The 56,513-nt window shown below is 68.8% G+C and carries 54 protein-coding genes (1 of these 54 only partly in view); 28 read left to right on the plus strand and 26 right to left on the minus strand.

What is annotated here, in order from left to right:
• Positions 1-220 precede the first annotated feature (220 nt).
• The 3 genes from EDF27_RS06930 to EDF27_RS06940 are packed head-to-tail and all read left to right on the plus strand — an operon-like array spanning position 221 to position 2,900.
• Positions 221-1,171, plus strand: a complete 951-nt coding sequence (locus tag EDF27_RS06930) for a MetQ/NlpA family ABC transporter substrate-binding protein (RefSeq protein ID WP_123702226.1) — start codon at positions 221-223, stop codon at positions 1,169-1,171.
• Positions 1,171-2,232 (plus strand): methionine ABC transporter ATP-binding protein, encoded by a 1,062-nt coding sequence (locus tag EDF27_RS06935; protein ID WP_123702224.1) that lies wholly within the window; start codon positions 1,171-1,173, stop codon positions 2,230-2,232. The genes EDF27_RS06930 and EDF27_RS06935 overlap by 1 nt, the downstream gene beginning before the upstream one ends.
• A complete protein-coding gene (locus EDF27_RS06940; protein WP_243698244.1) occupies positions 2,229-2,900 on the plus strand; it encodes an ABC transporter permease subunit in 672 nt (223 codons plus the stop codon). The genes EDF27_RS06935 and EDF27_RS06940 overlap by 4 nt, the downstream gene beginning before the upstream one ends.
• A 144-nt stretch (positions 2,901-3,044) precedes the next feature.
• On the opposite strand, the gene EDF27_RS06945 is transcribed toward EDF27_RS06940, so the two are convergent.
• Positions 3,045-3,821: an endonuclease/exonuclease/phosphatase family protein gene (locus EDF27_RS06945; protein WP_123655566.1), complete on the minus strand. Its 777-nt coding sequence runs from the start codon at positions 3,819-3,821 to the stop codon at positions 3,045-3,047.
• A gap of 132 nt (positions 3,822-3,953) precedes the next feature.
• Positions 3,954-5,360, minus strand: coding sequence for an MFS transporter (locus EDF27_RS06950; RefSeq protein ID WP_132047907.1), 1,407 nt, complete (start codon positions 5,358-5,360; stop codon positions 3,954-3,956).
• A 121-nt stretch (positions 5,361-5,481) separates the two neighbouring features.
• Here EDF27_RS06950 and EDF27_RS06955 point away from each other — a divergent pair, with 121 nt between their 5' ends.
• The 5 genes from EDF27_RS06955 to EDF27_RS06975 are packed head-to-tail and all read left to right on the plus strand — an operon-like array spanning position 5,482 to position 10,751.
• Positions 5,482-6,684 (plus strand): alanine racemase, encoded by a 1,203-nt coding sequence (locus EDF27_RS06955; RefSeq protein ID WP_165931385.1) that lies wholly within the window; start codon positions 5,482-5,484, stop codon positions 6,682-6,684.
• Positions 6,684-7,511, plus strand: coding sequence for an IclR family transcriptional regulator (locus EDF27_RS06960; RefSeq protein WP_123655569.1), 828 nt, complete (start codon positions 6,684-6,686; stop codon positions 7,509-7,511). Before EDF27_RS06955 ends, EDF27_RS06960 begins: the two co-directional genes overlap by 1 nt.
• Positions 7,508-8,473 (plus strand): sugar kinase, encoded by a 966-nt coding sequence (locus EDF27_RS06965; protein WP_123655570.1) that lies wholly within the window; start codon positions 7,508-7,510, stop codon positions 8,471-8,473. The genes EDF27_RS06960 and EDF27_RS06965 overlap by 4 nt, the downstream gene beginning before the upstream one ends.
• Positions 8,470-9,156 carry a bifunctional 4-hydroxy-2-oxoglutarate aldolase/2-dehydro-3-deoxy-phosphogluconate aldolase gene (locus EDF27_RS06970; protein WP_132047912.1) on the plus strand — a complete coding sequence of 229 codons (687 nt, stop codon included), beginning with the start codon at positions 8,470-8,472 and terminating at the stop codon, positions 9,154-9,156. Before EDF27_RS06965 ends, EDF27_RS06970 begins: the two co-directional genes overlap by 4 nt.
• On the plus strand, positions 9,153-10,751 hold the full coding sequence (locus tag EDF27_RS06975) for an amidohydrolase family protein (protein WP_132047914.1): 1,599 nt from the start codon (positions 9,153-9,155) through the stop codon (positions 10,749-10,751). Before EDF27_RS06970 ends, EDF27_RS06975 begins: the two co-directional genes overlap by 4 nt.
• A 61-nt stretch (positions 10,752-10,812) precedes the next feature.
• Here EDF27_RS06975 and EDF27_RS06980 read toward each other — a convergent pair whose 3' ends face one another.
• Positions 10,813-11,196: a Rid family hydrolase gene (locus EDF27_RS06980; RefSeq protein WP_123655573.1), complete on the minus strand. Its 384-nt coding sequence runs from the start codon at positions 11,194-11,196 to the stop codon at positions 10,813-10,815.
• A gap of 166 nt (positions 11,197-11,362) precedes the next feature.
• Between EDF27_RS06980 and EDF27_RS06985 the strand changes: the two genes are divergently transcribed.
• Positions 11,363-12,601 carry a hypothetical protein gene (locus EDF27_RS06985; protein WP_123655574.1) on the plus strand — a complete coding sequence of 413 codons (1,239 nt, stop codon included), beginning with the start codon at positions 11,363-11,365 and terminating at the stop codon, positions 12,599-12,601.
• A 198-nt stretch (positions 12,602-12,799) separates the two neighbouring features.
• Here the strand turns inward: EDF27_RS06985 and EDF27_RS06990 are convergent, their stop codons facing one another.
• The 3 genes from EDF27_RS06990 to EDF27_RS07000 form a co-directional block, all read right to left on the minus strand.
• Complete coding sequence (locus EDF27_RS06990) at positions 12,800-13,291, minus strand: pyridoxamine 5'-phosphate oxidase family protein (protein WP_165931386.1); 492 nt, start codon at positions 13,289-13,291, stop codon at positions 12,800-12,802.
• Positions 13,292-13,606: 315 nt separating this feature from the next.
• On the minus strand, positions 13,607-14,230 hold the full coding sequence (locus EDF27_RS06995) for a hypothetical protein (RefSeq protein WP_132047918.1): 624 nt from the start codon (positions 14,228-14,230) through the stop codon (positions 13,607-13,609).
• A gap of 259 nt (positions 14,231-14,489) precedes the next feature.
• Positions 14,490-15,599: an LLM class flavin-dependent oxidoreductase gene (locus tag EDF27_RS07000; protein WP_132047920.1), complete on the minus strand. Its 1,110-nt coding sequence runs from the start codon at positions 15,597-15,599 to the stop codon at positions 14,490-14,492.
• Positions 15,600-15,667: 68 nt separating this feature from the next.
• On the opposite strand from EDF27_RS07000, the gene EDF27_RS07005 reads away from it, so the two are divergent.
• Positions 15,668-16,576 (plus strand): SDR family oxidoreductase, encoded by a 909-nt coding sequence (locus tag EDF27_RS07005; RefSeq protein ID WP_132047922.1) that lies wholly within the window; start codon positions 15,668-15,670, stop codon positions 16,574-16,576.
• Positions 16,577-16,779: 203 nt separating this feature from the next.
• On the opposite strand, the gene EDF27_RS07010 is transcribed toward EDF27_RS07005, so the two are convergent.
• Entirely contained in the window at positions 16,780-17,571 is a 792-nt protein-coding gene (locus tag EDF27_RS07010; protein ID WP_132047924.1) for an NRDE family protein, read from the minus strand.
• 90 nt (positions 17,572-17,661) lie between these two features.
• Here EDF27_RS07010 and EDF27_RS07015 point away from each other — a divergent pair, with 90 nt between their 5' ends.
• From EDF27_RS07015 to EDF27_RS07050, 8 genes are all read left to right on the plus strand, one after another.
• A complete protein-coding gene (locus EDF27_RS07015) occupies positions 17,662-19,008 on the plus strand; it encodes a bifunctional phosphopantothenoylcysteine decarboxylase/phosphopantothenate synthase (RefSeq protein ID WP_123655580.1) in 1,347 nt (448 codons plus the stop codon).
• A gap of 102 nt (positions 19,009-19,110) precedes the next feature.
• Complete coding sequence (locus tag EDF27_RS07020) at positions 19,111-19,512, plus strand: hypothetical protein (protein WP_123655581.1); 402 nt, start codon at positions 19,111-19,113, stop codon at positions 19,510-19,512.
• Positions 19,509-20,306 carry a DUF2071 domain-containing protein gene (locus EDF27_RS07025; protein ID WP_132047926.1) on the plus strand — a complete coding sequence of 266 codons (798 nt, stop codon included), beginning with the start codon at positions 19,509-19,511 and terminating at the stop codon, positions 20,304-20,306. Before EDF27_RS07020 ends, EDF27_RS07025 begins: the two co-directional genes overlap by 4 nt.
• On the plus strand, positions 20,303-20,728 hold the full coding sequence (locus EDF27_RS07030; protein ID WP_132047928.1) for a DUF1810 domain-containing protein: 426 nt from the start codon (positions 20,303-20,305) through the stop codon (positions 20,726-20,728). The genes EDF27_RS07025 and EDF27_RS07030 overlap by 4 nt, the downstream gene beginning before the upstream one ends.
• Before the next feature lie 100 nt (positions 20,729-20,828).
• On the plus strand, positions 20,829-21,479 hold the full coding sequence (locus tag EDF27_RS07035; protein WP_123655584.1) for a GntR family transcriptional regulator: 651 nt from the start codon (positions 20,829-20,831) through the stop codon (positions 21,477-21,479).
• 98 nt (positions 21,480-21,577) lie between these two features.
• Positions 21,578-22,033 (plus strand): MarR family transcriptional regulator, encoded by a 456-nt coding sequence (locus EDF27_RS07040; RefSeq protein WP_123655585.1) that lies wholly within the window; start codon positions 21,578-21,580, stop codon positions 22,031-22,033.
• A 253-nt stretch (positions 22,034-22,286) separates the two neighbouring features.
• On the plus strand, positions 22,287-23,174 hold the full coding sequence (locus EDF27_RS19915) for a phospholipase (RefSeq protein WP_185017410.1): 888 nt from the start codon (positions 22,287-22,289) through the stop codon (positions 23,172-23,174).
• A gap of 63 nt (positions 23,175-23,237) precedes the next feature.
• A complete protein-coding gene (locus tag EDF27_RS07050) occupies positions 23,238-24,392 on the plus strand; it encodes a low temperature requirement protein A (protein WP_243698245.1) in 1,155 nt (384 codons plus the stop codon).
• Between the two features lie 110 nt (positions 24,393-24,502).
• On the opposite strand, the gene EDF27_RS19620 is transcribed toward EDF27_RS07050, so the two are convergent.
• Positions 24,503-24,808: a hypothetical protein gene (locus tag EDF27_RS19620; RefSeq protein WP_165931387.1), complete on the minus strand. Its 306-nt coding sequence runs from the start codon at positions 24,806-24,808 to the stop codon at positions 24,503-24,505.
• 18 nt (positions 24,809-24,826) lie between these two features.
• On the opposite strand from EDF27_RS19620, the gene EDF27_RS19625 reads away from it, so the two are divergent.
• Complete coding sequence (locus EDF27_RS19625) at positions 24,827-25,840, plus strand: amidase (RefSeq protein WP_165931388.1); 1,014 nt, start codon at positions 24,827-24,829, stop codon at positions 25,838-25,840.
• A 173-nt stretch (positions 25,841-26,013) separates the two neighbouring features.
• On the opposite strand, the gene EDF27_RS07060 is transcribed toward EDF27_RS19625, so the two are convergent.
• Positions 26,014-26,625, minus strand: coding sequence for a TetR family transcriptional regulator (locus EDF27_RS07060; RefSeq protein WP_123702201.1), 612 nt, complete (start codon positions 26,623-26,625; stop codon positions 26,014-26,016).
• 111 nt (positions 26,626-26,736) lie between these two features.
• Here EDF27_RS07060 and EDF27_RS07065 point away from each other — a divergent pair, with 111 nt between their 5' ends.
• Positions 26,737-27,594: an enoyl-CoA hydratase/isomerase family protein gene (locus EDF27_RS07065; RefSeq protein ID WP_123293791.1), complete on the plus strand. Its 858-nt coding sequence runs from the start codon at positions 26,737-26,739 to the stop codon at positions 27,592-27,594.
• Between the two features lie 58 nt (positions 27,595-27,652).
• On the opposite strand, the gene EDF27_RS07070 is transcribed toward EDF27_RS07065, so the two are convergent.
• From EDF27_RS07070 to EDF27_RS20060, 5 genes are all read right to left on the minus strand, one after another.
• Positions 27,653-28,426 (minus strand): GntR family transcriptional regulator, encoded by a 774-nt coding sequence (locus EDF27_RS07070; protein ID WP_123702197.1) that lies wholly within the window; start codon positions 28,424-28,426, stop codon positions 27,653-27,655.
• 119 nt (positions 28,427-28,545) lie between these two features.
• Complete coding sequence (locus EDF27_RS07075) at positions 28,546-30,000, minus strand: FGGY family carbohydrate kinase (protein ID WP_123293789.1); 1,455 nt, start codon at positions 29,998-30,000, stop codon at positions 28,546-28,548.
• A 50-nt stretch (positions 30,001-30,050) separates the two neighbouring features.
• Positions 30,051-31,496 (minus strand): FGGY family carbohydrate kinase, encoded by a 1,446-nt coding sequence (locus tag EDF27_RS07080; RefSeq protein ID WP_123702195.1) that lies wholly within the window; start codon positions 31,494-31,496, stop codon positions 30,051-30,053.
• 41 nt (positions 31,497-31,537) lie between these two features.
• Positions 31,538-32,377: a class II fructose-bisphosphate aldolase gene (locus EDF27_RS07085; RefSeq protein WP_123293787.1), complete on the minus strand. Its 840-nt coding sequence runs from the start codon at positions 32,375-32,377 to the stop codon at positions 31,538-31,540.
• Between the two features lie 255 nt (positions 32,378-32,632).
• Positions 32,633-33,073 carry a hypothetical protein gene (locus EDF27_RS20060; RefSeq protein WP_243648832.1) on the minus strand — a complete coding sequence of 147 codons (441 nt, stop codon included), beginning with the start codon at positions 33,071-33,073 and terminating at the stop codon, positions 32,633-32,635.
• Positions 33,074-33,415: 342 nt separating this feature from the next.
• On the opposite strand from EDF27_RS20060, the gene EDF27_RS20065 reads away from it, so the two are divergent.
• On the plus strand, positions 33,416-33,997 hold the full coding sequence (locus EDF27_RS20065; RefSeq protein WP_243648833.1) for a hypothetical protein: 582 nt from the start codon (positions 33,416-33,418) through the stop codon (positions 33,995-33,997).
• A 10-nt stretch (positions 33,998-34,007) separates the two neighbouring features.
• Here EDF27_RS20065 and EDF27_RS07095 read toward each other — a convergent pair whose 3' ends face one another.
• Complete coding sequence (locus EDF27_RS07095; RefSeq protein ID WP_123702193.1) at positions 34,008-35,324, minus strand: MFS transporter; 1,317 nt, start codon at positions 35,322-35,324, stop codon at positions 34,008-34,010.
• A gap of 104 nt (positions 35,325-35,428) precedes the next feature.
• A complete protein-coding gene (gene glpX / locus EDF27_RS07100; RefSeq protein WP_132047932.1) occupies positions 35,429-36,433 on the minus strand; it encodes a class II fructose-bisphosphatase in 1,005 nt (334 codons plus the stop codon).
• Positions 36,434-36,616: 183 nt separating this feature from the next.
• On the opposite strand from glpX, the gene EDF27_RS07105 reads away from it, so the two are divergent.
• Positions 36,617-37,612, plus strand: coding sequence for an alcohol dehydrogenase catalytic domain-containing protein (locus EDF27_RS07105; RefSeq protein ID WP_123702189.1), 996 nt, complete (start codon positions 36,617-36,619; stop codon positions 37,610-37,612).
• A gap of 26 nt (positions 37,613-37,638) precedes the next feature.
• A complete protein-coding gene (locus EDF27_RS07110; RefSeq protein ID WP_123293783.1) occupies positions 37,639-39,000 on the plus strand; it encodes an MFS transporter in 1,362 nt (453 codons plus the stop codon).
• Positions 39,001-39,111: 111 nt separating this feature from the next.
• Here EDF27_RS07110 and lpdA read toward each other — a convergent pair whose 3' ends face one another.
• Together lpdA and EDF27_RS07120 are read right to left on the minus strand one after the other, a co-directional pair.
• On the minus strand, positions 39,112-40,512 hold the full coding sequence (gene lpdA, locus EDF27_RS07115) for a dihydrolipoyl dehydrogenase (RefSeq protein WP_132048439.1): 1,401 nt from the start codon (positions 40,510-40,512) through the stop codon (positions 39,112-39,114).
• Positions 40,513-40,535: 23 nt separating this feature from the next.
• The gene (locus tag EDF27_RS07120) at positions 40,536-41,156 is read right to left on the minus strand and encodes a TetR/AcrR family transcriptional regulator (protein ID WP_165931389.1); all 621 of its coding nucleotides are present in this window, start codon (positions 41,154-41,156) and stop codon (positions 40,536-40,538) included.
• Positions 41,157-41,289: 133 nt separating this feature from the next.
• On the opposite strand from EDF27_RS07120, the gene EDF27_RS07125 reads away from it, so the two are divergent.
• From EDF27_RS07125 to EDF27_RS07135, 3 genes are read left to right on the plus strand one after another with little or no spacing between them, the layout of a single operon-like run.
• Positions 41,290-42,090: an alpha/beta hydrolase gene (locus EDF27_RS07125; protein WP_165931390.1), complete on the plus strand. Its 801-nt coding sequence runs from the start codon at positions 41,290-41,292 to the stop codon at positions 42,088-42,090.
• A gap of 47 nt (positions 42,091-42,137) precedes the next feature.
• The gene (locus tag EDF27_RS07130; protein WP_123293858.1) at positions 42,138-43,133 is read left to right on the plus strand and encodes an NADP-dependent oxidoreductase; all 996 of its coding nucleotides are present in this window, start codon (positions 42,138-42,140) and stop codon (positions 43,131-43,133) included.
• A gap of 60 nt (positions 43,134-43,193) precedes the next feature.
• Positions 43,194-44,051 (plus strand): alpha/beta hydrolase, encoded by an 858-nt coding sequence (locus EDF27_RS07135; RefSeq protein ID WP_123293779.1) that lies wholly within the window; start codon positions 43,194-43,196, stop codon positions 44,049-44,051.
• Positions 44,052-44,088: 37 nt separating this feature from the next.
• On the opposite strand, the gene EDF27_RS07140 is transcribed toward EDF27_RS07135, so the two are convergent.
• Together EDF27_RS07140 and EDF27_RS07145 are read right to left on the minus strand one after the other, a co-directional pair.
• Entirely contained in the window at positions 44,089-44,799 is a 711-nt protein-coding gene (locus EDF27_RS07140) for an SDR family oxidoreductase (protein WP_123340205.1), read from the minus strand.
• A gap of 27 nt (positions 44,800-44,826) precedes the next feature.
• On the minus strand, positions 44,827-45,228 hold the full coding sequence (locus EDF27_RS07145; protein WP_243698246.1) for a hypothetical protein: 402 nt from the start codon (positions 45,226-45,228) through the stop codon (positions 44,827-44,829).
• 202 nt (positions 45,229-45,430) lie between these two features.
• Between EDF27_RS07145 and EDF27_RS07150 the strand changes: the two genes are divergently transcribed.
• Entirely contained in the window at positions 45,431-46,036 is a 606-nt protein-coding gene (locus EDF27_RS07150; protein ID WP_123702181.1) for a TetR/AcrR family transcriptional regulator, read from the plus strand.
• A gap of 73 nt (positions 46,037-46,109) precedes the next feature.
• On the opposite strand, the gene EDF27_RS07155 is transcribed toward EDF27_RS07150, so the two are convergent.
• The 4 genes from EDF27_RS07155 to EDF27_RS07170 form a co-directional block, all read right to left on the minus strand.
• Entirely contained in the window at positions 46,110-46,406 is a 297-nt protein-coding gene (locus tag EDF27_RS07155; protein WP_311316779.1) for a LacI family DNA-binding transcriptional regulator, read from the minus strand.
• Positions 46,407-46,548: 142 nt separating this feature from the next.
• On the minus strand, positions 46,549-47,934 hold the full coding sequence (locus tag EDF27_RS07160) for an MFS transporter (protein ID WP_123702179.1): 1,386 nt from the start codon (positions 47,932-47,934) through the stop codon (positions 46,549-46,551).
• A gap of 226 nt (positions 47,935-48,160) precedes the next feature.
• A complete protein-coding gene (locus tag EDF27_RS07165) occupies positions 48,161-50,644 on the minus strand; it encodes an alpha-L-rhamnosidase (protein ID WP_132047936.1) in 2,484 nt (827 codons plus the stop codon).
• A gap of 48 nt (positions 50,645-50,692) precedes the next feature.
• Positions 50,693-53,152, minus strand: coding sequence for a glycoside hydrolase family 2 TIM barrel-domain containing protein (locus EDF27_RS07170; protein ID WP_123702175.1), 2,460 nt, complete (start codon positions 53,150-53,152; stop codon positions 50,693-50,695).
• 502 nt (positions 53,153-53,654) lie between these two features.
• On the opposite strand from EDF27_RS07170, the gene EDF27_RS07175 reads away from it, so the two are divergent.
• Positions 53,655-54,662: an SDR family oxidoreductase gene (locus EDF27_RS07175; protein ID WP_243698247.1), complete on the plus strand. Its 1,008-nt coding sequence runs from the start codon at positions 53,655-53,657 to the stop codon at positions 54,660-54,662.
• Positions 54,663-54,696: 34 nt separating this feature from the next.
• Here EDF27_RS07175 and EDF27_RS07180 read toward each other — a convergent pair whose 3' ends face one another.
• Complete coding sequence (locus tag EDF27_RS07180; protein ID WP_132047938.1) at positions 54,697-55,656, minus strand: LacI family DNA-binding transcriptional regulator; 960 nt, start codon at positions 55,654-55,656, stop codon at positions 54,697-54,699.
• 69 nt (positions 55,657-55,725) lie between these two features.
• On the minus strand, positions 55,726-56,513 hold the final stretch of the coding sequence (locus tag EDF27_RS07185) for an NAD(P)/FAD-dependent oxidoreductase (protein WP_123702169.1). Its footprint extends 1,015 nt past the window's final position; the window shows 788 of its 1,803 coding nt (coding positions 1,016-1,803); its start codon lies beyond the right edge, outside the window; it ends in the stop codon at positions 55,726-55,728.

Below are 56,513 nucleotides of genomic sequence, written 5' to 3' on the forward strand. Positions count from 1 at the left end.
GCCAGAGCGTCCGGACCGCAGCGTCCGAGGGGTCGTCGAGGACGAGTTCGATGCTGCGCACCCGTCCGAGTCTGCCCGGCGGCAGCTGCGCGCGTCCCGGTGTGTAACACGGCGGAACGCAAGTCGACCGTGCCCCCGCTGGCCGTCACACTCGTGTCAGTCCACGAGCGTGTGACCCCCACTGCACGGCCCGCGAGGCCCGCCCCACGAGGAGCACCCCATGACCGCACCCGCACTGCCCGACAAGCCGAAGCGCAAGCGCCCGATCGGCTGGATCGTCGCCGCGGCGATCGTCGTCGTCGCCATCATCATCGCCGTCGTCGCGGTCGCCGTCCGCTCCGGGGGCGACGACTCGAGCGCCGCGTCCTCGGGCAACGCGCCGAAGACGGTCACCATCGGTGTCTCGGACAAGTCGCTGCCGTACTGGGACACGTACGTGAAGCTCGCGAAGTCGCAGCTCAACGTCACGGTGAAGCTGCAGAACTTCTCGGACTACTCGCTGCCGAACCCTGCGCTCAAGGACAAGCAGATCGACATCAACCAGTTCCAGCACATCCAGTACCTGGCGAACTACAACGTCACCTCGGACGACGACCTGCAGCCGATCGGTGCGACGGCCGTCTACCCGCTGCCGCTGTACTCCACCAAGGTCTCGGACGTCGCGGACTTCAGCAACGGCGCCAAGGTCGCGATCCCGAACGACGCCATCAACGAGGCGCGGGCGCTCCTGGTCCTGCAGGCCGCTGACCTGGTGACGCTCAAGGACGGCGGCAACGCGTTCTCCACCGTCGCCGACATCACCTCGCACAAGGTCGACGTGCAGACGCTCGACGCCTCGCAGACCGCGAACGCGCTGCAGCAGGGTTCCGTCGAGGGCGCGATCGTCAACGTGAACTACGCCACCTCGGCCGGGCTCGACACCAAGGACGCGATCTTCCAGGACGACCCGAAGAGCGCATCGGCCGCCCCGTACGTGAACGTGTTCGCGGTGCGTGACGCCGACAAGACGAACAAGACCTACCTCGAACTGGCGAAGCTGTTCCAGGACGACGCCGTGCAGAAGGTCTTCGCGAAGGACTACCCGGACGCCGTGCCGAGCGACGAGAGCGCTGCGACCCTGCAGAAGGAACTCGCGGCGGTCGAGAAGGACGCGAAGGCGGCAACGGAGTAGTGGCTGCCCTCGTCGAACTCCGCGGCGTCTCCAAGAGCTACCGCCGCGCCGACACCGGCGAGACCGTGGTCGCCGTCGAGGACGTGTCCCTCGACGTCGAGCAGGGTGAGGTCCTCGGCGTCATCGGCTACTCCGGTGCCGGCAAGTCCACCCTGGTCCGCCTGGTCAACGCCCTCGAACTGCCCACCTCGGGCACCGTCACGGTCGCGGGCCAGGAGCTGACGGCGATCCCCGAGCGGGATCGCCGTCTGGCGCGTCGCCGCATCGGGATGATCTTCCAGCAGTTCAACCTGTTCCGCTCCCGCACCATCGCCGGCAACGTGGCGTACCCGCTCAAGGTCGCCGGTGTCGGGAAGGAAGAACGGGACCGCCGTGTCGCCGAGCTGCTCGACTTCGTCGGACTGCTCGACCGGGCGTACGCGTACCCGGAGCAGCTCTCCGGCGGCCAGAAGCAGCGCGTCGGCATCGCCCGGGCGCTCGCCTCGAACCCCGAACTGCTGCTCGCCGACGAGGCCACGAGCGCCCTCGACCCGGAGACCACGTCCGAGGTGCTCGCGCTCCTCCGCCGCGTGAACCGGGAGCTCGGTGTGACGATCATCGTCATCACGCACGAGATGGACGCCGTCCGGCAGATCGCGGACCGCGTCGCCGTCATGGAGCAGGGCCGCGTGGTCGAGGTCGGGGACGTCTACGACGTGTTCTCCACGCCGGCCAACGCCGCGACGAAGCGCTTCGTCCGCACCGCGCTGCACGACCGGCCCTCCCCCGAGACGCTCGCGCGGCTGCGGGAGCGGCACCCGGGGCGGCTCGTCACCGTGCAGATCACCGACGAGGCCCGGTTGCAGAACCGCATCGACGCGGTGTTCCGGTCCGCCGGGGTCACCGCCGAGCTCGTGTACGGCGGGGTGGGCGAGATCCGGGAGCGCCGGATCGGGTCGCTGACGTACGAGTTGACCGGGCCCGGTGCTGGTGCTGGTTCTGGTTCTGGTTCCGCCATCGACGACGCCGTGGCGGCGCTCCGCTCCGGCGGCGTCACGACCGACGAGGAGGCAGGCGCGTGAACAACTCCTTCCAGAGCGTGATCGACACGTTCGACGTCTTCCTGTCCTCGGTGCGCGACACGATCGTGATGTCGCTGGTGTCCCTGGTCATCGCCGGGCTCATCGGTCTGGCGCTCGGCCTGGCGCTGTACGCGACGCGTCCGGGCAACCTGCTCGGCAGCCGCACCGCGTACACGGTCATCAACCTGCTCGTGAACATCGTCCGCCCGATCCCGTTCGTGATCTTCCTCGCCGCGATCGCCCCGCTCTCGCGCGTGGTGGTGCAGACGACGATCGGCGTCCCCGCGGTGACGTTCGCGATCTCGCTGGCGGCGGCGTTCGCGGTCGCCCGCATCGTGGAGCAGAACCTGCTGGCGGTGGACCCCGGCGTGGTCGAGGCCGCGCGGGCATCGGGAGCGCACCCGGTCTCGATCCTGCTGACGGTGCTCATCCCGGAGGGGCTCGGGCCGCTCATCCTCGGGTACACGTTCATCTTCATCGGCATCGTGGACATGACCGCGCAGGGTGCACTCGTCGGTGGCGGTGGCCTCGGCGAGTACGCCATCACCTACGGGTCGCAGCGCTACGACTGGTGGATCGTGTACGTCTCGGTGGCGGCGATCGTCGTCATCGTGCAGCTCGGGCAGTTCATCGGCAACCGCTTGGCGCGCGCGACGCTCCGCCGCTGACCCCTGCCGAGATCGCACTTCGTGTCGCCCGCCCTCGAGCGAGGCGACACGAAGTGCGATCTCGCGCGTCGGGCGCGGGGCGCGGGCGCGCCCGCGCGGCGCGCGCGGCGCGCGGCGCGGGCGGACGCGCGGCGCGCGGACGCGTCAGGCCGCGCTGTCGGCGGCGACGCTGTCGGCGGCCGCGGCGCCCGGCGCCTCGTAGTGCGCCCGCACCAGGATCGGACGGTGGTCCGAGATGCCCGCCGGCAGGGTCTCCACGCCGGCGATGTGCAGCCCGACGCTCGTCGCGAAGTCGAAGTGCCCGGTGAACTTGCGGTAGCGCAGGTACGTCGGCTGGTCGGAGAGCGAGAGCGCGAAGCCGTGCGACTCGATCTTCCGGCGCAGGTTCGTCTGGAACCACGGGTAGTTGAAGTCGCCGACCATGATCGCCGGAGCCTCGCTCGACAGGTCCCGCACGAACTGGTGCGCCGCCTCGATCTGCTTGCGCCGCAGTGAGTTCGTCGCCGTCAGCGGTGAGGCGTGGAACGACGCCACGATCACGTCGGTCGCGGCCTGCTTGTCGTGCAGGTGCATCGCGATGAGGCGTTCGTGCGCGGGCGCGAGCACACGGTCGTGCAGGGACTTCTGCAGCGAGTGGATGCTGAAGTCCTGCACCTCGAAGCGGTCGTCGCGCTTGTAGATCGCGAGGCCGAGACGGTTCGCCTTGGTCGACGCGGCGAGGGTCAGGCCCCCGACGGCGGGCGCGAGGTCGTTGCTGTCGCACTCCTGGACGCACAGGACGTCGGCGTCCGATGCCTCGGCGAGGGCGGCGAGCTCACCGTTCGCGGCGTGTTCCCGCAGGTTGTAGCTGACGACGCGGATGGTGGTGGGTTGGACGTCGGTGTCCATCGGGATGGTCCCCTGTTGGTCTGGCACGGGCATGCTGCCTTCCTTCCGGAGCCGGGTCCCTGCGTCCCGCTCAGTCTGCCGCGGCAACGGTACTCGGCGTCCGCAAGCAGTTGCTGAGACTGTAGCGCCTGCCGGATTTCCGGCGCGTGACAGGGACACGAACGTTCACGCTCGCACCCGCCGGACCGGGCGGATGGTGTCCCCGGCGGTCCGGCTCATGACGATCCCCTCGACACAGGCGACGACGAGCAGCACCGCGATCACCCAGAACGCGACCGCGTACGGCCCCGAACCTCCGAGCCCAGCGGCTGCGCGGATGACGACCGCGGCGACGGCGACCCCGAACCCGGCGGCGGTCTGCTGCAGCGTCGAGGAAAGGGTGTTCGCCGGGGTCATGTCGGCCTGTTCGACGTCCGCGAACGCGATGGTGTTGTACGCCGTGAAGCCGACCGAGCGCGCGGCACCGCTGACGACGAGCAGCACGGCGAGGACCCAGAACGGCGTCGCCGGGGTGAGGAACGCCATCGCGACGACCGTGGCCGCGGCGACGGCGGACGACACGATGATGACGGGGCGGTACCCGAACCAGCGGAGGAACGGCGTCGTCGCGGGCTTGATGCCGAGGTTGCCGACGAAGACCCAGAGCACGGCGGACCCGGCTTCGAGCGCGGTCCACCCCCAGGCGTCCTGGAAGAGCAGCGGCAGCACGAACGGCACGGCGGAGACGGCGAGCCGGAACAGGCTCCCGCCGGCGTGCGACACCCGGAAGGTCTCGAGGCGGAACGCGTCGAGTCCCATGATCGGGTGCGGCGCCCGCCGGAAGTGCCGGATCGCGAGCCAGGTGCAGACCGCCCCGACGACGCCCGCGACGACCGCGGCGACGACGGGCACGGTGTCGAGTGCGAGGAGCGACGCCATCACCACGAGCGCGCCGAGCCCGAAGCAGGCGAGCAGTGAACCTCGCCAGTCGAACGGCACGCGCTGCGGTGCCCGCTCCTGGGGGACGAGCACGAGCGCCGCGACCAGGGCGATCACGCCGAGCGGGATGTTCACCAGGAAGATCCAGTGCCAGGTCAGCGTGTCGACGAGGACGCCGCCGATGAACGGCGCGATGATCGGCGCGGCGAGTGCCGGCCAGGTCAGGATCGCGATCGCGGTGACGAGCTGGTCCTTCCCGGCGCTCCGGAGCACGACGAGCCGCCCGACGGGGACCATCAGCGCGCCGCCGATGCCCTGCACGATGCGCCAGATCGTCAGGTCCACCAGCCCGTTCGACGCGGCGCAGAGCCCGGACGCGATGGTGAAGACCGCGATCGCGCCGACGAACACCGTCCGCGACCCGATGCGGTCGGTCAGCCACCCGCTCACCGGGATGCACACCGCCAGCGTCACGAGGTACGCGGTGATCGCGATGCCGATCGCCGCGGAGTCGACGCCGAGGTCGCGTCCCATCGCCGGGGCCGCGGTGGCGAGGATGGTGCCGTCGAGCAGCTCCATGAAGAAGGTGCCCGCCACGAGCACGGCCACCGCCGTGCTGCCCGTCCGTCGTCTGGCCGATGTCGTCGTCGTCATGTCACCACAAATGCTATGCCCAGCGGCGCGCGGCCTGTTCTGCAATGTGGAACGGTGGGACGGACAGCGTTGTCCGGACGATCGTCCGTGCAGCAGCGTGGACCCCGTCGAAGGAGGATCGATGCCGACCATCCCCGCCACCGTCAGCACCAAGGGCGCATGGGACCCGGGTGCCAGCACCCCGCACCACGTGCTCGACGCCGCGCACCTGCCCGTGATGACGCTCCGCGACTCCGCGCTCGTCAACAACACCGCGGTGATGCAGGCGTACGTCGAGCGGCACGGGCTCCTGTTCGCCCCGCACATGAAGACGCACATGTCGCCGGACCTCGCCGTGCGGCAGATCGACGCCGGCGCGTGGGGCGTCACGGTCGCGTCGGTCCAGCAGGCGATGGTCGCGTGGGAGCACGGCATCCACCACGTCCTCGTCGCGAACGAGGTCCTCGACCCCGCAGGGCTCGCCTGGCTCGCGTCCCGCCGCTCCGCCGACCCCGCGTCGGACGTGCTCTGCTACGTCGACTCTGCGGCGGGGGTGGCGGCAGCGGCAGCGGCGACCGCGGCGGTCGACGGGCAGCTCCACGTACTCGTCGAGGTCGGGTTCCCCGGCGGGCGCACCGGTGTCCGTGACGCGGCGAACGCTTCGGACATCGCGCAGCGGGCCGTCGACGCGGGCCTGACCCTCCGCGGTGTCTCCGGCTACGAGGGCGGCCTGCCCGGCGTGGACGAGGCCCGTGCGTACGTCGACGGCGTCCTCGCGATCGCCGCGAGCGTCCGACCGCTCGTCACCGGCGACCGGGCACTCCTCAGCATGGGCGGCAGCGCCTGGTTCGACGCCGTCACCGATGCCGTCGCGGCCCGCCCGGACGACCTCGACGTGCTGCTCCGGTCCGGCGCGTACCTCACCCACGACGACGGCTTCTACGAGGCACGTACGCCGTTCCACCGGCACCCGGCAGAGGGCTCGCTCCGCGCGGCGATCGAGGTGTGGGGGCGGGTCACGTCGTGCCCGGAACCCGGCCTGGCACTCGTCGCGGTCGGCAAGCGCGACATCTCCTTCGACGAGGGTCTCCCGGTGGTGCGGCAGATCCGGATCGGAGGCTCGGCTCGCGACGCGCAGCGCGTCCCGGCACCCGGGGCGGTCACCGTGACCCGCCTCGACGACCAGCACTGCTACCTCGCGCTGGCGACGGGGGTCGCGCTGACGCCGGGCGACGTCGTCGTGTTCGGCATCTCGCACCCGTGCACGGTCTTCGACAAGTGGCGCCAGGTGCACGTCGTCGACGACGACGACACCGTGCTCGAGACGATCGCGACGTGGTTCTGATGCAGACAGCCGAAGCACCCGAGCTGCCCGCACGGAACGCCGCGCTCTCCCTCCGGCGTGGCCTCCGGATCCTCGACCTCGTCGCGGACCGGACCCGGAACGGTGACCCGTCGGTGAGCCTGACGACGCTGAGCACCGCGCTCGGCACCTCGAAGTCGACGGTGCTGCGGCTGACGGCCCCGATGCTCGAGAACGACCTGCTCCGCCGCACCGCGGACGCCGGCTTCACGCTCGGCCTCGGGTCGCTGCTGCTCGGGCAGAGCTACCTCGAGGGGATCGACCTCCGCGCCGCCGCCGCGCCCTTCCTCCGCCGCACGGCCGAACAGACCGGGCTGACGTGCCACCTCGTCGTCCCGGACGGCACCGACATCGTCTACGTCGACAAGGTCGAGACCCGGGGCACCGTCCGGATGGGTTCCCGGATCGGGAACCGCCTGCCGATGCGCAACACCGCGTCCGGCAAGGCGATGGTGGCGTTCGGCGAGCCGGACCTGCTCGACCGGGTGCTCGCCCACCCCGCCGCCGCGATGACCGAGCACTCGATCACGGACGACGACCGCTGGCGCCAGGAGATCGGCCGGACGCGGGAACGCGGGTACGGCATCGACGACCGCGAGAACGAGCCGGACATCCGCTGCGTCGCGGCCCCCGTGCTCGACCACGCGAACCAGGTCGTCGGCGCGATGAGCATCTCCGGGCTCGCGTCCCGGTTCAAGGCCTCGGCCGTGCGCGACCTCGGGGGCGGCGTCGTCCGGACCGCGCTCGAGATCTCGGTCGCGCTCGGGTCGTCCTCGGCGCAGCTCGCCCTCGCCCGGGGTGCCCGGTGACCGGCGTCCTGACCTTCGGCGAGACGATGCTCCTGCTCGCCGGGCGCGGCGCCGTCACCGACCTCGACGCGATGGGCGTGGACACCGGCGGCGCGGAGAGCAACGTCGCGATCGGCCTCGCCCGCGCCGGTGTCGACGCGACCTGGATCGGCCGGGTCGGCGCCGACCCCGCCGGGGACCGCGTCCTCGCCGACGTCGCGGCCGAGGGGGTCGAGGTCGTCCCCGTGCGCGACCCGGAGCGCCCGACCGGGATCATGATGAAGGAACGGCTCGACGGGGGCCGCACGCGGGTCACGTACCACCGCCGGGGTTCCGCGGGCGCTGCCCTGACGCCGGCGGACGTGCCCTCCGGCCTCGTCGAACGCGCTGCGCTCCTGCACCTCTCCGGCATCACGCTCGCGCTCTCGGACACCGCGCGGGAGACCGTGCACGCCGCGATCGTCCGCGCCGCCGACGCCGGCGTCCCGGTGTCGTTCGACGTCAACCACCGCCCGAAGCTCGTCGACGACGACACCGGCCGGTCGTACTACCGCGCCGTCGCCGCCCACGCCGCAGTCGTCTTCGCCGGCGACGACGAGGCACGGCTGGTCCTCGGGCGTCCGGAGCGCGACGACGACGAGGAAGCCCTGGCGCACGAGCTCGCCGCGCTGGCGAACGGCCGCGCGGTCGTGAAGCTCGGGTCCCGCGGGGCCGTCGCGTCGATCGACGGGGTGCTGTACCGACGGCACGCCAGCCCGGTCGCGGTGATCGACCCGGTCGGCGCCGGGGACGCGTTCGTCGCCGCCTGGCTCGCCGCGGACCTCGCCGGGGCCTCCCCCACCGCCACGCTCGACCGCGCCGCAGACGCCGGCGCGCTCGCCTGCACGGTCGACGGCGACTGGCGCCGGCCGGACCCCGCCGCGCTCGGTCTGGTCGACGTGACCGGGATCGACCACGCCGTCCACGACCGCGTCGACCGATGAGCACGATGGAGAACGACACGATGACCGACACCACGACCACCACCACCACCACCTCCGGGACCGCGCGGCACCGCCACGAGGCCGGACCGGCCATCGCGATCCTCCGCGGCGGGACGGGCGAGCACGTCGAGGACGTCATCCGCACCCTCGTCGACGCCGGCGTCCGGGCGATCGAGATCACCACGAACACCCCGCGCTGGCGTGAGGGCATCGCGTGGGGCGCGGCGGAGTACGGCACGGCGGCGGCGATCGGCGTCGGCACCGTGCTCGACACGCGGCAGCTCGACGAGGCCGCCGCCGCCGGAGCCACCTTCGCCGTGAGTCCGCACACCGACGCGGCCATCGGGGAACGCGCGCACGAGCGTGGCCTCGGCTGGTACCCGGGCGCGGCGACGCCGACCGAGATCGTCCGCGCCTGGCAGCTCGGCGCCCGCGCCGTGAAGGTCTTCCCGGCAGCCCAGCTCGGCGGCCCCGCATTCCTCAAGCAGGTGCTCGCACCGCTGGACTTCGTCGACGTCATCCCGACCGGCGGCATCGGGGTGGACGACGCCTGCGACTACCTCGACGCCGGTGCCGTCGCCGTGGGGCTCGGGTCGCCGCTGGTCGGGGACGCGCTGACCTCCGGCGACCTCGACGCGCTCCGGGCCCGCGCCGAGCGACTCGTCGCCGCGGTGCACCGATGACCGTGCTGCTCCGCGGCGGTTCCGTCGTCGGCATCGTCGGCACGGCCGCAGACTCGGGCGCCGCGCCCGGCGTCGACGACGTCGAGCGGGCCGATGTCCTCGTCGAGGGCGACCGCATCGTCCGGGTCGCGCCGGACATCACCGCACCGCCGGGCGCCACCGTCGTCGACTGCGGCGAGCGCCTCGTGCTCCCCGGCTTCGTGGACGCGCACTCGCACGCCGGCTCGCTCGTGTTCGAGCCCGAGGTGCAGCTCGCGCTCCTGCGGCAGGGCGTCACCACGATCGTCACCGGGCAGGACGGCGTCGGACCGGCCCCGGGTGGCGGTGCGTTCGCCGACACGTACTTCGCCGCGATCGACGGCCCCCACCCCCACTACGACGGCAGCGGCATCGCCGGACTCCTCGCCACGTACGACGGCACCACGCCGTTGAACGTGGCGACGCTCGTCCCCGCCGGGACCGTCCGGCACGAGGTGCACGGGGACGACCCCGGTCCGGTGACGCCGCAGGAGCGCCGTGCGATGCGGACGATGGTGCGCGACGGTCTCCACGCGGGTGCCGTCGGGCTCGCGACCGGGCTCGACTACGTCCCCGGGCTGTACGCCGACACGGCGGAGCTCACGGCGCTCTGCATCGAGGTCGCCGATGCGGACGCGCTGTACGTCTCGCACATGCGCGGCGGCTACGAGACGAACGCCCGGGCTGGCCTCGACGAGATCGCGGAGATCGTCCGCGCGACGGGGGTCCGCGCGCACGTGTCGCACCTGCACGCGCCCGTCGAGCTCGCGGTCGAGGCCCTCGCCGACCTCGAGCGTTCCGGAGCGCCGATGTCGTTCGACGCGTACCCGTACTCCCGCGGCTGCACGATCCTGTCGATGCTGCTGCTGCCCGCCGACCTCGCCCGTCCGGGCACCACCGACCTCGCGGCGGCCATCGCCGACGAGGACGGCCGTGCCCGGGTCCGCGGCGCCGTGCTCGACCGGGTGCTCGGACGCGCGGACCTCGGCACGGGGTGGGCGGAGCAGATCACGCTCTCGCACGTGCCGGCGCCGGAGTTCCACGCGCTGCAGGGCCGCACCCTCGCCGAAGCGGCCGAGCTGACCGGTACGGACCCGGTCGACCTCGCGCTCGACGTCCTCGTCGACTCGGCGCTCCAGGTCACCGTCGTGATGCGGGTGCCACACCCGCGGACCGCCGACGAGCTCACCCCGCTCTTCCGGCTGCCCGGGCACACGGCGGGCTCGGACGGGATCTTCGTCGGCACGCACCCGCACCCCCGGGCGTACGGCACGTTCGCGCGGTACCTCGAGGAGTACGCGGTCCCGGGCCGCCTGGGCTGGGCCGAGGTGGCCCGGCACCTCGCCACGACGGCGGTCGAGCGCCACCGACTCGGCGCGCGGGGGACGGTGACGGCCGGGGCGGTCGCGGACCTCGTCGTGGTCGATCCGGAGCGCGTGGCCGCACGGTCGACGTACGCCCACCCGATGCAGCTCGCGGAGGGGATCGACGACGTCCTCGTCGCGGGTGTCCCCGTGCTGCGGGACGGCGCCCTGACGCACGAGACCCCCGGCCAGGGGCTCCGCAGAGTGTCCTGACCGGGGGCGCTGAGCCTTCACTCAGCCCAGCGAGTGCGCCGAGGGCAGCTCGGATGGCCGCTCAGGCGGTCGGGAGCACCGCGACGACGTCGATCTCGACGAGGATGTTCGCCAGGTGCGACTGCACGGTGGTGCGCACCGGGTACGGCGCGGTGAAGTGCTTCGCGTACTCCTCGTTGAAGGCCGCGAAGTCACGGTCCGAGTGCTCGAGGTGCACGGTCGACTTCACGACGTCGTCGAGCGTCGCACCGTGTTCGGCGAGGACCGCGGCGACGTTGGCCAGCACCTGGGCCGTCTGCCCGGCGACGTCGTCGGCGATCGCACCGGTGGCCGGGTCCTGCGGGCCGAAGCCGGCGGTGTAGAGGAAGCCGTTCGCGACGATCCCCTGGCTGTAGGGGCCGGCGGGCTTCGGGGCGTTCTCGGTCACGATGGCGGTCTTCGGCACGGTGGCTCCTCACGATGGGGTTGCGGGCGGGTCGTCCCAGGCTAGGGCGAGCGGGGCATTGCGGGCCGACCACGGGACGGCCGTTTTCCGCACTGCACAACGCGTGTCGTGCCTCCCGACCGGCGCGCTGTGTGCGTCACCCAGCCACCGTGACTATCGTCGTGGCGTGCCGCCCGACGGAACCCTCACGCAGTCGATCGCGTCCGGCCGTCGCCGGGCGATCGACTCGGTCACGAGCCTGCCCGCGTGGGCCGCCGTCGTGCTCGTCTGGTTCGGCGGCCGCATGGTCTCCACGCTCTGGCTCGCACTCGTGTACCCGCTGACCGGGCGGGCGCTGCCGGAAAACGCGATCTGGACCAACGACCACGGGTTCCTCCGGTTCCTGACCGCGTGGGACGGCCAGTACTACGAGCAGATCTCCCTGCACGGGTACCCGACGACGCTGCCCCTCGACACAGCGGGACACGTGGCGCAGAACGCGTGGGCGTTCCTGCCGGCCTTCCCGTTCACGATCCGGTTCGTCACCGTGTGGACCGGCATGACGTTCGAGGTCGCCGCACCCGCGATCGCGCTCGTCGCCGGCCTCGTCGCCGCGTTCCTGCTGCACCGGCTGGTCCGCGAACGCGCCGGCAACACCGCGGCGATGTGGGCCGTCTTCTTCTTCACGTGCGGGCCGCTGTCGTTCCTGCTGCAGGTCGGGTACGCGGAGAGCATGTTCCTGGCGCTCGTGTTCGGGGCGCTCCTGGCGCTCGAGCACCGGCGGTACGGGCTGCTCACCGCGCTCGGGGTCGCCGCGGCGTTCACCCGGCCGGGCGCGCTCGCGCTGCCGCTGACGCTCGGGGTCGTCGCCCTGGTGCGCTGGGTCCAGTTGCGCCGCGGCAACTCGCGGGTGCTCGACGGGTTCCCGCTCCGCGAGCAGGCCCGCGTCGTGGCGTCCGGCGTCGTGATGGTCGTCGCGGGACTCGCGTGGCCCGTGATCGCGTCGCACGTCACCGGGCGCTCCGACGCGTACCTGGCGACGGAGATGTCCTGGTGGGTGAACTTCATCGGCCGCGTGGACTTCGTGCCGCTGACGCCGTGGTTCCTGACCACCGCGAAGTGGCTCGGCGTCGGCGGCGTGCTCATCGTCGTCGGGCTGCTGATCGGGTACCCGATCTGGTTGCTGCGCCGGTCGACCCGGAAGCTCGGGTCCACGACGCTCGTCTTCTCCGGGGCGTACGCGCTCTACGTCTTCGCGGTGTCGCTGCCGATGGCGTCCACCCCGCGGCTGCTGATGCCGCTCGCGCCGCTGTTCGGGTCACCCGAGCTCGTCGCGAAGCCCTGGATGCGCTGGACGCTCGTCACGTGCGCGCTCGCCGGACAGCCGGTGCTCGTCGCCGTGCTCTGGCTGCTCGGCCCGCCCTGACCCGGGCGCCCCGCGCACTCGGGCGCCCCGCGCACTCGGGCGCCCCGCGCACTCGGGCGCCCCGCGCACTCGGGCGCTCCGCGCACTCGGCGAGACGCCGCTCACCGGGCGAGACGCCGCCGCAGACGGCGGCGTCTCGCGGCGCCGGCGGCGTCTCGCGACGCGGGCGGCGACCCGCAACTCGCGACGCGCGTCTCGCTAGAGCTCGACGGTGCCGTGGGAGCCGAGGTCCGGCTGGGACTCCTTGCCGAGCGCGGCCTTCATCGTCTGCACCAGGCTCCCCACGGGGCCGGTGTCCTGGGTCCAGTACTCGACCGACTCCCCCTCGACCGTGAGGAGCCGGATCGACGGGTCGTCGCGGCCGTCCGGGAACCATGCCTCCGCGAACGGCGACCACAGCTCGTCGATCACGGAGTCGTCCTTCGTCACGGTCGCGGTGCCGGCGATGGACAGGTACCCGCCCTGCGACTCGATCGCGACGTTGACGTGCGGGTTCCTGGCGATGTCGTCGACCTTCTCGCTGCCGTCCTGCACGAGGAACCGCAGGGTGCCGTGGAAGGTCTTGTCCTGCACAGCGAGGGGACGTGCGTGCAGGGAGCCGTCCTCGCTGACCGTGGTCAGGAGGGCCGTGTGGGCCCCGTGGACGATGTCGGAGATGGCGGCGCGCTGGTCCGCCTGCGTGTCGGTCATGGTGCTCCTTCGCATCGTGCGCCCCGACCCACCGCGACGTTGCCGGGCGGACCCGGGGCCGTACCGTTCCGGCCAGTCTGCCCCTCGGACCTGGGCGCGTCCGGCGCAGCACGTCTCGTCCGGCGTCCGGTCCTGCGGCCGGCTCGCCGTCTCGTCCCGGAAAGCGACAGTGGTCGGGTGTGCGGACCACGAGGAGTGTCGCTTCGGCGGAGTGGTCCCGCTGCGCGGCGACCGGGAGGCCCGGTGCCGGTCGGGCGCGCGCGCTCGGCACGGCAGGCGCGCGCGTCAAGGGCGGCCGCGCGGGATCCGCGCGGGTCAGGCGGGCTCGTGGATGGTCGTCTCGACGTCGACGACCTGCGGGATGCGCGGCATCGACGCGAAGCCGAACCGCACGGGCGGGTCGAGCGGCGCCAGGGACCCGAGGGACTCCCCCGCCCAGGTGCCCCGCACGCCGGTCACGTCGTGCGCCCCGGTCACGCCGTAGTACTCGCGACGCCCGCCGCCCGCCGAGCCCGCGGTGCCGGCACCGGGCGCGACGAGCCGGGCGATCGGGTCGATCGCGCTGAGCCACCTCGGGTCACGGGCGACGCGCTTCGGGACGATGCGGAGCACCCGGCCGAGCGGCGAGATCGCGCCGACGTCGATCGTCGCGCGGAGCTGGCCGGCGTCGAGCTCGAGCCCGGCCGCGGTGCGGCGGGCGGTGACCGGGACGACGTCGACCGCGTCGAAGCGGTAGGTGCCGGAGACGTAGGCGGCGACGATCTCGTCCGGGGCGAGCAGCACGCTCGAGCCATCGGGCAGCTCCACGAAGACGTCCGTGAACGCGCCGAACGGGGAGCGTTCCCACATCCCGATGACGAGTCGCACACCCGAGGTCGTGCCGACGCCCATGATCCGACCACGGAAACGACGTTCGACGGTGCTGGGGCGCGACGGCATGCGGGAGACGGTACGCGGCGCTCCCGTGAGGCCGCGTGGCGGGCGCGACCCGAGCCTCCCGGCCGCGCGCGACCCGAACCGTGTCGGACCGCCGCCGCGCCGCCCGCCACCGGATTGCCACCTCACCGGACCACCGCACAACGAAAAGCAGTTCGCACCACGGAATCCCGTGGTGCGAACTGCTTTTGGTTGTGCCGCGCCGAACGGCACCAGCCATGCGGCGCCAGCCGAACGGCACCAGCCATGCGGCGCCAGCCGTCTACGGGACGGGGACCGGCTCGGCCAGGAGCTCGCGGACCCGCGGCGCGACCGCGGTACCGTAGAGCTCGATCGAGCGCATCATGTCCTCGTGCGGCAGCCGTCCGGTGGCGTACCGCATGTCGAACCGGGTGACCCCGAGGATCCGCATGTTGCGCGCGATCTTCCGCGCGACGGTCTCGGGCGAGCCGACGTACAGCGACCCGCCGGCGGAGAGCCCGGCCTGGTACTGGGCGAGGTCGAGGGGCGGCCAGCCGCGCTCCCGGCCGAGCCGGTCGGTGACGTCCTTGTGGAACGGCCAGTAGCGCTCCGCCGCTTCCTCGTCGGTGGCGGCGACGAACCCGGGCGAGTGCATCGCGATCGGCTGCTGCGGCAGGTCGAGCTGCGTCAGCGCCTGGCGGTAGAGCCGGGAGAACGGCGCGAACTGGGCGGGCTGCCCGCCGATGATCGCGAGGAACAGCGGCATGCCGTAGGACGCCGCACGGATCACGGACTGGGGCGAGCCGCCGACGCCGATCCACGTCGGGATGGGGCCGTGCTCGAGCTTGGGGAAGACGTCCTGGTCGATCAGCGACGCGCGCTTCGTGCCGCTCCAGGTGACGGGGTCGCCGCCGCGGAGGGCAGCCCAGAGCTGCAGCTTCTCCTCGAACAGGACCTCGTAGTCGGACAGGTCGTAGCCGAACAGCGGGAAGGACTCGGTGAAGGAGCCGCGGCCGAGGATGACCTCCGCGCGGCCGTTCGAGATCGCGTCGACCGTGGCGAAGCGCTCGTAGACGCGGACCGGGTCGTCCGAGGAGAGCACCGTGACGGCGGAGCCCATCCGGATGCGCTCGGTGCGTGCGGCGATCGCGGCGAGGACGACCTCGGGCGCGCTGACGGCGTAGTCGACGCGGTGGTGCTCGCCGATGCCGATGAAGTCGATGCCGACCTGGTCGGCGAGGACGGCTTCGTCGATGACGTTCCGGATGCTCTCCGCGTGGGTGTGTGTCGAGCCGTCGAGCCGGTCGGTGACGTCACCGAAGGTGTCGAGGCCGAGCTGGACCGGCCCGACGCGGTCGGGAGCGGGCGGCGGGACGTCCGACGGACGACCGGTGCCGAATGCGTTGCTCATGGCGACCTCCAAGTGAATGCGTTTGCATGAATCTAGCACAGTCAGGGCCCGCGTGTACGGTCTCGCGCATGCCGAAGATCCCCGACCAGACCGGACGCCGCATCGTCGTCACCGGAGCGAACAGCGGCACCGGCAAGGAGACCGCGACCCGACTCGCCGAAGCCGGAGCATCCGTCGTCATCGCGGTGCGCACGCCGTCGAAGGGCGAGGACGCCGCAGCCGCGATCCGCCAGGCGCACCCGCACGCCGACGTCGAGGTCCGCGAGCTCGACCTCGCCGACCTGTCGAGTGTCCGGCGGTTCGCCGCGGGCATCCTGGCCGACGACCGGCCCCTCGACGTGCTCGTCAACAACGCCGGCGTGATGGCGCCGCCCGAGCGCTTCGAGACCGTCGACGGGTTCGAGCTGCAGTTCGGCACGAACTACCTCGGCCCGTTCGCCCTGACGAACCTGCTGATGCCCGCACTGCTCAAGGCCTCGGCACCGCGGGTGGCGACGATGTCGAGCATCGCGGCCGTCCCCGGACGGATCCGGTTCGACGACCTCCAGTGGACGCGCGGGTACTCCCCGTGGCGGGCGTACGCGCAGTCGAAGCTCGCGGACCTGCTCCTCGCGCTGCACCTGCACACGCTCTCCGTCGAGGTCGACTGGCCGCTCGTCTCCACCGCGGCGCACCCCGGCTACACGCGCACGAACCTGCAGTCGGCGGGGCGCTCGCTCGGCCGGTCGAAGCCCGTCGCGTCGCGCCAGCGGGCGTGGCCCGTCACGCAGGACGTCGCGCAGGGCAGCGAGCCGATCCTGTACGCGGCGGTCGGGCCGAACGCCACCGGCGGCGCCTACTACGGGCCGTCGGGTCCGTTCGGCATCGTCGGGCCGGCGACCACGGCCTCGATCCCGCGGTCGGCACGGAGTGCGGACCTGGCGCGGAGCCTGTGGGCGGTCGCGGAGGACCTCACGGGGACGCACCTGCCCGCCTGACGTGGGCGCGGGGCACGGCGCGGCGCGGGGCACGTGCGGCGGCCGGGCGGCGCGCTGCGGCGTGACTCGGATTGACAACCTCGCTGTCGTACGACATCAGCGGTGTCGTTCGTTCGCGTTGGTGACGGTTGCGCCCGCACGCGACGACACCCTCGCTGTCGTACGACAGCGAGGGTGTCGTACGGGGACCCGCGCGGCGCGCGTCAGGCGCGGTGGAGCTCGACGCTGCCGTCGATGTCGCCCGGGTCCGCGAGCCGCGCGTGCTGCAGGACCGTGCGGCCCGGCCCGACCGCGGCGGCCACGATCGAGAGCGTCGCGAAGTGCCCCTCGGGCTCGACGGCGTCGCGGAGGATCGCGTCCAAGTCGTCCGAGGGCAGCGCCGCGGACTCGGCGAGCAGCCCGAACCAGGGGCTCCAGCCGTCGCCCGGGTCCGTCCCGGCGTCGGCGGCACGGAGTTCGTCGAAGGGGGCGAGCTCCGGCGGGCCGCTCGGCGCCGCCACGGCACGGAAGGGCTCGAGCCAGCGACCGATGCGCGGCGCCGCGGGGTCGTCCGGCTCGCCGTGGGTGATCATGTGCACGCCGGGGCCGAGCTCGACGGTCCGGACCTCGGCGCCGTCCCACGTCACGACCGAGGCGCCGGACGCCGTCGCGCGGACGAGGTTGAACGCACGCGTCGTCGGCAGGGTGCCGTCGTGGCCGGGCAAGCGCTCGTCCGCGACGGCGTCGAGGGGCAGCACGCCCCTGGTGGTCCAGCTGCCGTCGGCGGAGGGGACGTCCTCCCAGCGGTTCAGCACCACGGCGAGCCCGCCCTCGTCGGAGGCGGCGAGCCAGGCGCCGCCGGCCTCGCGGTCGCGGACGCCCCGGAGTGCCGGGTCACGGTCGGGCCACCAGGCGGCGGGCGGGTCCCAGGGGCGGGTCGGTGACTCGTCCCGCATCGCGAGCATGGTGACGGGCCACGCCGAACCGGGTTCGACGCGGACGACGACGGTGCACATGGCGTCGATCCTCGCACGGTGCGCTGACCGCGCGACGAGCGGGTGCGCTGACCGCGCGACCCGAGCCCCCGCCCGGGTAGCGTGGCGGGCGTGAACGGAGCACCCGCAGCGCGCAGGACCATCGTCGTCGGCATCACCGGAGGCATCGCGGCCTACAAGGCCGTGCAGGTCGTCCGCGAGTTCGTGAAGGCCGGCCACGACGTGCACGTCGTCCCGACCGAGGGTGCGTTGCAGTTCGTCGGGCTGCCGACGCTCGAGGCGCTCAGCCGGAACCCCGTCACCACCAGCGTCTTCGAGGAGGTCGCCGAGGTCCGGCACGTGTCACTCGGCCGCCGGGCGGACCTCGTCGTCGTCGCCCCCGCCACCGCCGACTCGCTCGCCCGGATGGCCGCCGGTCTCGCCGGAGACCTGCTCGGCACGACGCTCCTGGCGACCGAGGCCCCGGTCCTCGTCGCGCCGGCCATGCACCCGCAGATGTGGGAGCACCCCGCGACCCGGGCGAACGTCGCGACGCTGCGGTCCCGCGGCGTGGCGTTCGTCGGACCCGAGGTCGGCGCGCTCACCGGCGACGACGCCGGGATCGGGCGGATGTCGGAACCCGACGCGATCGTGGCTGCCGCCCTGTCGGTGCTGGACCGCACGACGGGCGCGGGCCGATCCGCCGGGGTCGAGCCGAGCCTCCAGGCCGGAGCAGCCGGAACCACACGAGAAGCCGGAGCAGCCGGAACCGGCAGCCCTGCCGGCACCGGCGCCCGCGGGGAGCAGGGCGACCTCGACGGCGTCCGCGTCGTCGTCAGCGCCGGCGGCACCCGCGAGCCCTTCGACCCGGTGCGCTTCGTCGGGAACCGCTCGAGCGGCCGCCAGGGCATCGCGATCGCCGCAGCGGCCGCATCCCGCGGCGCCGACGTGACCCTCGTCGCCGCGAACGTGGACGGCGGCCTCACGGCGGACCTCGACGTCCGCGTGGTGCCGGTCGGCTCCGCGCTCGAACTCGCCGAGGCCGTGCACGCCGCAGCAGCCGCGGCCGACGTCGTCGTGATGACCGCCGCGGTGGCCGACTACCGTCCAGCCGAGGTGCTCGGCGAGAAGCTCAAGAAGGACGCGCAGGGCGAGCGGATGACGCTCGAGCTCGTGCGGAACCCGGACGTCCTCGCGGACCTCGTCGCCGCCCGTCGCACGGGGCAGGTCATCGTCGGGTTCGCTGCGGAGACCGAGCCGGACCGGGACGCCCGGATCGAACTCGGCCGCGCCAAGATCGCCCGGAAGCCGGCCGACCTGCTCGTGGTGAACCGCGTCGGCTGGTCCGAGGGGTTCGAGCGCGAGGAGAACGCCATCGAGGTGCTCGTCCCCGGCGGCGAGGTGGTGCGCGAGGCGTCGGGCACCAAGGCCGAGGTGGCGACCGTGCTCCTGGACCTGGTCGCGACCGCCCTGACCTGAGAGCCGCCGGGCCGCGCACCGTCCGCCGACCGGCCGCGCGCCGTCCGCCGACCGGCCGCGCACCTGAGAGCCGCCGTCGTCGCCCGGGCCACGATGGACCGCATGGGACGACGCTCCGAACGCGCCAGACGCGCCACCAGGACGGCCGGCGTGCTCGCCGTCATCCTCGGCGGCGCCGGCGTCACACACTTCCTCCGTCCGCGCGGCTACGACCGCATCGTCCCGGCGGGCCTGCCCCCGCGGGTGACGACCCTGGCGTCCGGCGTCGCCGAGCTCGGCATCGCGACCGGACTGGTCATCCCCGCCACCCGCCGTGCGGCCGGGATGGCAGCGGCGGCCCTGTTCGTCGCGGTGTTCCCGGCGAACCTCAAGATGGCGCGCGACCTGCTCGACAGCCCCCGCTCGAGCCGCGCGATGCGCATCGTCTCGGTGCTGCGCCTCCCCCTGCAGGCGCCGCTCGTCGCGTGGGCCCTGCGCGTCGGTCGGCACGCACCCCGGGGATGACCCCGACCGCGCGGGACCGGGCAGCCGCGCCGCTCCGGCACCGCCCCGTGACCGTGCACGCGTGGGACGACGTGGTCTTCGCGCACTGGCGGCACGACCCGGAGTCGCTCGCGCCGCTCGTGCCGCGGGGCACCCGTCCCGACGTCGTCGACGGCAGTGCGTGGGCCGGGCTGTCCGCCTACGTCTTCCGGGAGACGCGGGTCCCGCCGTTCCCGCCGTCCGGCCGGCTCGGCACGATGACCGAGGTCACGATCGAGATCCTGACCGTCGACGACGCCGGCCGGCACGGGGTCGTGTACCGCACGGTCGACACCGGGAACGTGCCGGCGATCGTCGCGGCGCACGCGCTGCTCGGCGTGCCGTACACGTTCTCGCACGCGCGGGCGAAGCGCCGTGGGGACGTGCTGACGTACCGCTCGGTCCGGCACCGGGGCGGGCTGGGTCCGGCTGCCGTGGTGCGGTCGTCCCGCCGCTCGCGGTCCACCCGGGACGGAGGCCCGGTGCCGCCCCGCCATGCCGCATCCGTCCGTGTCGTTGCCGGCGAGGTCGACGACTCGTCGCTCGCGGTCGAGCTCACGACCCGTGCGGGCATCCACGCGCGGTACCTGACGCAGACGGTGTTCTGGCAGCGGCAGCACGACCCGTTGACGCTCCGGAGCGCCCGGCTCGAGCGGCTCGGCGGGGACCTGCCGGACGCCGTGGGGATGCCGGGGCTGCTCGACCGGCAGCCGGACTCGCTCCTGGTCCTCGACGGCACGACGGTCCGCTACGCGTGGGGCGAGGTCGTGTCGTGAGCGCGGATCCCTTCGACCTCGCGCGGTTCGACCTCGGGCGGTTCGTCCGCGCGCAGGAGGGGGTTCACGAGGTCGCGCTCGCGGAGCTGCGCCGTGGCCGGAAGACCTCGCACTGGATGTGGTTCGTCTTCCCGCAGCGCGCCGGGCTCGGCCGCAGCGCGATGTCCGAGCGGTACGCGATCCGGAGCGACGACGAGGCGCGCGCCTACCTCGCCCACCCGGTGCTCGGGCCGCGCCTGGTCGAGGTCGCGGAGGCCGCTGCGACCGCTCCGGCTCGTTCCGCCGATGCGCTCATGGGCGGCGTCGACGCACTGAAGCTCCGGTCGTCGATGACCCTGTTCGCGGCCGTCGCCGACCGTCCCGAGCCCTTCCGCGCGGTGCTCGACCGGTGGTGGCCCGGAGCGGAACACGACACACGCTGAGCCGACCGGAACGCCGTTCGCATATCAGGTATCGTGACCGATGCGTCCGCACCGACCGTTCCGTCGGACCGTCGGACCCCCTGATCTCGAAGGAAACGACATGCCGGTCCCCAGCAGCGCCCCGACCGAACACCAGCTGCTCCGCGACACCGTCCGCCAGAAGATCCACGAGGCGATCATGGACGGCACCCTGGAACCCGGCGAGCGCCTCAACGACGAGGAACTGATCGCCTGGCTCGGCGTCTCCCGCACCCCCATCCGCGAGGCCCTCAGCCAGCTCGCCCGCGCGGGCCTGATCGAGATGGCGCCGAACCGGTACACCCGGGTCACCACGCCCCAGCCGACCGAGGTGATCGAGGCGCTCCAGACCCTCGGCGTGCTCTTCGGCGGCGTCGTCCGCCTCGCGGTGCCCCGCCTCGGGGCGCCGGCGCGGAAGAAGATCCTGTCGGCGCTCGACAAGACCATCAAGGAGTTCGAGTCGCACGACATCGGCGGCGTGAACAAGGACGCCCTCGGGGTCTTCGCGCTGTACGTCGACGAGTGCGGCAACGACAACCTGCGCCGGGTGTGCGCCGACACGATGGACGGTCTGGCGTTCCGGCTGCGCCTGCCGAACCTCGACGAGCTCGTCGACTGGGACCAGATGACCGCGGACTTCAAGCGGCTCCGGAGCGCGACGGAGCACGGTGACAACGTCGCGGCGGAGCTCGCGACCGAGGCGATCCACCAGCTCCCGGGCGAGAAGCACTGACCCGACGATGAGTTCCTGCCTGTTGCACTGAGCATCGGTACAGGAACCGTCCCGCTACGATCGCCACGACCGCACGAACCCGATCCCGAAAGCAGCAGATGAGCCCTCGGCAGACGGACCGCACCGAGATCGCCGCGCGCCTGGCAGCCGCGGTGGGTCGGATCAACCGGCGCGCCCGCACCGACTCGGCCTCCCTCGGCTACGGGATCGTGTCGGCGCTCGCGACGATCCAGCGCGAAGGGCCCCTGCGACCGGGTGACCTCTCCCGCCTCGAAGTGGTGACGAAACCCACGATGACCCGCATCCTGACGGAGCTCGAGCAGCGCGGCTTCATCGCGCGTGAAGCCGATCCGCGTGACGGGCGGGCCTTCATGGTGAGCGCCACGCCAGAGGGAATCGCGGCCGTCGAGCAGGCACGCTCCCAGCGCACCGGGATCGTCGCCGAGCTCATCGCCGAGCTCCCGACCGAGGACGTCGTGGCCATCGCCGGGGCCCTCGACGCACTCGAACGCGTGGCGCAGGGCCACCCCTCTCAGGAGAACCCCAGCTCGTAGCGCCAGACGAGCCGTTACCGAACCGTTACCGACACTCCGGGAGGGGGTGGACGGACGGTTCTGCCAGTGTTCGTGCACGACCTGTCCAGGGACGGTCGTCATCGTTGCCGCTTCGCCACCGCGGCGGCCGCCCCACACGGCTGCGCACCGGCGACGGACGGGCCCCACACCACCGTCCGGTCTCCCCCGGCTCACCCGTGCCCCCTCGCGATGACGCAGCGCGCCCGAACGAACCGCCCGACAACCGGAATCGATGACAGGACACAACTCCGACCTCCCCACCACCACCAACAGCACGCGCCGCGCGGCCCTGGACACCCCCGGCCGCCGGATGCGCCGTGCACTCCGGAAGCGCGGCGTGCTCATCGCCGGCGGTGCCGCGGTGCTCGCGATCGCCGGGGGCGCACTGACCGTCGGCACGCAGCCCGCGATCGGTGAGGCCATCGGCATGCCGACCGCCACCCCGACCCCCGGGCTCAACGGCACCGCGCTCGACCGGGCGCAGGCAGCCGCGACGATCGAGACCGCGAAGACCATCGTCGCGACCGCGAACGACAAGACCGACACGACGGCCCTCGAGCAGCGGATCACCTCGCTGTCCGACTACACGAAGCTCTCCGGCGGCGCGCTCAGCGCCCGCATCGAGTCGACCGTCGACACCACGCAGGACGTCGCCCAGGCGAGCGCCGACCAGGACAAGCACGACGCCGACGCAGCCGCGGCAGCCGCCGCAGCCGCCAAGGCGAAGGCGGACGCAGCAGCCAAGGCGCAGGCCGAGGCCGCGAAGGCCGCAGCGGCAGCAGCCGCGAAGGCGAAGGCCCAGGCGGCCGCGAACACCCCCGCCGCCGCGAAGGCCACCGCCAGCTCCCTGGCGTCGTCGCAGTACGGCTGGGGCTCCGACCAGTTCCAGTGCCTCGACAGCCTCTGGACCAAGGAGTCCGGCTGGGACTACCAGGCGTACAACGCCTCGGGCGCGACCGGCATCCCGCAGGCACTCCCCGGGTCGAAGATGGCGACGATCGCATCCGACTGGCAGACCAACGCGACCACCCAGGTGACCTGGGGACTCAAGTACATCAAGGACGCGTACGGCACCCCGTGCTCGGCATGGGCGCACTCGCAGGCGACCAACTTCTACTGAGCACGCACCACGACGGGGCTCCTGGGTTTCCCCAGGGGCCCCGTTCTCGTGTAGTCATGCACAGTGACGACGATCGGACTCCGCCGCATGGGACCGCGCGACCCCGCCGAGGGGCACCGCGCCGCGAGTCCCCTCGAGCTGCTCTTCGACCTGGTCTTCGTCGTCGCGGTCGGGTTCGCCGCGACGAACCTGCACGAGATCGAGACCGAGGGGCACGTCAGCTCGGCGATCCTGTCGTTCGCGATGGTGTTCTTCTCGATCTGGTGGGCCTGGCTGAACTTCTCGTGGTTCGCCACGTCGTTCGACATCGACGACTGGCTCTACCGCGTGATGACGTTCGTGCAGATGGCGGGCGTGCTCGTGCTCGCCGCGGGCGTCGGTCCCGCGATGCAGGACGGATCGTTCACCATCGTGGTCGTCGGGTACGTCGTGATGCGGCTGGCGCTCGTCGGCCAGTGGATCCGCGTCGCCGTGTCCTCCGCGCGCTACCGGTCGACCGCGCTGCACTACGTGGTCGGCATCACCGTGGTCCAGGTGTTCTGGGTCGCGATGCTGCTCCTGCCCGCGCACGCGCAGCTGTTCGTCGCGCCGGTGCTCGTGTTCTTCGAGGTCCTCATCCCGATCTGGGCCGAGTCGCGCGCCGAGACGACGCCGTGGCACCGGCACCACATCGCCGAGCGCTACGCCCTGTTCACGCTCATCGTCCTCGGTGAGGGACTCGTCGCGTCCGCGAGCGCCGTCATCGACGGGCTCCGGGACGCCGAGCACCTCGGACCGTTGCTCGTCCTCGCCGCCGGCGGGCTCGTGATCGTCGCCGGGCTGTGGTGGATCTACTTCTCCCGCGAGCAGCACGAGCACATCCGCGGGCTGCGGAGCGCGCTGGTCTTCGGCTACGGCCACTACTTCGTGTTCGCGGCCGCCGCGGCGCTGCCCGCCGGGATCGAGGTCGCCGTCAGCGCCGACGCGGGCGAGGCGGACCTGTCCCACGCGTCCGTCGCCGCCACGATCGCGGTGCCGGTCGCGCTGTTCGTCGCGTCGATCTGGGCGCTCGCGCTCCGGCCGTCGCTGTCGGTCCGCTCGAACGTCGTGGTCGTGGTGCTGACGCTCGCGATCCTCGCGAGCATCGCGGTGCCGGAGGTCTCACTCGTGGCGACCGCCCTGCTGGTCGCGGCGATCGTCGTGGTCCTGGAGGTCGCGGCCCTGCGGCCCACCCGCTGACGGACGGGAGGCTCGTGGCGGCGCCGCCACGAGCCTCCCGTCCGGCGCCGTGGCCGCCGGTCAGCGCTCCCGACGCGGGATCGACGACGTGCGGGCCCGCGGAGCGGCGGTCAGCCGACGCGCGCGATGCGGACGTCGACGCGCGCCAGCGTCACGCCGTGCTCCGCACACTGGGCGAGCACCACGTGGTGCACCGCCCGCGCGACCTGTGGAGCCGGCAGCACGCCGTCGGTCCCGATGACGACGCGGAGGACGTCGCCGTCGAGGACGACTCGCGCCGCTTCCGTGGCGTGCCGGACCGCCGCGACGGTGCTCTGCAGCGTCGGACGGGCCCGGTAGACCTCGGCGACGCCGGGGACCGCGAGGACGGCCGCCTCGACCGCGACGAGTGCTGGTACCTGCTCGACGTCGCTCATGCGCCCGCCTCCCCGGTGGTGTCGGTGCTGTCGGCGCTGTCCGTTCGGGTCCCCGCCGGGTCCTCCGGCGGGTCCGGCATCGCGGTCGCGGCCGACATGGTCGTCGCGGCACTCGGGACGGACACGGGAGGCTCGGTGCGGCTCCCCGCGTCGGTCAACGGCGTCAGCGGGTTGCGTCCCACCATCGGTCGGGTCAGCAACGCCGGTGTCGTCCCACTCGCGTGGACCATGGACACCGTCGGGCCGCTTGCCCGGACTGCTGCGGACACCGCCGTCGTGCACGACGCGATCGCGGGGTGGGACCAGCGCGACCGGACCACGCGACGCGAGCCGGTCCACCCGACCGCGCCGAGCCTCCAGGCCGTCGACCCCGCCACCCACCTGCGCAGCCTCCGGGTCGGTGTGATCGCCGACTACGCGCTCGTCGGCAACCAACCCGATGTCACCGCCAGCGTGCGCGCCGCGCTCGACGCGCTCGACGCGCTCGTCGCCGCTGGCGCGGTGGTCACCGAGATCCACGTGCCCGGTGTGGACGAGCTCGTGGATGCGCAACTCGTGGTCGACGCTGTGGAGCCGAGCGCGATGCACCTCGACCTCCTGCGCACCAGGCCGGACGACTACGGCGACGACGTCCGGACGCATCTGGAGATCGGGCTCCGCTACTCCGGCGTCGAGTACGTGCAGGCGCAGCGTTTCCGAGCGTGGTTCCGCGACGGGCTGCTCGAGGCGATGCGCGACGTTGACGTCCTCGTGACACCGACCCTGCCGTTCACGGCGCTGCCGCACGGCGCGGAGAGCGTCGAACTCGACGGGGGGCCGGCGTCACTCACGGCCGGGAACATGCGGTACACAGCGATCGGCAGTATGGCGGGCCTCCCCGGACTCAGCGTTCCGATCGGGCTCGACCGGGACGGACTCCCGTTCGGGATGCTCCTCTCCTCCCGAGCGTTCGACGAGACGCGAGCACTCGCAGCCGGGAACGGGTATCAGGCGATCACGTCGCATCACCTGCTGCGACCACAGCTTCCTTGACCGCCCGCATGCCAGCCTGTGCTCGCGAGCATCTGCGCACCGCATGCCAGAGGTCGAGTCGCAGCCTCCGCACGCTCAGGCGGGAGCCCATCGACCGCGAGGAAACAGTGTCGTGGCTGACCACTCGTCACCGTGCCGATGACCGCCGAACTCGGCCGGTTCAACGTTGGACGTCAAGTGTCTGTGCTCGGACGGCCGAGGCCACCCGATTGCGTCAGCGCAGCGAACGCAGAGTCTGTCAGCTCATCCAGCGGCGAGATGCCGTTGTCCTCGACCCAACCGTCGTAGGCCACCATCAGGCAGCCGACAGCAGCCATCACTCGCGTGCGCACCGCGATGATCGGCGTCCCGACCCGGGGCTCGCGTTTGAGCAGGAGGTCAACGAGTTCTGGGCGCCAACTTGCCTGCTTCTCGTGAAGGCGTGCCCAGAGCGCGGGGGTGGACCAGACGAGCCGGATCCTGTCGAGGCCGTCCGCCGCATCTTGCAGCAGATCCACTGCCGGAGCAACCGCGGCGCGGAGCGCCGACCAGGCGTCCTCGGTCAACGGCTGGGTATCGAGAACCGCGGCCATCTGGTCGCCAACGGTGTCGAAGACGTGCAAGACCACGTCCTCTTTGCTGCCGAAGTAGCGCAAGAAGGTGCTGCGTGAGACACCTGCTTCTCTCGCGAGGTCGTCGAAGGTGATTGCGTCGAAACCCGACTCGAGGAATTTCCGCAGACCGACGGCACCGAGTTCGTTGCGAACGGCGGCACGCCCGATCGCTCGCGTACTGGTCCCGTGCATCCGACCATCCTACGAGCCTTGACTTCAGTTGCAGGTACGAATTCTTGCGTCTACAGTGACACTCAGTGTCAAACAAGGCGCTGATGTTCACGCGATACGGAGAGAACACCCATGACCTACGACCTGCCCGCCCTGCACATCTCGGTAGCTGATGGGGTCGCCCATGTCACCATCGACAATCCCCCCTTGAACCTCTCTGACGGGACTCTCCTACCATCGCTGCGCCGGTTCGTCTCGCAGGTGCGTGGCGACGAAGCCGTCCGCGTGATCGTCTTCGACAGCGCTGATCCCGACATCTTCGTGGCGCACGGCGACACTCGGTTCATCACAGAACCCGAGGTGATGGCAGCCGCCGGCGCGGCAACGATGGCGGCGAATCCGGATGCGGAGTTTCCTGCGGACATGAACCTCATGCAAGTTGTCCACGAGGAAGTGCGCTCTCTCCCTCAGATCACGATCGGGAAGCTGACCGGCCTCGCCCGCGGCGGTGGCAACGAATTCCTCATGGCGTTGGACATGCGCTTTGCCGCCATCGGTAAAGCCGGTCAAGCCCAGCCCGAGGTGCTCATGGGCATCATGGCCGGTGGCGGAGGGACGCAGTACTTGACCTCGCTCGTCGGCAGGGCTCGTTCCCTCGAGATCCTCCTCGGCGCCCAGCTCGTCGATGCCGAACTCGCCGAGCGCTACGGGCTGGTGAACCGGGCTCTGCCGGCGGACGAGATCGATGAGTACGTCGGTTCACTGGCACGTCGGATCGGTGAGCTGAGGCCCGAAGTCGTCTTCGCCGTCAAGGAGGCGGTGAACACGGTTCCGAGCGGAGTGACGCGAGGAGGCCTCGCAACGGAGAATGCGCTTCTCGGTCCGTTGTTCACCGCCGACGCGGCAGAGCTTGCTCACCGGCTCCTCGACGCCGGCATGCAGACCCGTGCCGGCGAACTCCGCCTCGAGGCACTGATCAGCGAGATCTGACGGCTTGGGCGCCGGCTTCTCCATGCGAGACCGGCGCCCAGCAGTCACCGTTCACAGCTCAATGGCCGGGGATGTCGACCGAGCTGACGTTCACCTCGAGCGGGACGACGTCGGTTCGCACCCATGTCTCGTACACGTCGAAGCGTTCTTCGTTCTTCGTCCAGGACGTGGATTGCACGCAGATGACCGGCTCGCCGCGCACGATTTCCAGAGCTTCAGCGACTTCAGCAGTCGCGGCCCGCGCACGGATCGTGCGGTGCGCGCCGCGGAGTGGGTAGCCGGCACGCGTCAGCAGCTCGGAGAGGGACCCAGTTCCGTTGAGCACGGCTTCCGAATCGCCGACGATCGGGGCGACGCTTGGCGGACTGTAGTTGACGCTGTACACGGCAGGGACACCGTCCAGGTGGCGAAGGCGGACGAGTTCGAATCCCTCGACTCCGACCGCGACTTCGAGCAAGGCGGCGACGAAGTCCGGCAGCTTCGCTCTCCCCGATCGCAGGACGGTGGTGGTCACGGCGCGGTTCTGTCGTCCGACCGCGTTCTCAAGGAACCCTTCGGTGTTCTGGATCATCCATCCACGGTCGGACGACGGCCGCGACGCGAAGACACCTCGATTCGGGACACGCTGGGCTAGTCCTCGACTCTCAAGGAGCTGCAGGGCCTGCCGGACGGTCGCGCGGGCGATTCCGTACTCAGCGGAGAGGTCCAGTTCGCTCGGCAAACGGTCCCCCACAGCGATCGCCCCGTTCTCCACGCGGACCTGGAGCACATCAGCGAGCTGTTCGTAGTACGGCACAGGCGACTGCCGGTCAATGGCCTGTTGCTCGCTCATCCTGGCTCTCCTCGCATCGCACCCGGGGCGGCATGACACCACCACGTAGACGGTATGACCATCTCATACGGACAACCCGTACAGCCACCGCACGGTGCTCCGCTCCCGACCGATCTCAGCTATTGGACTGCAGGTTGCGAGGATCGCGCCGCCGTCTTCTCGAAGTACCCCATCGCCACCTTCGCAGCGTCATGCTGCTGCGAGATCTGCGTTTCGGTTCGCAGCGGGGCGAGTTCGTCGCCGTTCGTCGACCAGACCGGGAACGCCCCTTGCAGCGCAGCAAGCGCCTGCATCGCCGCCCCCTTGGCGACGTACTCCTCGGGATCGGGGACGACAACAGGTACGTCGACCATCTGCGTCAGGATGTGCTGAACCGCCTCACTTTGCGCAGCACCACCGATGAGGACGACGCGTTCCGTGACGATGCCACACCGCTCCAACGCTTCGAGCATCTCGACCTGGCTCGCAAGGGTTCCTTCGATGATGGCCCGCGCGAAGTTCGGACGGTTGAAGTTGGTCAGGGACGCTTGATGCAGTGAGGCTCTCGCGTGGGGCAGATCCGGAGTCCGCTCTCCTTCGAAGTACGGCAACAGGGTTAGACCGTTCGCACCTGCCGGGGCAGAGAGCGCAAGGTCCGAGAGTTCGTCGAACGAGCAGCCGAGCAGTGCGGCGCCGAGTTCGAAGTTCCGGCCGGCGTTCAGTGTCGCAACGAGCGGTTGGAACTTGCCAGTGGCGTCCGCGTAGTTGCAGACGTATCCGGCGTAGTCGTGGATCGGCGTTTCGGACTGCGTGTAGACGACCCCGGAGGTTCCGAGAGAGAGCACGGTGTCGCCGGCGCTGACGTCGAGCGCGAGGGCTGCGGCTCCGTTGTCACCGCTGCCAGCGCCCACGACGATTCCTGCGGGGATGCCGGGGATACCTCCACCGGTCACACCGGCGCGGTCGAGCGGTCCGAGGATCTTCGGAAGGGTCACGGTCTTGCCGAACGCATGCTCGACGAGGTCCATGCAGTACTCACCGGTCTCCGGCGACCAGTACGCGGTTGCCGCGGCGTCCGATCGGTCGGTGACGAGAGCATCCAGGCCGCCGTGCCCGCTTCCGTACCCCAGGAGGCGCCAGGTGAGCCAGTCGGGGACGATCGCCACCGCGGCAGTTCGCTCGGCTGCCGCCGGGTCCGTGTCTCGCAGCCAGCGGAGCTTCACGACGGTGTCCGAGAGCGTGAGCGGTAGGCCCGTTCGGCGGATCCACGTGTCTCGACCGAGTTCCTCGTTCAGGCTGACCATCTGGCCGTGGGAACCGGTGTCGTTCCAGAGCGGTGAATCGCAGACGACCTCGCCGTCCTCGTCGAGGAAGACCGGAGTGTGCTGTTGACCGCTCACCGCGATCGCTTGCACGTCTTCGAGTCCGCCTGCACGCTCAACCGCTGTGAGCAGCGCCTGCCACCACCGATCCGGGTGGACGATCGTGCCGGACGGGTGTGACGCCTTCCCTTCCCGCACACGGTTGCCGGTCGCGGCGTCTCGAACAGTGACCTTGCACATCTGCGTGGATGAGTCGATCCCTGCGATCAGCATCGTCGACCTCCTTTGGGTTACGGAAGTTGTCTCAGACGGTTCGAACAGCCTCATGCGGGGAGACCCTTGAGGTAGTCCCACTGGGGTTGGATCGTTGCTCGCCATTGAGCGAGTGCCTCGCGTCGAGCCGTGTCGACGTCCACATCTTCCGGATCGCTGTCCTGCCAACTGAGCCGCTGGTCGGAGGCGAGGGCTTGCGCGCCGCGGGAGACGACCTCCGGGAATCGGGAGGCTGTGAGCGGTGTGCCGAGGAGGTCCGCCTTCAGCTGCTGCCAGAGCGGGTTCCCGCCTGCGGGCCCGATCACCTTCACGCGGCTCGCCGTGACTGGGAAGAGGTCGAGCACGTCGGAGAACTGCAGTGCCATCCCGAGGAAGCAGCCCAGGATGAGTTCGTTGGCGGTCGTGTCGGTCTGCAGCCCGGCGATCGCGCCGCGTGTTCGAGCGTTCTTCGTCGGCGGGGGGCTCCCGCGGAACTGCGGGAGGATCACGGGCACGCGGTCGAGCGCCACGTCGCCGGCGACGTACTCCTGGTGGATGCCGGAGATGCTGTCAGCGAGTTCCGATGCGGAACGACCGAGCAGTCCCTGCAACGTCGCGAACGCCGAGCCACCAGTCGGGATCGAGGCGAACAGCGTGTAGTCGGACCCGGTGCAAGAGATTCCGTTCGCGAGCTTCGCGCGTCCTGCTGCCGGACCGAGAGTCGGTGCGTCGGTCAGGAACAGCAAGCCCTCGGTCGTCCCGGTCGAATTCAGCAGCTCGTTGTGTTCAAGGTCGGCGCCGACGGCACCGACCATGTGATCGTGGCCGGCGACGTGGACCATGACAGAGGTGTCCAGTCTGAGCTCCGCGGCCCGAACGGGCGAGAGCGTCGTGCCTTCGGAAGCGGTGCGGAGGTCGGGGAACCGGCTGACGTCCAGATCGAAGAAGTCGCACATCTCGGCCGACCACGTCCTGGCCGCGAGATCGAGCGCCATCGTCCTGCTGGCGAGGGAGAACTCCGACCATCGTTCGCCGGTCAGTTCGGCCGCTACGAACTCCGCCACGTTCAACCACTGCGCATCAGCAGCCCCCGAGCCAGCGTCGTCCACGGCCCACGCCACTTTCGAGATGCCGTAGTTCGGGTTCACCGGGAGTCCAGTGATCGCGTACACGCGATCGCGGCTGAAGACATCGAAGTCCTCGAGCCAGTCCGCTCCACGGTGGTCGTGCCAGAGGATCATCGGCGATGCCAACGACCCATCGGGGCGGACCAGCCCGCCGGACTCTCCCACACCGGCGATCGCGATGCGACGCACCGAACGTCGTGCCGCATCGTCGAGGCCGCGGACGAAGTCGGCGATCTGCTGCAGCAGCGCCTCCACCTGGTAGACCTCTCCCCAAGCGTCCCGGGTCGTCGGCGTCGGGTGCTTCGTCGAGACGACGACGCCGCCCACGTCGTCGAACAGGCACAGCTTGATGCTGGTCGTGCCGATGTCGACCGTGATGGTAGGGAGCACGGGGTGAGGTCCTTCGGTTCGGCGCTGAACGCGGTGACAGGTCAGGCGACGGATGGGTTCAGCGTGCGGATACGCTTCTCGACTACGTGGGTGATGGCGGCGACCGCGTCCGTGGAGACTCGGATGAGCGACGCCTCCTTCGGGTTGGCGTTGTAGGCCTCGCCGAACGAGCGGATCATCGCGTTCCGGAGATCGCTGGCAACGTTGACCTTCACGACGTTGTACTCGTGTAGCTGCGCGAGCTGCTCATCGGGCAGTCCGGAACCGCCGTGGATGACGAGCGGGACCGGGCTGGCGTCGCGGACGGCGGCGAGCAGCTCGAAGTCGATCGCGGCGTTCGGGACGTACCCGTGCTGGTTCCCGACCGATACCGCGAGCATGTCGCACCCGGTCGCGGCGACGAACTCGGCGGCCTGCTGGGGGTCGGTGTGTGCCGCGAACTCGGGAGCGACGTCGTCCTCCTTGCCGCCGATGCTGCCGAGCTCTGCTTCGAGAGCGAGCGACGACGGCGTCAGCTCTCGTGCGATCTTCGAGACGCGCACGTTCTCGTCGTAGTCGTACTCGGAGTAGTCGATCATGATCGAGGTGAAGTCCGCCGCAAGCGCATCCCTCACAGCATCGAGCGACTTCCCGTGGTCGAGGTGCAGCGCCACCGGGACGTCGCACTCTGCCAACCGGCGGCTGACCATGTCGTAGATGTACTCGAACCCTGACAGCGCCGCGTTGGTCGGAGCGACCTGGATGAACGTCGGAACGCCGACCTTCTCGATCGCTGCGACGATCCCCATCGTCGTTTCGATGTTCGTGGTGTTGAACGCGCCGGCGACGAGCCCGCGTGAAGTGCACTCGTTGATGACGTCGATACCGCTGACAAGAGGCAAGAGGGTTCCTTTCGGCCTGCACCGACGGCGTCGCGACGTGCAAGTCGCCGTGTTTTCGGAGCGCTTCGGTGGTCTCGGCGGCTTCCAAGGGGCGCACGCGGCGGCGCGGATGATTGCGTCATCGCGTCGCTGCGACGGAGATCCGTCTCGGCCGAACCGCCTGGGTTCCCGTCCATGGTAGGCAGGTTGGTACAGATTGTCTAGTCCATATGTACAGTCCAGCGAATTGTCCACATCGGGCTGTTGCGGTCCCGCTCATGGGACAGAATGACGCTCGTGAAGCGCGCACACCGGGGTCCGATCGTCTGCGGGGTCGACATCGGCAGTACCAACACGAAGGTCGTCGGTCTGGGTGCTGACAGTCGAGTCGTCAGCCGAGCCCAGCGACAGACCCCGCGCGACGACACCGATCTGTCCATCGACGCGCAGCAATTGCTTCGGCTCATCGAGGACATGCTCCTCGAGGTCTGCGGGACAGAGTTCGCCGTTCATGCGGTCTGCGCCGTCGGTGTCGGCGAGGACGGCATCCCCGTCGACGCACAACTGCGCCCAACGGCGTCGGCGCTCGCCTGGTTCGATCCACGACGAGCCAGGCTGTTCACCGCCGTCGCCCCGCAGCTCGCTGCAGCTGACGGAGTCGGCGTCGGCGACGATGCCGCAAGAACGCTCGTCGGTTGGCTCTGGGCCCGTGAGCAAGGACAGCTCGAATCCGCAGCAGGCTGGGTATCACTCACTGACTACGCAGCCAGCGCTTGGTCCGGCACCGCCTTCATGAGCGACTCGATCGCGGCGCGGACCGCAGCCTGGGACGGAAGAACTCGCTCATGGGTGCTGGCGCGAGTGGAGAGCACGCTGCGGGATCCGACGCTCCTGCCGAAGGTCCTCACCGCAGGTGAGGCCGTCGGACCGATCCTGTCGAGGCGCTTGGACGCGGCCGGAGTGCTTGCCCCAGGCGCACTCGCGATCGCTGGCGGCCACGACCATCCGATCGGCGGGTGGGCAGTGGACCGGCTAGACCAAGGAGCAGTACTCGACTCCATGGGAACCGCGGAAGTCGTCGTGGCGCAGGCGCCGGAGCAGGTGAACCGAACCACAGGAGTCGACGTCGCGCCCGGGATCCGGAACACCGGCACCTCACTCCTGTCGGTCGAGGAGTTCACCCGGAACGTCGAATGGGCGTCGCTCGACCCAGAGGTTGCGTCGGAACTGCGACTCATTGCGAGCGGTCGAAGGAAGCCGGACGGGTACGTGGACTCGGACGTGTTCGTCGCGGGCGATCGCGGCGGAGGCCGACCGAAGTACTCCGTCGGAGCTCCCGCGAAGGCGACATCGAGGGCGGCGGCGGTACTCGGCGCCCTCGCGCGGGTCGGCGCCGATGCGATCGACGAAGTCACCGCGCTGATGCCCGCACCAGGGCACGTGTACGTGGCCGGTGGATGGTCACGTGCGCCCGGCTGGCTCGCGATCAAGGAACAGGTCAGCGGACGGCGGATGCAGATCGTGCACGAGCCGGAAGTCGCAGCCGTCGGCGCAGCGATGCTCGCGGCGGCCGCGCTGGACTGGGTAGTCGACGCCGATACCGTGATGCGCGCCGACACCAGCCACGAGAGCGCCCGGTGATGCCCCGTCCCTAGGGCAGGTCACCGTGCCTGTCCGCAGCCGCGATCCGGAGGTTGCGGGGATCTTCCTCGCTTCGGAGCGCGAGACACAGCAGCGCCCCGACGACGTACATCGCCACGAAGGTGCCGATGAGGATGGGAACGTTTGCTGCTCCGCCGAGGACACCGACAAGGACCGGGCCGATGAACGCCGAGAGGCCTGCCGCGAGCGTGTACACAGCGAGCGCGCTCCCGCGATCTTCCGCCGGGACGAACGAGGGGACCAGGGCCGTGAGAGGTACGAAGCCGGCCAGACCAATTCCGAGAATCGCCCAGCACAGGACAGTGAGCCAGAAGTTCGGGCCAACCAGCACCGGCACGATGTACAGCGAGGCGGCCCCGACCGCGCTCATCACACACCCGAACCAAAGCACCGTGCGTTGCCACCCAAACCGGTCGCCGAGGACTCCGAAGAAGAGGTTGGCGAAGATGTTCGCCGTGTAGACGATCGTCACGATCTGCAGGTACTGAGACTGCGTGAAACCGATCTGTTCAGTGAAGAAGAACGGCGCGACGACGAAGAGCGCGAAGTTCGGCGCCGTGTTGATGAGCCGTACGAGTGCTCCGAGACTCACCCGTGGCTGACGCCAGATGATCGTGAGTCCCTTGGCAAGCTCAGCGATCGCGCTGTCGCCGTTGTGCGCGGGTCCGGCGTGCTGTCGGTCTCGGACGCCGAGGATGGCGGTGAGCGCCCCGAGGACCACGAGGCCCGTCGCAAGCCAGAAGGTGCCGACTTCACCGATGACCGGAATCGTCCAACTGGCCAGCAGCGATCCGAGCGTTGGCAGTCCAGCTCCGAATACGAACCAGAACCAGCCCACGGAGCTTCCGCGCTGCTCCGGTCGGGTCGCGGTGTTGATCCACACCAGGAACGCGTAGGCAAAGAACGGGTACCCGATGCCGCGGATCGAGTACGCGACGACGGCCACCCAGTGCACGTCAGCACCGACGCCGACGGTCAGGAACAGCGCCTCGAACACGACCCAAGTCACGGCGCCGATGATCATCACCTTGCGGGGGCCGAGGACCGAGGAGAGGGTGCCAGAAAGCCACGATCCGATGGTGACGAAGATGCCGTATGCGCTGATCGTCACCGCGGCAGCGGACTCGCTGAAGCCTTCTGTGTCCACGAGAAACGGCGACAGGTAGTTCGACTCGACTCCGTCCCCGATCATGAACAGCAGGACGCCGATGAACCCGAGTGCGAGTGGGGCGGGCAGGCCGAGCCGGTCGAGGAGCCCTCGACCCGTCGGCACTGCTGCGCTGGCGGTCATGGACTCGTTGGTCATCGCGCGTTCTCCTTCGAACGGATGTGGGGTGGGGGCCGCGCCGGACACCACGGAGGCGCGGCCCCCGACGAGTCACGGTTGATCGGACTCGCCAGTATTGAGAGCTAGAACCACTTCTCGGCGCGGTGGTCCGCCTGGATCCGGCGGATGGTGTTCGACCGCGACCGCAGCACGAGCGAGTCGGTGTGGATGACGCCGCGCGAGCGACGGACACCGTCGACCAGGACGCCGTCGGTGACGCCGGTGGCGACGAAGAACGTGTTGTCGCCCGTGACCAGGTCGTCCTGGTCGAGGACCTTGTCCAGGTCGTGGCCGGCGGCGATGGCGCGCTCGCGCTCCTCGTCGTCCTTCGGCTGCAGCTTGCCGAGGATCACGCCGCCGAGCGCCTTGATCGCGCACGCCGTAATGATGCCCTCGGGGGTGCCGCCGACCCCGACGCACATGTCGATCGGCGAGCCGGGCAGCGCGGCGGCGATGCCACCGGCGACGTCACCGTCGAGCAGCAGACGCGTGCCGGCACCGGTCGCGCGGATCGCGCGGATCAACTCGTCGTGACGGGGACGGTCGAGCACGGCCACGACCATGTCCTCGAGGTCCTTGCCCTTGGCCTTCGCCAGCGCGCGGATGTTCTCCCCGATCGGCTTCTCGAGGTCGAGGACACCGCGGCCATCGGGCCCGGCGGCGATCTTGTCCATGTAGAACACGGCGGAGGGGTCGTACATCGAGCCGCGGTCGGAGACGGCCATGACGGAGATGGCGTTCTGCCGGCCGGCGGCGGTGAGCGAGGTGCCGTCGATCGGGTCGACCGCGATGTCGCAGGCCGGGCCGTGGCCGTTGCCGACGTGCTCGCCGTTGTAGAGCATCGGGGCGTTGTCCTTCTCGCCCTCACCGATGACGACGACGCCGTCGAAGTTCACCGTGCCGAGGAACTTGCGCATCGCGTCGACCGCGGCGCCGTCGGCGAGGTTCTTCTCACCACGCCCGACCCACGGCTGCGCCCGGATCGCCGCGGCCTCCGTCGCACGCACGAGCTCGAGAGCCAGGTTGCGGTCGGGCTGGAGGAACAGGGAGCCGGTTTCCGTAGAGGGCTCGTCAGCGAGTGAAGGCATGGCTCCCATCATGTGACCTGCAACGAATTTTGTCTAGACAGTCCAACGCGTATAGACACAAGCAGCAATCTCGTCGTACTGTGTGTCAGCGGCTCGCCCAACGACGTAGCAGTCTCCGGGAGAACGCCCTGAAACGGCGGGTGCAACGCATCCGCGACGCGACTCCCGAGAGGATCAACGAAGATGCGCGCAGTAGTGCTCGACGGCACAGGCTCGATAGAAATCGCGGACATCCCCGCGCCGACGCCCGGCCCGAACGATGTCGTCATCGCCCCCGAGGCGGTCGGCATCTGCGGTACCGACATCCACCTTGCCTCCGGCGACTACCCCACCGGCACGTTCCCCGTCGTCCCCGGGCACGAGTTCGCCGGTACCGTCACAGCCACTGGTGCTGAGGTCACGAAGTTCGCCATCGGCGACCGCGTGTCGGTCGACCCGAACGTGAACTGTGGCCACTGCGAAGAGTGCCTCGCCGGCGCGACGAACCTGTGCGAGAACTTGTACCCGATCGGCGTGACCGTCAACGGCGCGTGCGCTGAGTTCGTCGCCGTGCCCGAAAAGGTCGTCTTCAAGCTGCCCGAAGGGGTCGATTGGGCAACTGGCGCCCTCATTGAACCACTCGCATGCGTGCTGCACGCGTTCGGGCGCATCAAGCCGATCGAAGGCCAGCGGGTCCTCATCTACGGAGCCGGCTCCATCGGACTGCTCGCTCTCGCGGTTGCGAAGGCGCGTGGCGCGAAGAGCATCGAGATCATCGAACCGAGCCCCGTCCGTCGCGACGCCGCGATCGATTTCGGTGCGGACTCCGCTGGGGCGCCTGGTACGAACTCCGGCGTGCAGGACATCGACCTCGTGATCGAAGCCTCCGGACACCCGGCGGCGGTCTCCGACGCTCTGACCCGACTGGCGAAGCGCGGAACGCTCCTGCAGATGGGCGTGGTCAGCCCCACCGCCACCATCGATCTCCGCCCGTACGACCTGTTCGACCGCGAACTCTCCATCGTTGGCTCGCAGTCCCTCGCTACCTCCTACCCCGACGCGGTCACCGAGATCGTCACCCTCGACGACCTCGCCCCCCGCACCGTCACCCACACCTTCGGGCTCGACGACTACGCCGCCGCGCTCGAGGCAGCGAAGTCCGAATCTGCCCGCAAGGTGCACCTCCTCCCGCAGCAGTGACGCTGCCCTCACGGAAGAAACCCGCCATGTCCACCACGCACATCCGTACCAGCGGCCCGGCCTCGACCGGCTTCATCGACCGACTCGGACTTCCCCGCCCGCTCGTCTGGGGCTTCGTCGGCCTGCTCCTCTTCATGATCGGCGACGGCGTCGAATCGGGCTACATCGCGCCGTTCCTCGCGAACAACGGCGCGGGCACCGAGACGAACGCCGCCATCATCATCTCCGTGTACGGCGCCGTCGTCACCATCGGCTCTTGGTTGTCCGGAGCCTTGTCCGACGTCTGGGGCCCCCGACGCGTGATGATCATCGGCGCCGTCACCTGGGCCGCACTCGAGGTGCTCTTCCTCGCCGTGGCACTCCCCACCCAGAACTACTGGCTGATGCTGGTCATCTACGGCCTCCGCGGTATCGGCTACCCGTTCTTCGCCTACGGATTCCTCGTCTGGGTCCTCGCGGGCAGTCCCGCACACCGGCTCGGATCGGCAGTGGGCTGGTTCTACTTCGCCTTCACCGGCGGCCTTCCCACGCTCGGATCCCTGCTCGCGAGCGGTACCGAGCCGCTCATCGGCGAGTACCTGACCCTCTGGATCTCGTTGGTCCTGGTGGCGCTCGGGGCCGTCGTCTCGCTCGTCGGACTGCGGGGCGCCAAGGGAGGGAACCGACTCGCCCGACCAGAGGTCACCACGGGACGCAGCATCGTGAACTCCGTCGCCATCGCCTTCACCAGCCCGCGTGTCGGCCTCGGCTGCCTCGTGCGGATCGTGAACACCGCGCCGCAGTTCGGTCTGTTCGTCTTCTTCCCGACGATCTTCGCGAAGGACCTCGGCTTCGGAACCGCCGGCTGGCTGCAGCTGGTCTTCGTCCTCGGGGCGGCGAACATCTTTGCGAACCTGTTCTTCGGAGTGCTCTCCGACCGGCTTGGGTGGCACCGCACGCTGCGGTGGTTCGGCTGCATCGGGTCGGCGGTCGCGGTCCTCGCGTTCTACTTCATCCCACAGGCCACCGACGAGTACTGGGTGTCCGTGCTGTGCGCTGCGTTCTTCGGTGTGACGTTGGCCGGCTTCACACCGATCTCCGTGCTCATGTCCCTCATGGCACCGGGGCAGAAGGGCAACTCCATTGCAGTGCTCAACCTGGGTGCCGGCGCTGCGACGTTCGTCGGACCGCTGATCGTTGCGATCTTCCTCGCACCGCTCGGAGCTGGCGGTGTGACGATCATCTTCGCCGCGCTCTACGTCCTCGCTGGCATCTCCGTTCGTTGGCTGCGCGTCCCTGAGGAGTCCGCGAAGGTCGTTGCCACCGGCGGCACGCTGCAGGACCTCGCCGAAGACCCTGAGATGGTCGCTGGCACGCCGGCTCCGGGAACGCCGGAGCAGCTGAAGTAACGACTTCTCGGCCGCACCGTTCGGCGGCCGGGAGCTACGAGGGTGGACGCGATCGCGTCCACCCTCGTTTCATGTGCGACCGCGCGCGATGCGACAGGCCACGCAACCGGCTCAGAGGTTGATCATGTGGCCGGTCAGTCCGTGGAACGCTTCTTGGAGCGCTTCTCCGAGTGTCGGGTGGGTGTGCACGTTGCGGGCAAGCTCCGCGGCCGTGAGGTCCCACTTCTGCGCGAGCGTGAGTTCGGGCAGCAACTCTGCGACGTCGGCACCGATCATGTGTGCGCCGAGGAGTTCGCCGTGGGCGGCGTCGGCGATGAGTTTCACGAACCCGCTCGGCTCGCCGAGGCCCTGCGCTTTCCCGTTCGCGGTGAAGGGGAGCTTTGCGACGATGATCTCGTGGCCGTCGTCGCGAGCTTGCTGTTCAGTGAGGCCGAAGGATGCGACCTGCGGCTGCGTGAAGGTGGCGCGCGGCATCATCCGGTAATCGCCGAGCGGCAGGGTCTCCGCGCCAGCGATCGTCTCTGCTGCGACGATGCCTTGCGCCTCCGCGACATGGGCGAGTTGCAGTTTTGCGGTCACATCGCCGATCGCGTAGATGTGAGGGACGTTCGTTCGCATGAAGTCGTCGATCGCGATCGCGCCGCGTGTGGTGAGCTGTACGCCGGTGGCCTCGAGGCCGAATCCGAGAACGTTCGGGGCGAAGCCGACGGACATCAGCACGCGGTCTGCTGTGATCACGTCAGTCGCCCCGGCCGCGTCGACGTAGGAGACGTCGACGCTCCTGCCGGAATCGGTGACGGTGTCGACGCGGGAGGAGGTCAGGATGTCGATGCCGAGCTTCTTGTACTGCCGGGTGATCTCCTTCGACACCTCCGGGTCCTCGTTGGGGAGGGCCCGGTCCAGGAACTCGATGATCGTGACGTCGACGCCGTAGTTGCGGAGCACGTACGCGAACTCCATGCCGATGGCACCGGCGCCGATGACGATCAAAGAAGCGGGCAGCTCGCGCTCGAGGATCTGGGTTTCGTAGGTGACGACGTTGCTGCTCAGTTCGACGCCTGGGAGGCTGCGGACGGTGGATCCCGTGGCGATGATCGCATCGTCGAACGTCACCGTTTCCGCGCCGCCGCCGGTGAGTTGGACGTCGATGGTCTGGGCATCGCGGAACACACCGTATCCGTCGATCTCGGCGATGCCGTTCTTCTTCATCAGGTAGTGCACGCCCTTCACGCGGCCGTTGGCTACGCGCCGGCTGCGATCGAACGCGACGCCGTAGTCGAACTGGACGGTGCCGGAGATGCCGAAGACGTCTGCTTGGCGTGTGACGGTGTGCGCCAGCTCGGCGTTGCGCAGCAGCGCCTTCGAGGGGATGCAGCCCACGTTCAGGCACACCCCTCCCCAGTAACGGCTCTCGATGACGCCGACCTGCATACCGAGTTGCGCGGCGCGGATCGCGGCCACGTAGCCCCCTGGTCCAGCTCCGAGGATGACGAGGTCGTAGTGAGTGCTCATGGTGCCCTTCCTTCCGGGTTCGCTTACGCGGCGGTTTTCGCTGCGGTGGTACAAGGCAGGCAGGCGTCGACCTGACTGCGGATGTCGGCAAGGACCTCGTCGAGGGAACGCTGCGCGAACACCGTGGCGGTGGTGCTGACGTGCACGATCGCGGTGACGACGCGAGCAAGCACTTCCGCGTCCTCAGCGGGTACACCACTGCCTTCGAGACGGCGCGCGACGCCCGCCTCCAAACGGCCGGAGAGCATCAGGCCGGTGCGCCGGTGGGGCTCGTCGGGATCTCCGAAGGCAAGCTCGTGGAGGTACGTACGGCCGTTCTCAACCTGCTCGCGGACGCACTGCACAACGGGCATCAGCACCGCCATCACACGACACGTCTGCCCCACAGGCTCGGGCGCAGCGAGGCCCTGCTCTACGGCGTCTGCAAACTTGTCGTTCTGCACCATGATCAACAGTTCCGCCTTCGTCGCCGCGTAGAGGTACAAGGTGCCGATCGCTACGTCGGCGCGATCCGCGACCTGCTGCGTCGTCACACCGCTCACGCCACGCTCCGCGAACATCTCACGCGCCGCCCGCATGATGCGGTCGCGCTTGTCGGTCTTGGCCCGTTCGCGCCGCCCTACTGATTTCTCTTGTAGTGCCACAACATCTCCTTGACAAGATAACTGAGTTGACTCAAACTTGAGTCTACTCGGGGTTTCCGACGTTTCGAAAGGTCGAGAGGACTCATCCATGAGGCTCAGTAAGGGGCCCTGGCGCGATGTACCGACGAGAACCATGGCAGCAGCCGGGACACAGTTCGCGGTTCGTGAGTACGGAGCGCACTCGGAAGTCCCGCTCGTACTCCTGACGCATCTCGGTGCGAATCTGGACAGCTGGGATCCTGCCGTCGTGGATGCTCTGGCGCTGGACCGTCGTCTCATCGCCATCGACTACCGCGGCGTCGGCGCATCCGCCGGAGTGGTAGCGGACACCTTCGACGCTATGGCTGCCGATGTGATCGCTGTGCTCGGGGCACTCGAGTACGAACGGATCGATCTGTTTGGGTTGTCGATGGGCGGCATGGTCGCTCAGGCCCTGCTCGGCCAAGCACCCGAGCTGGTCGAGCGGGTGGTCCTTGCTGGCACGGGACCGCAGCACGGCCCGGGGCTGAAGGCGATGACCGGGGTCGCGATCCGTGGCACCGTACGGGCCGCGTTGACGCGCCGGGACCCGAAGCAGCTGCTGTTCTTCACCCGCAGTGCCGCTGGCCGCGCCGCTGCTTCCGCGTATCTCCGGCGGCTGACCGAGCGGAACAGGAACAGGGACAGTTCCGTCACGCCAGCGGTATTCCGGGCGCAACTTCGCGCCGTGAACCGTTGGGGGGACGCGGCGGCGCCGTCGGCGCCGTTGTGGTCCTCCCCAACACTGCTGATCCACGGCGAAGAAGACCGGATGGTCCCCGTCGTCAACGCACACGCCTTGCTCGCACTCCTGCCGGACAGCTCCTTGGCCACCTTTCCGGACTCTGGACACGGTGTGGTGTTTCAACACTCCACGGCCGTCACCGACGCCATCCGTCAGTTCCTTACCCGCTGACCGCCCGTTCGTATTCATCGCCCCTACCGACAGAGATGGAAGACATCATGCAGGCGTTCGTCCTGACCAAGTACAAGCAGCCCCTTGAACTCCGAGACATCCCCGAGCCCACCGTCGGCGAACGCGACGTCCTCGTCACGGTCGAAGCCGCAGGGCTCAATCAGCTCGACGAGAAGATCCGGGAGGGCGAGTTCAAGCCGATCCTGCCCTACAAGCTACCGACCACTCTCGGCCACGACGTCGCAGGGACTGTGATCCGGGTAGGAGGCAAGGTCAGCCATTTCAAGCCGGGCGATCAGGTGTACTCACGCCCGAGGGACCACCGCATCGGCGCGTTCGCCGAACGTATCGCCATCGACGAAGCCGACCTCGCACTCACGCCGACGACGATCACCACGATCGAGGCCGGATCGTTGCCGCTCGTCGCGCTGACCGCATGGCAGGCACTCGTGGAGCGCGGCAACGTCCAGCCCGGGCAGAAAGTCCTCATCCACGCCGGTTCTGGCGGTGTGGGCACAATTGCCATCCAGCTCGCGAAGCACCTCGGTGCCCACGTCGCCACGACGGCCTCTGCAGCCAACGCCGATTTCGTCCGCCAACTCGGCGCCGATGTGGTCATCGACTACCGCAGCCACGACTTCGAACAGGAACTCTCCGGCTACGACTTCGTCCTCGACAGTCTCGGCGGCGAAAATCTCGCCAAGTCGCTTCGCGTTCTCAAGCCCGGTGGGAAGGCCGTCAGTATCAACGGTGCGCCCGATCCTGCGTTCGCGAAGGAAGCCCACCTGAATCCGGTCGTGAAGCTCGTCGTCGCTGGGCTGAGCCGCAAGGTGCGCGCCCAGGCAGTGAAGCTCGGCGTGACGTACGAGTTCCTGTTCATGCGAGCCGACGGTGCGCAGCTGCAGAAGATGACCGACCTCTTCGAGCGCGGGATCATCCGCCCTGTCGTCGGCGCGACATTCCCGTTCGAACAGATTCCGGCTGCACTGTCGTCGCTCGGGAAGACGAGTATCCGCGGCAAGGCCGTCGTCACACTCTCTTAGCCAGCATCCGACATCGAGACCGCACTCTCTCTTGATCCCAACGAAGAAAGCCCCGTCGTCATGAGCACTCCGACCGAACCCGTGATCACCTCGTACGCGAACGCGCCCGCGAAGACCATCACCACCGGCGGCGACACGTTCGCCTACCGGGAGCTTGGACCCGAGGGCGGCATTCCGGTGGTGTTCTTCACCCACCTTGCTGCGACCCTGGACAACTGGGACCCACGGCTCGTCGACCCGATCGCCAAGCAGCGCCACGTGATCACCTTCGATCAGCTCGGAGTCGGCGCCTCCAGTGGCGCCGTCCCAGCCACCCTCGAACAGGCAGCGGACGACGCCTATGCGTTCATCACCGCCCTCGGCTACGACAAGATCGACGTCTTCTCCTTCTCCATGGGAGGCATGATCGCGCAGGATCTGACTGTCAAGCATCCATCCCTGGTCCGCAAACTCGTTCTCACCGGGACCGGCCCGCGCGGCGGCAAGGACATGGACAAGGTCGTCGGGGCCACCTACTACGACATCCTTCGCGCCGCCCTCACCCGGTCCGATCCGAAGGAGTTCCTGTTCTTCAACCGAGACGTCCCCGGCAAGAAGGCCGGCAAGGCGTTCGTGGAACGGCTCAAGGAGCGCACGGTTGACCGCGACAAGAAGATCAACAACAAGGCGTTCGGCACCCAGTTGAAGGCGATCCAGCGGTTCGGGCGCTCACAGCCGTCGGATCTGTCCGTGATCATGCAGCCGACCCTCATCGCCAACGGTGACCACGACCGCATGGTGCCATCGGTGCTGTCGACTGATCTGCGGAACCGGATCGCAAACAGTGAGCTGATCATCTACCCCAACTCCGGTCACGGCGGCATCTTCCAGTACTGGGAGGAGTTCGCCCCTGTCGCGGTGAAGTTCCTCACTGACTGAGCCCACCTCGGAAGGGCGGCAGTGCCACCCTTCCGTCTCAGGCGAAGGGCGGCAGCTCTGGGTAGAGCGCTTCGATGGGGCCTGCAAGAGCTGCCTTCACCTTCGCGGTCTGCTCGTCACCGATCACCTCGACAGCTCCAGCCTGCAACGCGTCGAACACCTGCCGGACGAGATCGCCGGGTTGCAGCTTCTGCCCCTGCGCCTGCGCCGCCATGGCGGTGTCGACATAGCTCATGTGCACCCCGATGACGTGCACGCCTCGTGGTGCGAGTTCGAGGCGCAAGGCGTTCGTGGCGGCCCAGAGAGCGGCTTTCGCGGCACTGTACGCGCCGCCATATCCAAGCCAGCTGCCGATGGAGTGCACGTCGATCAGGATCGGGTGCGCTGCCTTCAGCAGCGCTGGGGTGAATGCGCGGGCGAGCAGGACCGGGGCGAAGAAGTTGATCTCCATTGTGGTCCGCAGTTCGGACTCGGCAATGTCGATCAAGCTGGCCGTCGAGGGGCTGGCACCGGCGTTGTTGACCAGGACCGTGACGTCGGTGGCGGAATCAGCCGCAGCCTGAATGGAGGTCGGGTCGGTGACATCGAGTTGCAGTGCGACGATGCGCTCATCATCCCAGGCGCGCGGGGTGCGCGCGGTGGCGTACACCTTCGCCGCACCCCGGGCCAGGGCTTCGGCGACGAAGTGGGTGCCGATGCCACCGTTCGCGCCCGTCACGAGGACGACGGCGCCGTTGAGTGAGGTCATGGAGGCTGCTTTCAATAGTGCGCAGGGTCAGCTGCGGGTGAGCGCGGGGTAGTCGGTGTAGCCGTGGGCGCCGCCGGAGTAGATCGTTCCGGGGTCACCCGCTTCGATTGCGGACGGGATGATCGGCTGACGGTGATGCGGGGTGTTTTCCAGGTGCGACGTGCATTCGACGTGCATCAGCTGGGTGAACAGGTGCCCGGCACCGCAGTGCACCCGTTCGGTCACGCGGCGCCACCCTGCGATGCGCTCCGGCGTGAAGATACCGGGGGTGTCGAGATACCCCTGCCCATCTGTAGAGGGTTGTGTTCCCTCGGTGATGAGCAGCTCGAGCGAGGCGCGCTGGCTGTAGTACTCGGCGGCTAGGGCACCCGGGGTCCCATCGGTATTTGCGCGGCTTCTCGTCATCAGGGTGCGAGCGAGCCAGTGCACCAGCTCGATGCGGCCGAGAGTGAAGAGGTGTCAGGGGCGGAGGGTGCGGGCATAAGCGGACTCATCTCGAGGGGTCGACGACGACGGGGAGGGGTCTCCTCGGTGCCTGTGGGAAAGTAGGGCGGTAGGATCTCTTCCCATGCCACTTACTGACTCTGCTCAGCACTGAGCGTAGTCGTCTTTTACTCCCGGAGGATCGCTCGTGACTGTGCCATCGACAGGAGCCGGCCGGCGCGAACGCAACAAGCAGGACAAGCTCGCTCGCATCACCGCGGCCGCGTCGGCTCTGTTTGCCGAGCGCGGCGTCGATGAGGTGACGACGCAGCAGATCGCTGATGCGGCGGACATCGGCACCGGCACGCTCTTCCTTTACGCGAAGACGAAAGGCGAACTGTTGCTGATGGTGCAGAACCACCACTACAAGGCTGCGCTCGAGCGCGGCACGCGACTCGCCGCGGAATCAGACACCGCGCTCGATGCGGTGATGGCAATCACCGCACCCATTATCGAGTGCAACCGTGCCCAGTTCGATAATGGACGGACGTACCTTCGCGAAATGGCATTTGGGGATCACACGGAAGAGAACCACGCCGCGGCGCTCGCAATCGTCGGTGACACGGAGATTGCGGTCAGCAGCCAGCTCAAGCGGTTTGCTGTCACCCCCGAGGCGGAAGCAATGAATCTTGCCCGCGTGGTGTCGGCGGTTCTGTTTCTGACGATGGCTACTTCGCCGAAGACGCAAACGGTGTCCGAGATAGTGGCCGCAACTGAGCAGCAGCTTCGGGCCGCGATACGCCCGCGAAGATAGCGACCCTCCAATGTCGCCGAACTGACGTTAGTCGACCACGATCACAATCTTCTGGTGCGGGCGGTGGTCAAGATTAGTTGCCCACAGTGGAATGACTGCTCGTCGCGTCGGCATGGCTGGTGCCACTGTGAGGTTTCCGTGCGAGATCCGCTGCTGCCTCGTTCTTGACGTAGCCGAGGTATGACATCGCCGCCAGAACTCGATGCCGGGTGACCGGTCGCACGTGCCCAGTTTTGTTGATCACTCGCGATACGGTTTGGTGGGAGACCGATGCCAGGGCGGCGACGTCATAGATGGTCGGAGCTTTTGGCGGCTGATCCTGCTCGGACAGCCAGCGCGGTCGTCGGCTACTCATCTCCGGGCTCAACATCCATGATCGGCTTGTCCTCTCCGAGAAGCGCGAAGCTGAGTTCTCTCCGCTGTTGGGCCAGCAAGCAACGGATCCATGGACCACCGCTCGCTGTATTTCGAGAGCTGAAAGGTCAGGGCTTCGCTTGATGGTGTCCAGGCGACTATTTTGGCGCTCGGATGCTCGTGGTGGAGTCAGTGCTTCGACGACCGACCGAGATGGGGATGATGGCCAGCGCGCCAAGAATCCCGACGATTCCACCGACGATGTACACCGCGGTGTAATCGCCGGTCGCGAGTGCGATGATCCCTCCCGCGACGAGCGGCCCGACGGCCTGCGGCACCTGGTTCGCCAGTTGGATAATGCTCATGAACCGGCCGTTTTCGTTCTCCTCGCGTGGCAGAACGTCCTGCTGAATCGCTTGATCGACTGCGCCGTAGACACCGACGGCGAGCGTGCTGAGCGCGCTGCCTACGAGGAACTGTCCCTCGCTCTGAGTGAAGGCGACCACGACCATTCCGGCGGCCAGAATGAACGCACTTGCGATCAAGAATGGCTTTCGGCTGTGGAATCGGTCCGAGAGGTACCCGCTGGCGATGGCGCCGACGATCGCCGTGACGATGCCGATGAGACCCGACGTTGCAAGGATCGGGGCGGCCTCCGCGAGCGTGATGTCGAGACGCTGCCCGAGGAGGTAGACGCCGTAAGTCGTGGAGAAGGATAGTGCGAGGAAGACCAGAGCTCGGCTGATCCATACCCAGCCGACGTTGGGGAACTTCCGTGGGTTGAAGTAGAACCCTCGCGCGATGGACTTGATGTCGACGGGCTTGCGCTCGCTCACCGATCGCTTGTCCTTCATCAGGCCCGCGAAGATCAAAACGAAGATGAGCGCGAACGCCGCCGGAGCCGCGAACATGATCACGGGGATCTTCACGAACGCACCAGCGAACAGGATTCCGACGATCGGGCCGATCTGCGTAACTGAACCGGTGAGGCCAGAGACCTTCCCTCGCTGTTCCTCGGGGATGAGGTCGCTCTGGTGCGTCAGGAGCATTGCGCCGGCAGTCGAGTATCCGACGTAGGCGATGGACCATCCGACGATGAGGAGCGGGATGGACGGTGCGAACCCGACGATGAGCGATCCGAGCAAGCCCACGATTACCCCGCCGATGATCCAGGGGCGCCGGCGGCCGAAGCGGGATCGAGTGCGATCGCTGAGGAGCCCGGCGAGCGGGGTGGTGAAGAGGACGATGATGCCCGGGATCGCGATGGCGAGTGCGATCGCGCCGTTTTTGCCGACCGGGTCGATCTGCTGTACCCGAATGGAGAGGGAGTAGCCGATCGGGGTCACCCACGCGACGTACAGCGCGAGTGTTGCCACGACCAGGCCAATGATGTAGCGCGCGCTGATCTTCTTCAGGGGGTCGGCGCCGTGGCGGACCGCGTCACCAACTCCCTCCGCAGCGATTTCGAGTCCGCTCGGAATTCCGAGTGGGACCTCGTTTGGCTTTGCTGAGGAGTGCGGCGCGGTGCCGTCGGGTGAGGACATATCAGAACTCCGTTGTTGTGATGAGTGACGCAGGCGGTCAAGTAACGCGCGTTACCGAAGTATCGCCAGTGCAGGGTCTAAAAGCAAGAGGTGGTGCTGATCTGGCGTAACGCGCGGTACCAGCGGCCGTGCACCCGCTGCTGAGGTGGCGGCCACGCTTGCCGAAGGTGAGAAGACGTCGCTTGGTATGACGTCTTCGTTCCGCTCCTAGTGACCGTGTCGGAGATCACACGTCGTGGATCGACAGGGCGGCGACGAGGTCCCGTTCCATCGCCGATGAGTTCGGGTGCTGCTGCGCGAGGGTGCGCACCGGCGCATCGCCGAGGCGGCTACCCGCGGCTTCGACCGGCACACCCGGGAAGTACGAGCGGAGGACGTCGAGAACGGCGGCCCAGACGGCGTCGTCCTTCATGGTCTCTTTGACGCTGGAGTCGAGTGTCAGCTCTGCCTTCTCGCCGAACCCTGCCGGCGCCGCGTATCGCCATGAGTGCCGACCAGGAGCGACATCGACGGCGAGCTGTTCTGGATGCAGCGGGGGGATGACGGTGGCGGTGGCTCCATCGGGTACGACAACCTCCAGCACGAGGTCACCGTCGTCGACGTACCAGTGGCTTTCCACCCGCCCGAGCACCGTGTCGTGTTTGGCGTGGGCGGATGTGAGTCCTCCACCCGGCTGCGGGGCCACCGTGAATGTCCGCCAGCCCGGCGCAGTTCGGGTGAGACCGCCGACGACACGGTGAAGCCAGTCGGCGACGGCCCCGAGGGCGTAATGGTTGAGCGACGTCATGCCAGTGGCGTTGACCGTACCGTCGGCGAGTACAGCGTCCCAGCGTTCCCAGATCGTGGTCGCACCCATGAGGACGGGGTAGAGGAAGGAGGGACTCTTCGTCTGCATCAGCAGGTCGTACGCGACGTCGACGTGTCCGGTGCTGCTGAGCGCGTCCGTAACGAGCGGGGTGCCGGCGAATCCCGTGGCGATCGTGGCGCCCGACTCACTGATGATCGCTGCGAGCCGATCTCCAGCGACGCGCTGCTGGTCGTCGTCAAGCAGTCCGAACATGATGGGAAGGGCGTATCCGGTTGCCGATTCGCTCACCACGCGGCCGACGGGGGTCACGAAGTGACGCCGGAAGGCCGTCCGCACACGTGTGTGTAATTCGTCGAAGTGCTGAGCGTCTGCATGCTCACCGAGAACTGCCGCAGTTTGCGCCATCTCCTTCGTCGTCTTGGCGAGGTACGCCTGGGCGACGAGGTACCGGTCCGTCTTTCCGCCGGCGGGGTTGTCGGACGGAGCGTCGGGGTCGAGCCAGTCACCGAACTGGAATCCGTGGCCCCAGAGCCCGTCGTCGTCGAGTACTGATTCGACTTCGTCGACGAAGGCCGTCATCGATTCGTAACTGCGTCGGAGGATCTCCGACTCCCCATACTCCTGGTACAGGGCCCACGGCAGGCTGACCGCCACGTCACTCCACAGCGCAGTAGCGGTTGACGGTGTCGGGAGGACGTCCGGGATGCTCCACGGGACGGTCCCGGTCTCCTGTTGTTCAACCGCGAGGTCCTTCAGCCAGGAGCCGAGCACCTCGCGGACGTCGTAGAGGAACGTGGCGGTGGGCGTGAATGCGTTCAGATCGCCCGTCCATCCGAGTCGTTCGTCACGCTGCGGGCAGTCCGTCGGTACGCCGACGAAGTTGTCGCGCATCGACCAGACGGTGTTCTCGTGCAGCTTCGTGATGCGGGGGTCTGATGCCTCGAACCAGCCGGTGCGAGTCATGTCCGTGTGCACCACAATGGCGCGCAGATCAGCGACTGTGGGTACCCCGGGCCATCCTGTTACCTCGACGTATCGGAAACCGTGGAAGGTGAAACGTGGCTCCCACGTCTCCGCTGTGCCGCCCCGGAGGATGTACTCGTCGGTCGCGGCCGCGCTGCGAAGGGTCTCGGTTTCAAGGGAGCCGTCTGGCTTCAGCAGTTCGGCGTGACGGAGCGTGACGGTGTCGCCGCTTTGCCCGTTCACCGTCAGTCGCACCCAGCCGGAGATGTTCTGCCCGAAGTCGACGATCCACTGCCCAGCGGACTGCTCGGTCATGGAAACCGGCTCTAGTTCCTCCATGCGCCGGATAGGGGGTGCACCGCCTTCGACGAGCGTCTTGGTGTCCCAGTCGAAGGCTCGCGCGGCGCACCAGTTCGCAGCGTCGAACGCCGCTGTCGACCATCCGATCGGTTCACTGCGCGCGTCGTAGCGTTCGCCAGCGTAGATCCCGCTCGAGCGCACCGCTCCGGTGCTCACGAGGACTTGCTCGTCGCTTCCGATGACGTCGATGTGATCGTCGTACTCGAGTTCGAGGCGCGCCCAGAAGGCAGGCCGGTCCGCGTAGTTGTGTCGCCGGTTCTCCCAGGTGAGAGCACCGACCGCCCACCCTTCACCGACGATCGCGCCGAACGCGTTCTCGCCGTTCGTGAGGAGACCGGTGATGTCGTGGCGTCTTGCGACGAGTCGGTGCCGATACGACGTCCACCCTGGGAAGAGCACTTCATCACCCACGCGGTGTCCGTTGACGTACGTCTCAGCGATGCCCAGCGCAGACACCGTGAGCGTCGCTTGGCGGAGTCCTTCGGCGACCGTGAAGTCACGCCGGAAGTACGGTGCCGGGTCGCCTTCGACGCTTGCAGTGTCGGCGCTGACGAAGACGGGTTCGGTGGACTGTGTCATGGCGTTCCTTCTAGGTTCGCAGAGGAGGAGAACGGTTCCGGCGGACGGTCAGTGCACGGTGAGTTCGACGACTGCGGATGCACAACCGGGTGCAGTGACCGTCACGGTGATGACGCCTGCAGCGGTCGGTCGGACGATTGCGAGGGCGGTTCCGTCGAAGGTGCACCGAGTTGTCTCGGCGAAGAGCGACACCGGTGCCGGATCCCCACTGCCGAACGACTGAAGGGTCCCTGCGCCCTCAACGAGGACAGTCACCTCGCGATCCATCAGCGGTCGAACGACGCCCGCGGTGTCGGTGAGTGAGATGTCGATGTATGCGAGGTCGGTCGTGCCGTTGGTGATCTCCGTCCGGTCCGCCGAAACGGAGAGGATCGTCTCATCGGCGGCGGAGCGGAGCGACGTTCGACCGGTCTCGACACCGCCGGCGTACGCCACGGCGGTCAGTTCACCGGGCTGCCACACCGTCTCGATCGTTGCCCGGAACGCCAACTCGGCTCCGACGGCGGCGCGACCGATGATGTCGCCGTCCAGCAGCAGCTCGACCTCGTCGGCGTCGCTGTAGACCTCGACGGTTACGGGAAGGCCGTCGTAGCCGTCCCAAGCCCAGCTCGACACACTGTCGCTCCACGACCAAGGGGTTCCGAGCACCGTCTGACCGTGACGCGAGGGCCGCTGCACGGCAACGTACGGCTCGCGGCGAAGGCCGAACACGATCTCTCGGTAGTACGAAACGGGCCGACGGCGTCCGATGATGTCGAGGTCGCCGCTGGCGGCGGCGAGCCAGGGCCAAGCCTTCGCTGCGGCAGGACCGGCTGCCTCGTCGTGATAGCTCACGCCGCCGAGGCCCGCTTCGCCGAGGTAGTCCCACCCCACCCACGTGAAGTCGCCGATGACGTGGTCCAGCCGCTTGACGAGGTCCCAGTTCCGGGCGATGTGCGAGGGGAACGTCTCGCTTCCGACGATGACGCGGTGCGGGAAGAGCTCGTGGTCGAGTTCGTACCGCCCGTCGCCGTAGTTCATGCCGGCGACGTCGAGCACGGAGAACGATTCTTCGGTCCGCGCGGTCACGGGCGGCGAGGCCGAGATCTGGTTCATCATGTCGCCGACCTGGCTCATCATCGCATTCACGCCGCCGGCTTGCGGCTCTGCGGATGCCAGCGCCTCCCGCTGCTGCGCCATACCGGCGGTGACCAGGTCGAGGACTGACACGAATCCGTTGATGCCGTTCGTGACGAACCGGTTGGGGTCGAGCGAGCGGAGCTTCTCGGCGAGACGCCTGCTCCAGATGCCGCCACTGATGGAACCCGTTTCTGGGATTTCGTTGCCGATGGAGTACATGATGACGCTCGGGTGGTTGACGTCCTTGGCGACCATTGACTCGACGTCTCGCTCCCACCACTGGGTGAAGTCGGACGCGTAGTCGAAGTCGGACTTGCTCGAGGTCCAGACATCGAACGTCTCGTCCATGACCAGCATGCCCAGCCGGTCGCACGCTTCGAGTAGCGCCGAACTCATGGGATTGTGCGCACTTCGGATCGCGTTGAACCCTGCGTCTTTGAGCAGCTCGATTCGGCGCTCCTCCGCGCGGACGATCGCTGCAGCACCCAGGGGGCCGTTGTCGTGGTGGATGCATGCTCCGCGGAGCAGGACGGCTCGTCCGTTGATCCGAAGTCCGCGTACGGCGTCGAGCTGCAGAGTGCGGATGCCGAAGGTCACCTGTTCGCGGTCGACCTCGTCGTCACCGTCAGTCAGGACGACGGTCGCGCCGTACAGCGTCGGCGAGTCCACGTCCCACAGCGATGGGTTCGTCACAGGCAGTCGGAGTCGGACGGTGGAGCGCTCGCCAGGAAGGAGACTGACCGGAGCGCTGCTCATGACGAGGGAAGCGGACGATTCGGCCTGGGTCACCTGCGTGATGTTGGTCGTGAGACGGAGAGTGCGGGTCGTTGTGCCGCCGTTCTCGACCTCCGCAGCAACCTCGACGACCGCCCTGTCCACATCGACGTCCGGGGTGGTGACCTGCACGCCGTCGACTGCGATCCGCGCGGCACTCTTCACGATGAGACGAACGTCGCGGTAGATTCCGGCTCCGGTGTACCAACGGCTGTCCTGGTGAGTGCGGCAGTCGACCTTGATCGTGTTCGTTGTCCCGGCCTCGAGCCACGGGTCGATCCGCACCACGAATCGGGAGTATCCGAACGCGTGTTGGCCGGCGAGTGCACCGTTGACGTAGACCATCGCATCTCGGTGGACACCGTCGAATTCGAGCGCCCAGAGCTGACCACCGAAATCCGCTGGAACTGAGACCTCGGTGCGGTACTCCCATGCTCCACCCGGGAAGTAGCCAGGCGCGGCGCCGTTCCGGAGATCAGGCGTTCGCGCCGTGGTGATCTGTGCATCGTGCGGCAACGTCACGTCTTCCCAGTCGCCGCCCGCGCCGCCGAGTTCGGCAAACGCGCTGACCTTCGGACGGTAAGACCAACCCTGGTTGAGCAGCTGCACGGTCATTAAGGTCTCCACAACGTCATCGTCTGCGCAGGTATCGCGCGTTACCTAGCCAATCAGCTCGGGTATTGCGTGTCAACCGCCGAGACGGTTCCCCCGCATGCCGATCCCTGGGGGCCACTGATCCAGGACGGACGCGGCCGAGCACCCTCGCCGACGACCCGCCAAGCCCGAGGCTCATTCGGGTCGCCGTTCGGGCGTGTGTAGCGGCATGTCTTCATCGCGACACTCATGGGATGCACACCTCGCGTCCTCCTTTGACTTCCACGAATGAGCGCGCCGCCACTGATGACCGACGAGAACCTGCTCCTCGAAGTTGCGAGCGGCGGCGCCCGGTTCGTTGCGTCGCACCGAAGCACTCGCGGACAACGCGGTGCCGATCGGCATCCTTTTGCACCGGCTGGGAACCTCAACAGCATCCCGCTCGAACCAGATGGCGCGGTTGACGTGGACACGCGACCGCTCTAGCGTCAGTTACGCGCGTTACCAACGAAGGGATGGACACGTGTCCGAGTCGAACAAGCCACTCACTGGCCACACAATGATCGGAGCGTGGCTTGAGCACCCCGCCGGGGGTGCGGTGCTTCGTCAGTTCGGTGAACAGCTCGGCATGCAGGAATCGGCCCTTCGCCTACTCCGCCGTGTGCCACTCGAGACCTTGATCGCTGGGATGGGGGACCGAGGTGAGGGAGTGCTCGATACTTTGACTCGGGAGGCGAACGGGCGGGAAGTGTCTCCGGAAGAAGAAGCCGAAAGTGCGGGCTGGGTGGAGCGCATCTCCGCCGGTCGGTTCGACGGCCGCACCGTCATCGTCACGGGCGCCGCTTCGGGTATCGGCCGTGCCGTCGCGGTGCGTATCGCCCGCGAGGGCGGAACCGTTGTCGCTGTGGACATCGCCGAATCGCGCCTCGCCGACCTGGTGGCAGCGTTCCCGTCCGTGCGGCCCGTCGCAGCGGACATCACCGCCGATGACGGCGTCGCGCGGATCGTTGAGGCTGCCGGAGCCCGTATCGATGGGCTCGCGAACGTCGCGGGCCTCCTCGACGATTTCAGTCCCCTTCACGAGACGGACGACGCGATGCTTCGTCGCGTGTTCGAAGTGAACGTGTTTGGTCTGGTCCGACTGTCTCGAGCGGTCATTCCTGCGATGATCGCCGCTGGCCGCGGATCAATCGTGAACGTGGCGTCCGAGGCTGCCCTGCGCGGCTCCTCTGCGGGGTTGGCGTACACCGCGTCGAAGAGCGCCGTCCTCGGCGTCACGCGCTCGTCTGCGTTCATGTACGAGCCGAACGGGATCCGCGTGAACGCCGTCGCTCCCGGCGGTACCCTCACCGGCATGCGTCCGACAGCGACGAACACCTTCGGTCAAGAGCGATTGAACAGTCACACCGCCGACGTCCCCATCGCCGTTCCGGAGGCGCTTGCAGCATCCATCACGTTCCTGCTGAGCGACGACGGCGTCAACGTCTCGGGCGCCCTTCTGCCGTCTGACGGTGGTGAGTCCGTGTTCTGACGCATGCGGTGAGCGTCGGATCGTTCTCCTCGGGTCAGGTAGTACCACGCACGACGACCCGAAGCGGATTCTCGGCCGGCTTCGGGTCGGTCGTTGTGAGCCCGAGTCCTTGGATGACTCGGCTGATACTTGACCGCGCCGCGCTCTCCAGATCGACGTGCACGGTCGACAGGGGCGGGATGGTCACTGCTGAGAGCGGGGTGTCGTCCATTCCGATCAGCGCGACGTCCTCGGGGATGCGGTACCCGCGTCGCGTTCCCGCGGCGAGCAGAGCAGTTGCGACGTCGTCGTTGTAGCAGGCAATCGCGACACCAGGCGCGGCAAGCGAATCAAGGGCGGCGTCTGCGGAGTCAGCGTTGATCTCGACACTCACGTTCAACGGGTCCGGGAGGCCGGCGGCGCGGCAGGCGTCTCGCACTCCTGCCTCCCGGGCCTGACCGAAGGGGTCGTCACGCGCATCGTGAAGATGAGCGAACGCAAGGCGTTGGTGACCCTTCTCGATGAGGTGCTCAGCCTGCAAGCAGCCGATACTCCTGTTGACGTCGTCATCTGCGGCGCGCGGTCCCGGGTCGACGGCGAGGACCCCGTTCCGTTCGAGTAGCTCTCGCTCGGAGCTGTCGAAGAGCGTGAATGAGATCACGGCACGTGGATGCAGACCGCGGACCATCCGATTGAGTGACTCGGCCGATGCGGTCGGGAATCGCAGCAGGAGCGTCAGGCCACGATCGGCAAGCTCGTCGGTCGCTCGCTCGAACAGGTCCTGCAGGTTGCCGTGGAATGTCGTGTTGGGGATGAGGGCGATGACGATGTCGCTGGAACCAGTCGCGAGGGCCCGTGCCGCGACCGACGGCTGGTACCCGAGGTCGAGAGCGATCCGTTCGACCCGTTCGCGCGTCGCGGGTGAGAAACGTGCACCGCGACCGTTCAGGATTTGGCTGACGGTCGCTCGCGAGACACCAGCGGTACGCGCCACGTCTTCGCTCCTGGTCACCATGCGGTCTCCTCCCGGCCGTGCCCAGCTTAATGGGGCGGTGACGCGCGATACGCGACCGACGAAGATCGTCTAACTACTGGTGGATCCGACGAGTGCTGGATGGAGCACGGTCCTCATTTCCGTCTCACGCCAGCGTCGGAGCAACGAGTGGAACCGCACGGGACCGGGACTGTAGCTCCCGCCGCCGCGGCGGCGAGTCCCCTCGCCGTTGTAGTACCCAGGCGTGCACTCGGCGAGGAACGCCGCATTGTTCGTCTCGACGGCGCTGATTGTCTCGGCCCAAGCATCTTGCGCCTCTTGAGTCGGTTCGACGAAGCGGGCGCCCTCGCTTCTCGCTCGTCCGAGGATGGCGGCGATGTGGGTTGCCTGCTCCTGGAGGACGTGGACGAAGTTCACTGAGTTGGCGTTCTGCAGCGACCCGAGGTGGAAGAGGTTGGGGAAACGATGCGACATGAAGCCGTGGAGCGTCTTCGGCCCCTCCGCCCACGCCTGGAGGAGCTGGTCCCCGCCGCGACCGACTACCGGTAGCGTCCCGGAGACGACTCCGGAGACGCCGGTCTCGAATCCGGTGGCGAAGATGACGCAATCGACTTCCCACTCGTTGTCGCCGACGACGACCGTGTGCTCCGTCATGGCGGTGATGCCGCCGCTGTCGGCCGTGTCGATGAGAGTCACGTTCTGCCGGTTGAAGGTCTGCAGGTACGTGTCGCTGAAGGTGGGCCGCTTGCACATGTACCGGTACCAGGGCTTCAGCTTTGCGGCGGTGCCGGCGTCGTCGATGATCGCGTCGACGCGGGCGCGGATCCGGTCCATCTTCTGCGCGTCTGCAACCTCGACGAGGAGGTCTCGGTCTGGCG

Origin of the sequence: Curtobacterium sp. PhB136, assembly GCF_004346855.1 — a bacterium.
Taxonomy (GTDB): Bacteria; Actinomycetota; Actinomycetes; order Actinomycetales; family Microbacteriaceae; genus Curtobacterium.

Excerpts from the sequence above, each read along its gene's own strand:
- lpdA (WP_132048439.1), bottom strand. The coding sequence starts at position 40,512 with ATGAGCACTCACTACGACCTCGTCATCCTCGGAGCTGGACCAGGGGGC.
- EDF27_RS06975 (WP_132047914.1), top strand. The coding sequence starts at position 9,153 with ATGACCGTGCTGCTCCGCGGCGGTTCCGTCGTCGGCATCGTCGGCACG.
- EDF27_RS06995 (WP_132047918.1), bottom strand. The coding sequence starts at position 14,230 with ATGCCGTCGCGCCCCAGCACCGTCGAACGTCGTTTCCGTGGTCGGATC.
- EDF27_RS07065 (WP_123293791.1), top strand. The coding sequence starts at position 26,737 with ATGACCTACGACCTGCCCGCCCTGCACATCTCGGTAGCTGATGGGGTC.
- EDF27_RS07165 (WP_132047936.1), bottom strand. The coding sequence starts at position 50,644 with ATGACACAGTCCACCGAACCCGTCTTCGTCAGCGCCGACACTGCAAGC.
- EDF27_RS07160 (WP_123702179.1), bottom strand. The coding sequence starts at position 47,934 with ATGTCCTCACCCGACGGCACCGCGCCGCACTCCTCAGCAAAGCCAAAC.
- EDF27_RS06990 (WP_165931386.1), bottom strand. The coding sequence starts at position 13,291 with ATGACCGACACGCAGGCGGACCAGCGCGCCGCCATCTCCGACATCGTC.
- EDF27_RS07025 (WP_132047926.1), top strand. The coding sequence starts at position 19,509 with ATGACCCCGACCGCGCGGGACCGGGCAGCCGCGCCGCTCCGGCACCGC.
- EDF27_RS19915 (WP_185017410.1), top strand. The coding sequence starts at position 22,287 with ATGACAGGACACAACTCCGACCTCCCCACCACCACCAACAGCACGCGC.
- EDF27_RS07035 (WP_123655584.1), top strand. The coding sequence starts at position 20,829 with ATGCCGGTCCCCAGCAGCGCCCCGACCGAACACCAGCTGCTCCGCGAC.
- EDF27_RS07005 (WP_132047922.1), top strand. The coding sequence starts at position 15,668 with ATGCCGAAGATCCCCGACCAGACCGGACGCCGCATCGTCGTCACCGGA.
- EDF27_RS06950 (WP_132047907.1), bottom strand. The coding sequence starts at position 5,360 with ATGACGACGACGACATCGGCCAGACGACGGACGGGCAGCACGGCGGTG.
- EDF27_RS07180 (WP_132047938.1), bottom strand. The coding sequence starts at position 55,656 with ATGGTGACCAGGAGCGAAGACGTGGCGCGTACCGCTGGTGTCTCGCGA.
- EDF27_RS07110 (WP_123293783.1), top strand. The coding sequence starts at position 37,639 with ATGTCCACCACGCACATCCGTACCAGCGGCCCGGCCTCGACCGGCTTC.
- EDF27_RS20065 (WP_243648833.1), top strand. The coding sequence starts at position 33,416 with ATGGGAACCGCGGAAGTCGTCGTGGCGCAGGCGCCGGAGCAGGTGAAC.
- EDF27_RS06955 (WP_165931385.1), top strand. The coding sequence starts at position 5,482 with ATGCCGACCATCCCCGCCACCGTCAGCACCAAGGGCGCATGGGACCCG.
- EDF27_RS06930 (WP_123702226.1), top strand. The coding sequence starts at position 221 with ATGACCGCACCCGCACTGCCCGACAAGCCGAAGCGCAAGCGCCCGATC.
- EDF27_RS07140 (WP_123340205.1), bottom strand. The coding sequence starts at position 44,799 with ATGACCTCACTCAACGGCGCCGTCGTCCTCGTGACGGGCGCGAACGGT.
- EDF27_RS06960 (WP_123655569.1), top strand. The coding sequence starts at position 6,684 with ATGCAGACAGCCGAAGCACCCGAGCTGCCCGCACGGAACGCCGCGCTC.
- EDF27_RS07095 (WP_123702193.1), bottom strand. The coding sequence starts at position 35,324 with ATGACCAACGAGTCCATGACCGCCAGCGCAGCAGTGCCGACGGGTCGA.
- EDF27_RS06945 (WP_123655566.1), bottom strand. The coding sequence starts at position 3,821 with ATGCCCGTGCCAGACCAACAGGGGACCATCCCGATGGACACCGACGTC.
- EDF27_RS19620 (WP_165931387.1), bottom strand. The coding sequence starts at position 24,808 with ATGAGCGACGTCGAGCAGGTACCAGCACTCGTCGCGGTCGAGGCGGCC.
- EDF27_RS07040 (WP_123655585.1), top strand. The coding sequence starts at position 21,578 with ATGAGCCCTCGGCAGACGGACCGCACCGAGATCGCCGCGCGCCTGGCA.
- EDF27_RS07105 (WP_123702189.1), top strand. The coding sequence starts at position 36,617 with ATGCGCGCAGTAGTGCTCGACGGCACAGGCTCGATAGAAATCGCGGAC.
- EDF27_RS07155 (WP_311316779.1), bottom strand. The coding sequence starts at position 46,406 with ATGTTGAGCCCGGAGATGAGTAGCCGACGACCGCGCTGGCTGTCCGAG.
- EDF27_RS07170 (WP_123702175.1), bottom strand. The coding sequence starts at position 53,152 with ATGACCGTGCAGCTGCTCAACCAGGGTTGGTCTTACCGTCCGAAGGTC.
- EDF27_RS07060 (WP_123702201.1), bottom strand. The coding sequence starts at position 26,625 with ATGCACGGGACCAGTACGCGAGCGATCGGGCGTGCCGCCGTTCGCAAC.
- EDF27_RS07020 (WP_123655581.1), top strand. The coding sequence starts at position 19,111 with ATGGGACGACGCTCCGAACGCGCCAGACGCGCCACCAGGACGGCCGGC.
- EDF27_RS07000 (WP_132047920.1), bottom strand. The coding sequence starts at position 15,599 with ATGAGCAACGCATTCGGCACCGGTCGTCCGTCGGACGTCCCGCCGCCC.
- glpX (WP_132047932.1), bottom strand. The coding sequence starts at position 36,433 with ATGCCTTCACTCGCTGACGAGCCCTCTACGGAAACCGGCTCCCTGTTC.
- EDF27_RS07075 (WP_123293789.1), bottom strand. The coding sequence starts at position 30,000 with ATGCTGATCGCAGGGATCGACTCATCCACGCAGATGTGCAAGGTCACT.
- EDF27_RS07125 (WP_165931390.1), top strand. The coding sequence starts at position 41,290 with ATGGCAGCAGCCGGGACACAGTTCGCGGTTCGTGAGTACGGAGCGCAC.
- EDF27_RS07010 (WP_132047924.1), bottom strand. The coding sequence starts at position 17,571 with ATGTGCACCGTCGTCGTCCGCGTCGAACCCGGTTCGGCGTGGCCCGTC.
- EDF27_RS07130 (WP_123293858.1), top strand. The coding sequence starts at position 42,138 with ATGCAGGCGTTCGTCCTGACCAAGTACAAGCAGCCCCTTGAACTCCGA.
- EDF27_RS06970 (WP_132047912.1), top strand. The coding sequence starts at position 8,470 with ATGAGCACGATGGAGAACGACACGATGACCGACACCACGACCACCACC.
- EDF27_RS07070 (WP_123702197.1), bottom strand. The coding sequence starts at position 28,426 with ATGAGCGAGCAACAGGCCATTGACCGGCAGTCGCCTGTGCCGTACTAC.
- EDF27_RS07135 (WP_123293779.1), top strand. The coding sequence starts at position 43,194 with ATGAGCACTCCGACCGAACCCGTGATCACCTCGTACGCGAACGCGCCC.